The organism is uncultured Capnocytophaga sp., from assembly GCF_938029845.1.
Lineage (GTDB): Bacteria > Bacteroidota > Bacteroidia > Flavobacteriales > Flavobacteriaceae > Capnocytophaga.
The window spans coordinates 1-41,077 of record NZ_CALHGG010000161.1 but is presented as its reverse complement, the minus strand read 5'-3'; the positions used below and the strand labels follow the sequence as shown (position 1 = coordinate 41,077).

The following is a 41,077-nucleotide window of genomic DNA, read 5'->3' as shown; positions in this document are numbered from 1 at the left end:
ATGTTTAATGATTAATTAAAGATCTACGGTAAAAATAGTATTTAGTTGGTTCTTCAAAGCATATTTATAAAAATCTAATACCCCTTTGCTCCAACTCAACAAATAGTTGAGTTCTTCCTCGTTTTTAGTATATGAGTAGTCTGAAGGAATTTTGTCAAAATTTTTTTTGATAATCTCTTGTAGATTATTCTCTTCAAGATAGTCTACAATTTTTTGAATATTATCGAGGTCATTCACAAATATTACACAATCATTATGATCCAATAATAAATAACCTCCAAAAACAATATTAGGAGCTATTCCTTCTTCTTTGTACCAATCACCCTCACAAAGACAATAGTGAATGCCTTCCCACGCTTTATCTATCTGATAACTTTTGGGTGTACCCAAGAGATTTTCTTCAATAGTATTGAGCATATAAGCATACATCTTGTCATCATCTTGTTCTGCAATAGCATCTACCTGCTCATCACTAAGTGCATAAAAAACGCCTAATCGTGCCATATTGTTTATTCTAAAGTTTAAAAAATGCAAAAGTACGGAATATTTGTAAGATATGGAAATTACTTTTCTGCAGTGATTATCAGTGCCATTGATTTTTCTTTATCAAAAGGGTCTTTTTTGAAATTACCATATAAGTTGATGGCTTGAAATCCTATCTGAGTAAGCCATTGGGTAAGTTCGTCAGCGAAAATAGGCTGTAACAATTCCTCATTTTCTATGGTATCGTCCAAAATAGTCTTGAAACGAATTTTTCCTTCCTCATTGAGATAGTAAAATCGCTCAAACTTCACCTTATCGTTGACTATTAAGGGGAGATTACCGAGGTAATCGTCTTGTTGCTGGGCAAAATATTTTTCAAAATTGACCAATTGCAGGACAAGTTTACCCTCTTGGGTGAGTTGTCCATAGGTTTTTTGTAAAAAGAGCTGTACGGAGGTCTTACTATCCAAATGAGGAAGTGTATTGCCTATACAAACAATATTGTCAAAAGCAGGAAGCTCATCAATAGCAAGCATATTCAGTTGCTGTACAGTAACACCTTTCTCGGAAGCTTTGGCAATCAATCGTTCACTGAGGTCGATAGCGGTAACTTCATAACCTTGTGAGCTAAGATAAGCGGTAAGATTGCCGGTAGCGGCACCTACATCGAGAAGGGTCTTGCCTTGAAGTTCACTAGCGAAGAAAATTTGGTGTGCTGGAGATAGCGGAAAGATAAAGTCATACTTTTCCGCAATTTGGTTGTAAAACTGAGACATAATTATTAAATGTTAATGGATAACGAAAAGTGAATCCTTAGCTTCACTTTTTATCTTTTACTTTTTCCTTTTCTCTATTTTGCAAAGTTAATGAAAAAATCCCCACAAAAGCAAAAAGCGGAAGACTTTTCGTCTTCCGCTTTTATAGATTAGCGCTAGGCTATTTGATATAGAGCCATCCCGCTTTTTGTTGACTTTGGTTCTGGCCGTCAGTGTATTCTAAGACATAGTAGTAAGTTCCTTGTGGTAGCTTACCATCTTTGTTTACAGTGGCACGTCCAGTAGAGAATCCTTTGAATGGATCTGCATTGGTATAACCATCTTTCTCATATACCAACACACCGTAGCGGTTGAATATCTTGAGATTGTTATTAGGATAGAGATCAATGTTCTTGATTATAAATCCATTGTTCTGGCTACCTTCGTCAGTTGAGATCGCATTATAGAACTCAAGAGTTGCATCATTGTTTATGGTTACCGTTACCTTAGCTGTTTTCTTTACACCATATTCTTTGGATGTTACCTCATACTCTAGAGTGTAAGTTCCTGAAGGAGTACCCTTAGGTATCACAACTTGCCCATCTGTATTAATTGTTACCCCTTGAATACCTCCCTTATCTAGTATTTCAATAGTAACATCTGCTGGTTTAATAGGCTGTCCGTCCAAAGTTCCATCTTTCAATACACTATTGGTATGGGTTTCTGATAGTGCACTATTGATAGGTTTATCAAAGGTATGATTCTTGAGAGTCAAGTTAGGTTGTACCTTTACTTTGGCTTCTCCTTCTTGGCAATCATTAGTAGATCCTTTTGGACAAACTCTGTATCTCAACGTATATTCACCTACTGGAACTCCAGATTTCACTTTGATCTTACCTGTAGTGGTATCCAACTCAATCTTTCCTTGTGCTGATGGAGAAACACTTATTAGAGATATTTCTACTGTATCAGGGGTTGGTTTCAATCCATTAAGTGTATCGTTATCCAAGACACTTTCTTGAGAAGTTACTTCCTCACCTTCTTTAGGCTTATCTACTACAACAGTATCTTCACCTGCTACATAAGGAGATATGTTAATTACTGCTTCGGCACTAGAAGACATACTTGGCTGTTTTACACTAATGATTGTGTAATAGTAAATATATCGTCCTGGAGCAAGTCCTGGTTTTACAGTAATACGTCCGTCATCTCCCTTAATCACAAGGGTTGGATCAGGTTGGTTCTTACCTAGAGTAGGTACTACTATTACTTTCAGTTCATCAGTATCACTTCCATCAGTCTTAAGCTTGCCTGCTTCATTTTTCCACTTATCATTATCTAAGACACTTGGAGTAGTTCCTCCTGTGGTACCTATATTAAACTCATCATTTACAGCTTCAAGGCTTTGATTAGGTCTTACCTTAATCTTAAGATCCTTTTCTACACAAGTCTTAGGAGTAGCCTTATCACATACTTTCACTTTGATAGTGTAATCTCCTGCTGGAACATCCTTACCTACAATTATCTTACCTGTATTAGTATCCACTGTTGGCACAGGGGCTCCTGGTGTTATAGGATTAGCTGGATTTATCACTTCTATGGTAACTCCGCTTGGATTTGGTTTTTGACCGTTAATCTTCACATTATCAGTCACATTACCAATTTCCCTAGGTGAATCGTTTTCTGATGGTTTACCTGAAATTTCATTATCAGTTACTTGCACTTTATTCTTCACCACTACTGTTACGGTAGCAGGAGCACTTACAGGTGTAGCTTGACCTTTAGGCTTAATAGTATATTTCAACGTATAAGTACCTGCTGGCGCTCCAGCTGCTATCTTCACTTTACCTGTTGCAGTATCTATACTTACCTTATCGGAAGAAGCCTCTACTTGCTCAATGTCTACAAGATTTGTATTGAGTTCTGTATTGGATTCCCAACTATCATTAGTAAGTATATTTGCATCCCTATTTGCATCCTTAGCTACTGTTTCTGTAGCAGACCATTGTTGCTGATAACTATCTGCATTAGCTACAATATTCTCTTGAACTACTACAACTTTTACACTACTTTGTTGACAACGATCTGTACCTTTTTCACATACTTTGTATTGGATAGTATATGTACCTGGGGTTACCCCATTAGGAATTACTATCTTACCTGTAGGATCTATTGTAGCATTTATTCCATTAGGATCTACTATTGAGATATCTACATTATCTTTGGTAGCAGGGTTACCATTTATGGTATCGTTACCAAGTACATCTATCGTACCTCCTGTTTTAGGAACAGTCTTATCTTCGTCTCGGTTAAGTACGATGTCAGCTGGCACTATCACCTTCAATGTAGCTGTTTCACAATTGTCTGTTTGACCCTTTTCACATACCTTATAAGTAATAATATGTGTACCAGGAGTTTGTCCATCAGGAATCCGTATCTTACCTGTATTAGGATCTACAGTTGCACGAGTTCCACCATCATTTACTATAGAAACATCGACTTTTTCTTTGGTAGCAGGATCACCATTTACAGTAGTGTTATTAAGTACATCTGCTGTACCACCTGTCTTAGGTACTACCGCATCAGAAGCAGGATTTACTACAATATCATCAGGAATTACGACCTTGAGCGTACTTGTCTGACAATTAATAGAGCTTCCCTTTTCACATACTTTATAATTAATAGTATGTGTACCTGGGATAAGACCATTTGGTACTACGATCTTACCTGTTGTAGGATCTACTGTCGCACCTGTTCTACCGTCATTTGTTATAGAAATATCTACATTGTCTTTGTCTGCTGGATCTCCACCTATAGTAACATTGTTTAATACATCTACAGTTCCTCCTGTCTTAGGTACACGCTTAGTAGTTGGATTAACTACTATATCATTACCTGTTACAGTTACGTTAGCTACATTTTGTTTACATGTTTGGGCTTCACCTGTAGCTTTATCACATACTTTGTATACTATGGTATAAGTGTCTACTGGAGTTCCCTTAGGCACCACAATCTTACCTGCATTAGCTCCTGTAGTAATGAGGCTTGGCACAATAGTACCTCTAGCGGGTGTTACCACAGTTATCGTTAGATCATCAGGTTGTGGTGCTGTAGAACTACCATTGATGCGTACATTGTCTAATACATCTCCTACAGGTCTAGGGGTTGTGTTAGTAGAAGGCTTACCTGCATAGAGAGCGTCATTGCTTACTACCTTATTCTTCACCACCACTTTCACTGTTGCTTCACCAGATATATTGGTTGGGTTGGTCTTATCTTTGATCTTATATTTACGCTCGTATACACCTGCCTGCTTACCTGCAGCTATTTCTACTTCACCATTAGGCTTGATAGTAATACCATCTGCAGCTCCAATAGTTTCAATAGTCACTTGAGTAGTATTAAGTCCTAGTACTCCTGCTAAGGTATCATTATCCAATACATTAAGATTGGTTCCATCGGTCTTCTTCACATTCTGTGTTGTATTAGCATTGTATTCTGCTACCTTAATGTTGGTTATATCATTCTCAGCAATGATTGCATTAGTACCTACCGTTATATTAGCAGTAGCTTGTTTGCAAGACTTAGCAGCTCCAGGAGCTTTATCACATACAGTATAGTTTATAGTATAAGGTCCTGAAGGTGTTCCTTGAGGGATCTTTATCTTACCAGCATCAGGCCCTGATGTTTCAAGGTATGGTACCGTTGTTCCTGTAGCAGGCACATCCACAGAGATAGTAACATCACTTGGTGCAGGGTTAGAAGTCGCATTATTGATACGTACATTATCAAGCACATTACCTCCATTAGCTGGTGTACTATTGATAGAAGGTGTTCCACCATAGTTAGCATTGTTATTCACCAATTTGTTGGTTACCACTACTGTTGCTGTCTTCTCATCAGAAGCCGCAGCGTTGGGTTGTCTATTTTCTTTAATCTTATACTTGACAGTATATACGCCTGCTGGGGTATTAGCCGCTACCTTCACCTTACCTGTAGCTGTGTCTATAGTTACATTAGTATTAGAAGTATTGGTTTGAGCAATATTTACCACATTGGTGTCAAGACCTATACGATCTCCTAACTTATCATTAGAGAGAACATTTACATCATCAGTACCATTATTTACAAAAGTATCTGTTTGAGGATGTTCTACCTTGTTGGCAGAGTAATCATCATCCTCAATGGCAATAGTATTTCCTTGTACTTTTACTGTAACAGTAGTTGTTTCACAAGTTTGAGGGGTTACATTATCACATACTTTATAAGTAATTTGATAATCACCAGGTCTTACACCTGCAGGGATTTTCACCTTACCTGTAGTGACATCAATCTCTGGTACAGGGTCTCCTCCTACTTGTGGATCTGCTGGATCTATTATTGTAATCCTAACTTGGTTAGTACCTGTTCCTATAGTTGGTCTTGTTCCATTAAGTTTGGTTCCATTAAGCACATTACCAATTTCCTTAGGAGTAGTATTATCAGTAGAAGGTGTTACAGGATTAGATATAACTGCTGTATGGTCAAGTTCTATCTTATTAGTTACTGCTACCTTCACTTCTACTTCCGCAGAAGCCGTTGTTTGTCCTTTTTCTGTAATCTTATACTTCACGGTGTGGGTACCTGCTGGAGCATCAGCGGCTACCTTCACCCTACCATCGGATTCTATAGTTACCTTAGGCTCAGTGGTATGTGTCTGAGTGATGGTTACCACATCCGTATCAAGACCTGTACGATTACCTAGCTTATCATTAGTAAGTACATTTACGTCATTTGTACCGTTATTTACAAAGGCATCAGTATTAGAACGTTCTACCTTGTGAGCGGTGAAATTATCCAACATAGCAGTGATGTCATTACCAGTTATATTAATGGTAATCTCATGTACCACACAGCTATTTGCTTCACCTGTAACCTTATCACATACTCTGTATTTGATGCGGTAAGCACCTGGCTCTATGCCTGCTGGCACTTTTATCTTACCTGTAGTGGTATCCAGTTCTGGTACTTTACCACTAGGTGAAGGATCAGCATCATTTATTACCTCTATTGTTATATCATTGATAGAAGGTGTATTACCATTGATCTTCACCTTATCCAAGATATTGATTCTCTCAGCAGGGGTACTATTATCTGTAGAAGGGTTCACTGATGCAGCAGGGAAAGGATCATTGGTCACCTTGTTCTTCACCACTACTTTTACAGTACCTTCTTCAGATACATTGGTTGGATCAGCAGCTTCTTTAATCTTATACTTAAGCTCATATACACCTGGGTTTTTACCTGCTGCCACTTCTACTTTACCATCTGCTTTGATTTCTATACCAGTTACTGGTTGGGTAATTTCAATAGTTACTAAGGAGCTGTTAAGTCCCTCTGTAGTACCCAACTTATCATTGGCCAATACATTAAGAACTCCTGCGCCTTTCTTCACATGCTGAGCAGCATTGGCATTGTAGTCTACAACGGTATTGTCTGTGTCATTATTAGCTACAATAGGCTTAGCACTTACCCTAATCTTAGCAATAGCTGTCTGGCAAGATCGTGCTGCTCCTTGAGCTTTATCACATACTTCATATTCTATCTCATAGTTACCTGCTGGCGTTCCCTGAGGAATCTTGATCTTACCAGCATCAGTGCCTGATGTTTCGAGGAATGGTTTGGTTGTTCCTGTAGCAGGTCTTACAACTCTTAAAGTTACATCATTCACATTAGGATTAGAGGTTGCGTCATTGATACGAACGTTATCCAATACATCTCCTCCGATGGCAGGTGTTGCATTTTGAGAAGGCGAACCACTATAGTTAGCTGTTGTATTGACCAACTTATTAGTTACTACCACTTTTACTGTTTTTTCAACAGAAGCAGCAGAGGTAGGTTGTCCTTTCTCTGTAATCTTATACTTAACAGTATATTCACCTGCTGGGGTACCTGCTTGTACATCCACTTCACCATTGGTAGTATCTATATTTACATGAGGATTAGTAGGAGTTGCCTGGGTGATTATCACTTCATCCTTAGTAAGACCTGTACGATTACCGAGCTTATCATTGGTAAGTATATTCACATGGTTAGCACCATTACTTACTACTATTTGTGTAGTAGGATGTTCTACCTTGTAAGCAGAGAAATCATCATCTTGTGGAGTGATGGTATTTCCTGTTACTTTCACAGTAACGGTAGCTGTTTTACACGTCTTAGCTGAGGCAGGTGTTACCTTATCACATATAGTGTAAGAGATAATATGGTCACCTGGAGCTACTCCTGCAGGGATCATCACCTTACCAGTAGTGGTATCTATATAAGGCTTCTTAGGTAAGCCTGGCGCATTAGGTGTAGCAGTAATCGTTACATCATCTATGCTTGGCGTATTACCATTGATAGTGGTTTGATTCAACACATTACCTATTTCCTTAGGTGTCGTACTATTCTCTGAAGGATTTGTAGGTATAGTAACTGGGTTCACCACTATCTTGTTTGTCACAGTTACCTTCACTGTTACTTGCTGGTCAGAAGGTGTTGTTTGTCCTTTTTCAGTAAGGGTATATCTTATGGTATGTTCACCTGCAACAGCACCAGATCCTACTTTTACCTTACCTGTAGCCAAATCTATATTGACACTAGTATTAGAAGTATATACCTGATCAATTGTAACCACATTGGTATCCAAACCTGTACGTCCTCCAAGTATATCGTTAGAGAGTACATTTACCTCTTGAGAACCATTTTTCACAGTTACTTCAGCAGTAGGTTTTTCTACTTTGAAGCTGCTATAGTCATCAGCTATAGGGTTAAGGTTGTTAGCTGCTACATTGATAGTAAGGGTCTTTTCCTCACAGCTTTGTGCAGCGCCTGTAGCGTTATCACAGATCTTATACTTGATGGTATAAGGACCTACTGGTACTCCTGCTGGAATTTTCACCTTACCTGTTGTGGTATCAAGGGTTGGCACTGGGTTACTTCCTTGTGGGGTAGCTGGAGCAACTTCAGTAACAGACACTTGGTTTGGTCCTGTTCCTATAGTAGGTGTAGCACCATTGAGTTTGGTTCCATTAAGTACATCACCTATTTCCGTTGGAGTATTACCAGTGGCAGGTTTTACACTGCTTGGTACATTTCCTGAACCCAATGTTAGCTTATTCTTCACTACTACTTTCACAGTACTTTCTGTAGAAGAAGGACCTCCTCCTTTTTCAGCAATGGTATACTTAACTATATGTTCCCCTGCTGGAGTATTAGGCGCTACTTTTACCTTACCTGTAGTAGTTTCTATAGTTACCCCTGAATGAGTGGTATGGGTCTGAGTAATATCTACCAAATTGGTAGTTATAGTTGTATTGTTCCCCAAAGCATCATTGCTCAGTACATTGACATCTTCAGTACCATTTTTCACATAAGAGATGACAGTACTTGAGAACTCTACAGGATTGCCTGAGTAATCATCATTAGCCGATGTAGCGGAGTTAGCCATAACAGGGATAGTAATGGTAGCTGTTTTACAAGTTTGTGCTGCCTCTTGTCCTGCTGGCATCCTATCACATACCTGATAAGTAATCTGGTGATTACCTGGTTTAGTCCCTACAGGAACGATTACTTTACCAGTGGCGGTATCTACATAAGGTACGATATCACTTGGATTCACTTTTTGAGCTGGCGAAGGTACTGTGATCACTACATCTGTAGCGTTAGGCTTATTGCCATTGATCTTCGCCTTATCCAATACATTGGCTATAGACTTATCATTACCATCGTCAGGTGTATTCACTGAGGAAGGAATAGTCGCAGGGTCAAGCTCTACCTTGTTCTTCACCACTATTTTGGCAGTAGCTTCAGCAGATTCGGTAGTTTGTCCTTTCTCTTTGATCTTATATTTCACCTCATGTACACCTGCTGGTGTATTGGCAGCTACTTTTACCTGACCAGTAGCAGTATCTATACTAACACCTGCATGACTGCTACCTGCTGGAATAATCTCTACCACATTGGTATCAATGTTGGTACGAGTACCGAGCTTATCATTAGAAAGTACATTCAAAGGGGTTCCATCATTCTTCTTCACTACTTCTTCCGCATTGGAACGTTCCACTGGGTTTGCAGTGAAGTCATCTGCTACGGTAGTGGTAGTATTGCCTCCTGCTACAGTGATTGGAAGGGTTACTTCCCCTGTGCAGGTCTGCGGTGTTACCTTATCACATAGCTTATACTTAATGGTATAAGTACCTGGTTTCACTCCTGAAGGGATTTCCACCTTACCTGTAGTAGTATTGATACTTGGCACAGGATCTCCAGCCACCTGAGGGGTAGCCTGCTGAGTTACAGTAATATCTACCTGAGAAGTATTTGGTTTGTTCCCATTAAGACGTGTTTGGTCAAGTACATCTCCTATTTCCTTAGGTGTAGAAGCATCTACTGAAGGAGTAATAGGTGTATTGAGTGTCGCAGGGGTTGCAGTCAAGGTATTCTTTACCTTTACTGTTACGGTAGCCTCTGCGGACTGGTTAGTTGTATTCTTTTCTTTAATCTTATAAGTAAGGGTATATACACCTGCTGGTGTAGAAGCCGCTACTTTTATGCTACCATCAGACTCTATACTTACACCTGTAGCAGTCGTTACAGGGATAATATCCACTTGAGTAGTATTAGGTGTTACTCCACTGAGTCTATCATTGGTCAGTACATTGAAAGTTGAACCATCAGCATTCTTGGCATACGCTACAGAAGTGGTATAAGTAAGGATCTCTGGATCATCATTATTAACCTGTATAGTACTATTGTTCACAGTAAGTGCTATAGTAGCTGGAGCACCACATAGAGAGAGGTTATTCTTATCACAGATCTTATAAGTAATGTTATAAGTACCAGGCGTGAGCGTACCTCCTGGGATATGTACCTTGCCATCAGAAGTTACAGTAGCTCCTGTACCATTAGCATTCACGATACTTACCACAGCATTAGCAGTAGTGGCTGGAGCACCATTTACACTATCATTAGATAGTACATTTATATTTCCTCCCATGCTACGTGCCACGGTTGCTGTGTCATTAGCTGCAATGAGTCTGTTGACTGTAATCTTCTTATTCACAGTTCTTTGAGCACCAAAAGCATCCATTACGGTAAAGGTCACCTCGAACTCTCCTACAGAACAAAGGTCAGTAGGTTTCACTGTTGCATAGTTATTGTTTACAATAGGTGTACCACAACCCACAGTAGCTGTTGCTGTAGCTGCCCAAGCATTTACTGCCGCATCGGTGGTAGCTGCTGGATCTGCACAGTTGATAGAAAGGTTACTAGTTGGTGCTGCAACAGTTGGTTGAGTAGTAATATCTACTATATAAGTAGCTTTTACTCTATCACTCTCGCAACCTTGAGGCGTTACCAAAGCTACCCATTTTTCATAGGTTGTCTTAGCTGTTTTGTTTCTATCTACAGTAGAAGCAGCAGTAGTGGTTGCTGTAGCTGAATCATACCACTTAAGGGTATGACCTGTAGGCACAGCAGAGGTTACCAATCCTGCCATATCATAGTTACCAGTGGCAGGACATTCTGTCTTGGTCTGTACAATAGGTGCACTAGGTTTAGCCACTACAGTCACAGTCACTTGCTTATGTGTGCTTTCACAACCGTTAGTAGTTACAGTAGCCCAGTAGTTATTAGTACCTACAGGTATGGTTGTTGAAGCCAATACCTCTGTGCCCCCCGTGGCAGCATTGTACCACTTGATATTAGGTAAGGTAGTAAGCCCTCCTACGGTCTTGTTCTCTGATTGACAGAAAGTCTGAGGAGTAGCGATCACTGGCTCAGCAGGGAGATTCTTAGTGAAAGTAAATTCACTAGAGTTCACCGTATATTCACACCCATTGTTTAGTTCCACCATGTATCTTACCCTAAAGGATGTAGTACCAACTGGTGCATCTCTATGAACGATCTTCAAGGTCTGAGGGTGATTACTTGGATTGTTGCTATACTGTTGTCCTTTATAGGTTTTCCAAGTATTATCTGTATCTTTGAATTCTAAGTAGTAACCAAAGATATTACCTCCTCTTGCAGGTATATTATTAATATTATAACCATCTGCTATTTTTCCTTGAGCACTTACATTGGTAGTTTGTGTACAATCAGAAGTCGTAACATCAGATGGCTGTGTGGCAACTATAGTAATAATATCTGAAGCCGATGGAACAATAAGTTTCGCTGGCTCACTATATACTGTTTCTAATGTATGACCACACTTGGTGAAAGTAAACGCTGCTCTATAATAAAGTCCATTATCAGAAGCTTGGATCGCATTGAGGGTAAGCCCTGCCTCGGTAGAAGCATCTACCCTTACAGAACCACTAGGCGAAGGTGCTACAGCTGTTACCCAAGAGGACGCTACAGCAGGAGTCTTAGTCTGTTGCCATGTATAGCTCATGCTCTCAGTAGCGGCTATGCCCTCTATCTTAGCTTTGGCTGTAAAGCGTTTTCCGGTCGCTCCTACACAAGCTGTTACATTTGTTGGATGCTGAGTAACCTTTATTTTTGCAGGATTCAAGGAAGTAGGACAAAGTTCTACCACGTATCCGTAACCTTGAAAACCTTTTACTGTTCCTTTCTTTACCTCCAACTTAGTAAAAGGTTTATCAGCAGTTACCTGTACAATCGCTTGGAAATATTTTGTTGAATTAGAAGTAATTCTACCTCCATTCTTAGTAACTAAATTAACTTCAGCGGTATTATTACAATCTGTTACAGAAAGTGAGAGGTTTGCATCTGCACAATCTATAGAGAATTCTGCTTCATCTAATTTATTAGGTTCTGTACTACCAAAGCCAGAAAGCCATACTTGTATTTTGGTAATAGGTTTAGCAAAAGTATAAGTAACCTTATTGAACCCATTATCATTCATTGCAGGATGTCCGTCTATAAGGGTTGGAGTACATAGATTATAACTTGAATCATAAGTAAAGGTAGGAAGATAGTTAGGAGTTCCCTCCAAAGTACGTGTTACTTCCACTCCATTGAATGTAGCTTTGGTATTGTTCCCCTTAGCAAACTGAGGGGTAGGATGGCTTGTACAGGTACTTCCTTGGTGATCCACCTCCGCCTTGTAGTGAAGATTTTCACGGGAACAAAGTCCTGTCTTCTCTACCTTAGTAATAGTAAGGATGGTATTGGAAGTTCTGTTATTAACAGATACAGTAGCCTCTCCAGTAGTATTGTGAAGAACTACAGTCTTGTCTGTAGCATCCCCTGTTACTCTATAAGTAACAGTTGCCCCTGGAGTACCCTTAATCTTATAAATGATATTGGTTGCACCTGTTTCGTTAAGAGAGGTAGGCGAAGCTATAAGAGAACTAATGGATGCTGTTTCCTTCACTGTAAGGGTAACCACATTGGAATAAGCAGTCCCCGTTACAGAAGGAAAAAGTGAATTCTTATAGGTATATTTCACTCTTATTTGAGATCCATTATAGGTAGCTGACTTCAAAGCTGTCGCAGGGAAAGTATATACTGTCCCTGAAGATACCCCTTTTTTCTCTTCAACTTTAGTCCATGTGCCTGGAGCTCTTAATACTTGAAGCTCATAGTCAAAAGTAGCTGTAGAAGCAAAAGCTCCTGCACTTGCTTTTGCCTTATAAATAGGTGCCTGTATATCACAAACTGTCTGATTAGTAAGCGTACTTACTCCTGCATCCAAGACAATAAGATCACTATCAGTAGCCTTAGTAACAGACGAAGGACAAAGCGCTACTAAGTAACCGTGACCAGTACTCGCTTTGTCCGTAATAGTAATTTTACTAAACGGTTTGTCAGACGATACCTTTATTGCCACATCCGTAGTAAGTTTTCTATTGTTCACACTACTCACTACATTTCCAGCGATGCTAGAAGCTATAGGATTACAATCGTAGGTTTTAGAAAGACTAATTGTTCCTCCTCCATCTACCTCAAACTGTGTCCTATCAAAAGTAGTTATAGCTTGATTATCTCCAAAAGCTAATAGGAAGATCTCAGCACTCTTAATAGGTGCCCCAAATTCATAGACAATTTTCTTACTATTTTCCAAAAGAGGGTCCTTAGAAGGATAAGTAATCTGTGTACCACCACAATAAGAACCAGGAAATGAGCCGGAAGCTCCTATCCCACTATCCACTGTACGTTTTACTGAAATACCATTAATAGTTTTAGTATCTATAGGAAAAGTACTAAAAGGATCTCCTACAGAAGGAGGGGTGCAACTACTCTGATTAATAGGAGTAACTACAGAAGACAAACAGATTTCTGGAAAAAATCCATATCCACCTGATTGTCCAGATGGCTCTTTGTAGTCTAAAATAAGTTTAGTAAAAGGAGTTGAAGAAGTAACTCCTATTTTTGCATCGGTAATTTTCTTATCTTCAGAAGAAACAGTTCCTCCTGAGATAATAGCAACTCCACCAGTACAGTCTGAACGTAGTGTCAACTGCATTTCTCCTGCATATGTGGAGCCATCTGCATTTCCTAATGAAAACTCCACTATATCCTGATGAAGTTTGTCTTGTTTCCACCAGTCTCGCGTGCCTATATAACCAAAAGCAGCAAAGAAGACTTCTACATCATTAACAGGTTTACTAAATTCATAGACAATCTTAAAGACCTTATTAGAGTCCATAAAGGGATATTTCTTATTGCCAAAAGCTGTCTTACGATCCTTTCCACAATAAAACTCTGCTGGAGCATTATCCTCATCGGAATATGCAATCTTATCACCAGGATTGCCTCGTGTTGTCATAGTACGTGTAACTCTTACACCTCTAACATCAGCATATTCTTTTACAAAAGTACTAGTAGGAGTTCCTATTCTTATGTATGTTACAGGTTCGGGCATACTCTCACAAGATTGTTGCGCCCAGATACCTGAACATGAGAATAATAACACTACAATAGTTAGTAAATGAATAATTCTTTTTTTATTTTTTTCTATCATCTTACAATTATTTTAATGATATTCTTCGGGTGCAAAAGTAGAATATTTTTTATTACGACCAATAATTTTTCACCTTTTTTTATAAAAAGTTATTCACCACTCAATAGAGTCATTTTTTTCAGAAAGATTGTAAGTATTATTCCAATATTATTTTTTATAAACTAATTATCAATTATTTACATCTAATCTTGAATATAAAAAAGCCTTTATTTTCTTAAATTATTTAAAATATAAATATCTAAGACAATAGGTAATAATACCTATCAATAATAAAATAAATTATAAAATCTATTTAAGTTAGAAAATACAAGTTGTAGACATCTATATTTGTGAGTAAAAATAGTTACTATGATCTTCTTCTCTGAAAAAGAAACAAAGTCATCTATACTATTGTTAGAAAACTTAGGTATGCTAGCATGCAAAGCTGTAAACAAGAGACTACCAAGGATATTTTGAGGACTAAAATTTAAAGTGTCAAAAAATCAACTTGTATAAATGACTGTTTTTTTGTATAAAAATATTTTTTTGAAACAATAACACCTATTTTTAATTATCGTATTAAAAATAGGTGTTATTTTTGTTTTTGAGTTTTTGAGTTCTTAATTTTTAAGTTCTGATCCCTAACCACTAACTATGAACTACTATTAACTAATGGTACTGAGATGCTTAGTTTATAGATACCCTTGTACTCAGGTATTTCTTTTTTATCTGTTATATTGAAATCAGCATTTTGTTCAAGTGTTGGATAAATAATAAGGCAATCTATCAATCTGTCTTCTTCTATTTTGAGTTTATTATAGACTACCTTCAAACGAGCATAACCACTTACTTGGCGAATGTCATCTATTGCCCTACTGTCTTCATAAATGGTTTTGTACTTAGCATCAATCACCATTTTGTAGTCTGGGGTATTAAGCAAAAAATCTAATTCGGTATAATCGGCTGTAAGGTGATAAGTAACTGCTTCCCTACCAAACTGTTCTTGTAGTCTTTTATATACATATAACTCAAAAAGTTTGGGAATATCTATCCAAAAGGGAGGAATAGCTACTTTTTGTTGAGTAGTTTCAGTAATATTGTAAGAAAAACGCTTGAGAATATGTTTACCTATCTCTATAGCCTCCTTATATTCTTTGAAAAATGGATTTATAGTAATATTTTTTAAGCTTTCTACATTGAATTCTTCTGAGATAAGTTCAAAATATGGCGTACAATAGGTAATCAATTCATCTATAGCAGCCTCATTTTCTGCAAAAAGAGTAGAATGTGTATTCTTAAAGCTGATAACAAACTGCAATACTTTCTTTAGGAAACGATTTTCTATACTATCCACTCCAAAGACTTGGTATTGGCAAACATGAGAGGTTAGTTTGTTCTTAAAAACATTCTGTTTTAGGTGTTTTCCTATCTGTATTTTACCTTTGATACGGCTACAAAGGTTTTCTTCCTCCTTATAATACGACTTTTTGAGTCCTTTGCGAACAATACGCTTTAGCAGTTGGAGAAACTGTATTACAAGGAAAGGAGTTAGAAAATCTTTTTGCTGCTCTATAGTGATTTGCGGCTCCTTCCAATAGATTTTGATAAGGTCTTGAGTATGTTTCATCTCTATATCAGCCGTATAAATATCAAGCAACATCTTCAGAAAGTCGATTTCTACGCCATCTTCTCGGTAGTTCATTTTAGGGGCTATATACACATATTTTTGTTGTTTTATAAGCCACAAAATTCCCACATAATAGCCCGCTTGCAAACACACTTCTTGCTCATTGATACGCCAGATTTCAAAAGGATATATAGGCATTCCCCATTTGTCTTTCTTCAATACATACGGACAAACCTCTGGGATAGCTTCAAAGAAAGCTAACGCTTCTCCTTCCTTTTTGATGCTATAAGGCTGATGTTCAAGAAGCGTTATTTTCATCGTTGTAAAGATTATTTATGGTAGTTTCTATTCCCTCACCTATAAGGATACCATCTTTGACATATTCTAATAGAATAGGTTTGATCTCGTATTCCCAACGAATATTGATAGGAGTATGCTCTGTAATGAAGTAAGAATGTCCTAACTGTACATCTTCTTTTTTGAACTCAGAAGATAAATTGGTATTGAACAAGCTAGTCACTTTAGCAAATAGTACACTCTCAAACTGGTTACCTAATTCACTTGTTAGATCTTCAGGCAAGACATTGACGAAAGCAAAGCGACGACGGATCGCATAGTCTATATGTCCTACGGAGCGGTCAGCGGTATTCATTGTACCTATAATATATAAGTTAGGAGGAAGTACCAAGCTATTGTCTTCGTCAATAGTGTACATACTTTGTACTGCTTCACCTCGGTACTCTAAGGCATAGATAAGTTCACCAAGTACTGCCGAGAGGTTTGCCCTATTGATTTCATCGATGATGAGGACATAGGGTTTAGGTGATTCATTTTTGAATTTATTAGCCCAATTTATAAAATAGTCTACTATAATATCCCAATAGCCCTCTTCTATTTTCTGACTTTTCTTGAATGTAACAAAATTATCATCTAGATTATCTTGGGAAAATTTTTCAATTGGTATTGCACTCTTACCTTCATTCCATTCATTAAATCCTTTTCGGAGAGAATATGTCAACACCTTAACTTTCTCATTATCTATCCATTTTTCTTTTATCCCATTATATTTGATCTTATCATCAAAAAATACATTTCCTTTTTTTTCCTCAAGAAAATCTCTAAAATCCTCCCATTTAATAGGTCTTTTTTGTCTTTCTAAAGATTCTTGAATGGATTTTTGAGCTTTCTTTGCAAACTTTGCTAACACTTTGTTCTCTGTAACATAGGATATATTACCTTCTGTATTTTTGGCTACAATGCCTCGCACAAAATCCTCATAGGAGTAACTGGGGTGAAACTGAATGAGTTTAAACTGCTCACAACCCTCCAAAGAATCATTTTCCCCTAAGCCTAATAGTTCTCTGGCTATACGCTTAGCCTCACGGGTTTTACCAGTTCCAGGAGGCCCCTGTAGAATGATTTGGTGCTTGTACTTTAGAAGTTTGGTAGTAAGACTGTTCTCTTGTATTTGTGTATTTTCATTCATAATATTTAGTAAATATTGAGCATATTTGATTCCTTTAATATCAGAATTATAAGTAGTTACATCAGTGAGTGTTTTTCGAGGTAAGGTAAAATCAAGATTCCATTCTCCCTTTTTAAGCCACTTGACCTGACGACAATGTAAAAATTCTTCTCTTTCTTCATCAAAATAGTAATCGGAAGTTACTCTGCCATAGCCTAATAAGGTTTTAGTTCCTTTCTTTACAATAACAATATCTCCTTCATTCATTTTATTACAGAAATCATCAATAGCAGATACATTATTACGTTGGTCTTCTCCTCCTCTATAATTATCTATTAGAGCGTCAAGAATAGATTTTCTATCTGTATAATTTTCTAAATCACCCAATTCGTCCCAGCCAATAGCCATAATTCCTTCGTTATAAAAGTCCTGCCATTTAGAAGCCTGTTCACCTGGACTATAGAGCCAATAAAGTTTTGTCGCTTCATCTCCCTTGCTTATATTTTGATATACAATATCCTGTGCTAATAGTAAAGGAAAATCAAAACCTTTAGGAATAAATGTTTTCTCAATAGAAAGCGATATATCATTATTAAGAAAAGTAACTATATGATTAAGTAATTCTATAAAATGATAATATTTCTGTTCTTTTTTAGTAGGAATATCCAAATATTCACATAGTTTCTTATAGACCTCCTTCTTATAGAAAGTATTTTCATCAGGATTCTGCATTGTTAGCAAAAAGGAAAGTGTTCGTTCGTCCAACTGATGATTGAAATTTACTTTATTGAGCTTTTTTTTCAATTCTTCTATGCTATTTTCTGCAAAATCTTTAGCCCTCTTTAGTTTCGTATAAAAGTCATCAGAATCATAGATTATAAGAAATAAATTTCTTAGCTGTTCAGGAAAATATTTACCTAATGCATCTAAGAAACTAAAAGGATTTTGATATACTAAGTTCCCTCTTTTTCTAAAAGCTTCTTTGAACATTTCATAGAAATCATCAGTATCTATATCCCAATATTGCTGAAAATGTTCTATTGCTTTCCACTTATACACTTCATCTTCGTTGGAAGGATCTTCCTGAAGAAAAATTATATAATGTTGGATAAGTTCTTTTATTTTTTCATCCATAATGCAAAAGTTGTCTCTGTTATGATTATTAAGATAGTATAAATATAAAAACACCGCAAAGATACAACGAATATCTATGATAAACAAAAGTTATTCCAATTCAAATCTTTTTCGTACCTTTGCAAGATATAAAAAATAGAGATGAACAAAAAAATTACCCTAATAGACTGGGGATTAAAAGACTATAAAGAGGCTTGGGAGGAACAAGAGAGACTCTTTCAAGCAATTATTGATCAGAAAACTGCTAATCGCAGTACAGAGAACCCCACCCCTACTCCTAACTACTTGATTTTTGTAGAACATCCTCATGTGCTTACCCTCGGCAAAAGTGGTGTCATGGAGCACTTGCTTATGAGTGAGGAATTCCTCAAACAAAAACATATTTCTTTCTATAAGGTAAACCGTGGAGGAGATATCACCTACCATGGATTAGGACAGGTGGTAGGGTATCCTATTTTGGATTTGGACAATTTCTTCCCTGACATTCACAGATACCTACGCTCCCTTGAGGAAGTAATCATCCTTACCCTTGCCGACTATGGTCTTAAGGGCGAACGTAGCCAAGGGGAAACAGGAGTATGGTTGGACGTGGGTACCCGAAAGGCACGCAAAATCTGTGCTATGGGAGTAAGAGCCTCTCGCTGGGTTACCATGCACGGCTTTGCGCTGAATGTGAATACAGATCTTAATTACTTCAACTATATTGTGCCTTGTGGTATCGCTGACAAGGCTGTAGCCTCTCTTAAAACAGAACTAGGTAGAGAAGTACCCTTGGAAGAAGTAAAACAGCACATTACAAGACACTTCTTAGAAGTGTTCGATGCTACCCTTTGATTTACATCTTCTTATAACGCTCTAAGAGCTTGAGTTGTTCCTTGTCAAACTGGTAAGGATCATTGCGGATTACAAGCTGCCCTGCCTCATCTACCCAAGCGGTGAGGTAGGATATATCCACCACAAAGTGCTGTTTGGGGTGTACGCGATATTGATCTCGGCCTGTATGCATAGCGTCATTGACCTTTTGATAATTCCACTCAGCGGTGTGCTTGAGCAATTGGTAAGCTAAGCTATCGGGATGTTGTACCCTCACGCAGCCATGGCTATAAGTGCGTTGAGTATTGTCAAAGAGCTTTTTGCTAGGGGTATCATGTAGGTAGATACTCATGTCATTGTAGAGAATAAACTTGACCAAGCCCAAAGAGTTATTAGCTGAGGGGTTCTCCACAAAAGCCAAATTGCGCTTGAGGGTCTTCTCATCTCTCCAATTAATCGTAGCAGGGTCTATCTCTTTGTTGTTCTCATAGAGCTTATAACCGCGCTTGGCGTACTTAAGTGAATCCCCGCTATCTACAATACGAGGGATCATCTCCTTACGGACAATACTTATAGGTACTGACCATGTAGGACGAAACTCTACAAACTTTATGCTATCAGAGAAAATGGGGGTAGGCGTATCAGGCTTGCCTACCACGACATTAGTAGTGAATTTTAGGGAATCCTTATGGAAAAGACGGAGGCGATATTCGGGAATATTCACCAATACATAATCTTCTCCCAAATCCTTATTCTGCCAACGTAGGCGTTCCATATTAAGCAAGAGCAGATCACGCTGTTGTTGGGGAGTCATCTGCAAATAGCCCATGGTCTGTGCTCCAGGTTGTCCATCCGCCATAAGCCCCACCTGTCGTTGGAATTGCTTGACAGCCTCTATAAGCAAAGAATCTACCTCAGCAGGTGCCCCTTGTACTACAGGGTTATAGCCCTTGTGCTTCAACTGTGTTCGTAGTGCTACTATGGTACTATCTCTGTAACCTATGGCAAAACTCTTTAGGTCAGTAATGGCAAAAGGAGTGTAGGTAGTAGTGTCCTTGAGCAACTCTTTGTATTTCTGCGCCATAGCCTTATAGAAAGGTTGTTGGGGTTGCAGCGCATCTATGATAGAAGATAGGTTATCTGTATCTTGGAGTTTTAGCAACAGCTCTACGTTATCAAAGATAGGTTTGTTACGCTTCCATACACGCACTTCATCGCCCACCTTAGGAATACGTCCTTGGATAAGGTGACGAGTCAGTAGCAAAAAGGAGGCTGTAATCTCACGATCCGTTGTCTCCAAACGCTTTAAGAATAGGGAATCCTTTTGCTGGTAAAGGTGCCCTACCAAAGAATCCAGTTCATGTTGTCTATAATTTTGTGGGAAAAATCCATAGTCGGTAAGCTCCGTAAGGGTATTGATATAGGAAGCAAAGAGCGGTGAAGGCTTGTTCTGATACAGCCAGCGCGTTTGGTAATTATACTTTTTGTAGAAGTTGGCTACCTCTCGCTCTATAGCGACCTTATAATAATCATCCTTGATGAGAACTTTCTTCAGAGAAGCCACAGCCGTATCTTGCAGGAAAAGTGGTTCATAGGATTCGTTGATCTCCCTTTCAGCCATTTCATCCAAAATATTCTTTCCTTTATCCTTACATGCACCAAAAAAAACTATCACAGAAAGGAAAAATACATATTTTAACATAGAAGTTGTTTTTGAGTGCAAAGATAAATGTTTTTTTAAGATAATCAACGCCATTTGGCATATTTTTTGTACTATAAAGATACTTATTTTATATTAAAAGTATATGAAACAACTTCTATCTTTTATAGCACTATTTTTTTCTATAGGTAGTGCTACTGCACAGAAAATTATCCTACCTCAGGTAAAGGTAAGCCAAGAGGATAATGCCAAGCCCATGCAGCTACAAGACCTTTCAGTGGATATCTTGGTCGTAGGACAGACAGCGGTAACCACCATGGAGATGACTTTCTACAATCCCAATAGCCGCGTGATGGAAGGCGAATTTGAGTTTCCCCTCTCCGATGGCCAACAGGTCTCTCGTTTTGCTTTGGATATAGATGGCAAGCTACGTGAGGGTGTGGTCGTGGATAAGGCTCTGGGGCGCAAGGCTTTTGAAGAGATTGTACGCCGAGGAGTAGACCCTGGTTTGCTCGAAAAAACCGAAGGTAACAACTTCCGTGCCCGTGTGTATCCTATGCCTCGCAGGGGAACACGCCGTATCCTCATTGCCTTCGAGCAAGAACTCTCTCAAAAGAACGGACAGGACTTTTACTTCCTGCCCATTGCTAACGCGGTTAAGCTCAAAAAATTCAAGATACACACCGAGGTAGTTTCTCGCTTTGTCAAGGCTGATATAGAAAACTCCCTGCAGCTGGACTTTACTCAAAGCCGCAACAGCTATATCAGTGAAGTAGAGCAGACTAACTATACTTTGAACAAAAACATTGCCCTTACCTTCCCCAGAATAGACAAACCACAACTCATAACAGCTACAAAAGGGGACGAAAGCTACCTCTATGGACATATAGCCTTGGAAAAATTGGCGCTAAGAGAAAAAGAAGCTCCTAAAAACATAGGTATCCTTTGGGACAGCTCTCTTTCTAACGAAAAAAGAGACTTTGCCAAAGAATATGGGCTCTTGGATGCCTATTTCAAGGAACTCAAAAATGTAAAAGTAACCCTCACCACTTTTCATATCCGTGCTTCCAAGCCTGTATCCTTTGAGGTAAAAGACGGAAATTGGCAGGAGTTACGACAGTATTTGGAAAAACAAGTCTATGACGGGGCTACCGACGGCAATGCTATGGTATTTCCCCAAGGGGCTGATGAGTACTTGCTCTTCTCCGATGGGATTTTCAACTTTGGTGCCAAGGAGTTTCAGCTCAATACACTTATCAAGTCCTTACAAGCTCCTGTGAATGTGATTAGCTCGCTACAAGTAGCCAATTGGGACAAACTCCAATACTTAGCAGGAGCTACTGGAGGTAGTTTCATTAACCTCAATACCCAAGCACTCCCTGAAGCGCTTAAGGCATTGCGCTACCAGTCTTTCCAACTCTTAGGCTATAAAGTAAAAAGTGGAAATGTAACCGACTTATATCCACAGAAAGGGACTTTGGTAGGGGAAAACTTTACTTTTTCGGGTTTTCTAAATAGTGAAGAAGCTACTTTGGTCGTATCTTTTGGCTACCCTGGCAAGGTCATCGTGGAAAAAGAGCTTACTTTTAGCAAAGATAATACCGCAGGCGTAGGAGAGTTTGCCCTCTTGCGCCGTATATGGGCTGAAAAGAAGATCGCACAGCTACAAAGAGAAGGCGCTTTGGCAAAGGATATTGATGCCGTAGGTCGCCAATATGGCATCGTCACCGAGGGTAATTCTCTCATCGTTCTGGAGACCGTAGCAGACTATGTGCGTTACCAGATTACTCCTCCCAAGGAACTCCAAAGGGAATACGAACGCCTTGTCAATAAGGAAAAACAAGACAAGGAAAAAGAAAAGAAAGAACACCTTGACTACGTGGTAAAACTCTCCGAAGCACAAAGCAAATGGTGGAATACCTCCTTCCCTATCGCAGGTACCCAACCTGTCAAGAATACAGCTGATCAATCTTCCAACGAGAGTACTGCTGGTATAAATATGCGTACCAGTGTCAGCAGCTCCACGCTCACTATACGTGGTATAGGTTCTATTTCAGAGAGTAGTCAGGCCGAGATGGCTGAAGTAATGATAAGTGGCTATAGTCGCTCCTCCAGAAAAGAAAGACGACAGAACAAAAAAGCTGCTAAAGAAACTGTGCAAGTTCTTAATGATGAAGAGGAAAGCGAGGCAGAAGATCGTAGTGGTGAGCTTTCTAATACCTCCAAAATAGCCCTCAATGACTATAATCCTGATACGCCCTACCTAAAGGTGATGGAATATGCCGACCCAACCAAAGCGGTAGAGACTTATTACAAACTCAAAAAGGAATACGGACAAACGCCTTCCTTCTATGTAGATGTGGCTGATTATTTCTTTAAAAAAGGAGATACTGAGCAGGCCATATTGGTGGTGTCCAACTTGGCCGAACTGAGCTTAGAGGATGCCCAGCTGCTCCGCGTATTGGCTTACAAACTCAGTGCTTACAAGGCTTACCCAGAAGCAGTGTCCATTAGCCGCAAGGTAGTAGCCATCCGTGAGGAAGAACCCCAATCTTATCGCGATTTGGGATTGGCCTTAGCCCAAGCAGGGGAATACCAGCAGGCGATAGAGACCCTTTACAAAGTAGTGGAACGTCCTTGGGATCAGCGCTTTAGAGATGTACAGCTAATCGCTATGAACGAGATTAACAACATCATAAATACCCAAAAAGGTCTCCGCACTTCCTTTATTGACAAGCGCTTGCTTAAGAAGGAACCCGTGGATATCCGTGTAGTACTCACTTGGGATACCGACAACTCCGATATGGACTTATGGGTTACCGACCCCGAAGAAGAAAGATGTTTCTATCTCTACAGACAGACCTACTTAGGTGGTATCATAAGCCAAGATGTTAGAGGTGGCTATGGTCCTGAGGAGTTTATGCTCAAGAAAGCCCCTAAGGGTAATTACAAAATAGAAGTGAATTACTACGGCAATCACTCCCAAAAGCAGCTACTGCCCGTAAGCCTCCGTATCACTTTCTTTACCCACTACGGCACCCCTCAAGAGAAAAAACAAGAAACCACTGTACGCCTCTCTAACGAAAGAGAAGTCATAGAAGTGGGAAGTTTTGAATTTTAGTAGGTGCAAGTAGCAATTTGCCCTTAAGGTAATTGTAATTCGTCCTTAAAATAATGACTATTCGTCCAAAATAAACAATAGATTTATGAAACTTTTAATAACCTCCATAGCCCTCCTTGCCTCAGTAGGAGGTGCTATGGCTCAGAAGACAATTTTCCCCGAAGTGAAGGTCAGGGGTCAGTACAATGCCAACCCCATGCAATTACAAGAGCTCTCCATGGATATATTGGTCATGGGACAAACGGCCGTAACCACTATGGAAATGACTTTCTACAACCCCAATGATAGGGTGATGGAGGGCGAGTTTGAGTTTCCCCTATCCAATGGCCAAGAGGTCTCTCGCTTTGCCTTAGATATCGACGGTAAGCTCCGCGAGGGGGTAGTCGTGGATAAGGCCTTAGGGCGCCAAGCCTTTGAGGATATCGCACGGCGCAATGTAGACCCTGGGCTTTTGGAAAAAACCGAAGGTAACAACTTTCGCGCTCGTGTATATCCTATGCCTGCCCAAGGGGTACGTAGAATCCTCATCGCCTTCGAGCAAGAACTCTCCCAAAAGGACGGACGGGATTTCTATTTCCTACCCATCGCCTCTGGAGTGAAGCTCAAGCACTTTAAGCTACGTACCGAAGTGGTTTCGCGTATGGTCAAAGCGGATATAGAAAATACGCTACAGCTCAATTTCGGACAAAGCCGCAACAGCTATATCAGTGAGGTAAAGAAAGACAACTATACCTTGGACAAAAATATAGGGCTGACCTTCCCTAAAATAGACAAACCGCAATTACTAACAGCCACCAAAGGAACAGATAGCTACCTCTATGGAAATATTGCCTTAGAAAAGCAATCGCTAAAGAAAAAAGAGAAACCCAAGAGTATAGGTATCCTATGGGATATTTCTTCTTCTAGCCAGAAAAGAGACTTTACCAAGGAATTTGCCCTTTTGGATACCTATTTTAAGGAAATAAAAGAGGTAAAAGTAGCCCTTACTACCTTTCATATCCGTTCCTCCGCTGCAATTCCTTTCAAAGTGGAAAACGGCAATTGGCAGGAACTACGACAATACCTAGAAAAACTAGTATATGACGGGGCAACAGACCCTCAAGCAATGCTATTCCCTCAAGAAAGTGATGAGTACTTTCTCTTCTCCGATGGTATTTTTAACTTTAGGGATAAGAATTTTGACTTTACGCGGCTCATTAGGCAGCTACATGCCCCTGTCAATGTAATTAGCTCCCAACTGGTAGCCAATTTGGACAAGCTACAATACTTGTCTGGAGCTACTGGGGGTAGCTTTATCAATCTCAATACCCAAGAGGTTTCTCAGGCGGTAAAAGCATTGCAATATCAAGCCTTCCAAGTATTGGATTATAAGGTAAAAAAGGGAAATGTAGTGAACTTATATCCTCAAAAAGGTACTTTAGTAGGGGAAAATTTTACTTTTTCAGGTTATCTAAATAGTGAAGATGCTACTTTGGTCGTATCTTTAGGCTATCCAAACAAGGTCATCGTAGAAAAAGAACTCACCTTTAGTAAAAATACAGCTGCAAGCGACGAGGAATTTGCTCTTTTACGCCGCGTATGGGCAGAAAAGAAGATTGCACAACTCAGAAGAGAGGGGGCTGAAAGCAAAGCCATTGATGTGGTAGGTCGCCGTTATGGTATCGTAACCGAGGGCAACTCCCTAATCGTACTGGAGACAGCTGAGGATTATGTTCGTTATCAGATTACCCCACCCAAGGAACTCGAACAGGAATATAACAAACTCTCTTCCGAAATAAACTCTGAAAAAATGGAAGAGCAGAAACAGGCCTTGGAACGTGTAATCAGCCAATCCAAAGAGCAAACTTCGTGGTGGCAAACTTCCTATCCTATCAAGGCACAAAAGAAAACTAAAAAAAATAAGAAATACGGAACACCGCCTCCTCCTCCTGCTATGATGGTACATGCTGAAGAAATAGCGGAGTACAACAATGCGGCAGAAGTTCTTAAAGATGTTTCTCATGATGATGCTAAGATGGCTGATATGGGTACTGCTGGATATGATATAATTGCAGACAATAGTGCTCTACAAATGAAAATGGAACTGGCGGCTGAACCTGTCGATAGAACTTTAGGATACGAACCTGTCGATAGAACTTTAGGATACGAACCTCCCCAAGCCTCTATTGTACTGAATGCTTACGATCCTGATACGCCTTACCTCAAGGTTATGGAATACGCCGATCCTGCCAAAGCCATAGAGACTTACCATAAGCTCAAAAAGGAATACGGACAAACACCCTCTTTCTATGTAGATGTAGCGGATTACTTCTTCAAGAAAGGAGACCTTACACAGGCCGTATTGGTAGTGTCCAACTTGGCCGAACTAAACTTGGAGGACGCTCAGCTGCTCCGTGTATTGGGTTACAAACTCAGCAGTTACAAGGCTTACAAGGAAGCCATAGAAGTATTCCGAAAGGTAGTGGCTATCCGAGAGGAAGAACCCCAGTCCTATCGTGATTTAGGTTTGGCCTTAGCCGAAGATAAGCAGTACCAAGAAGCTGTAGAAACACTTTACAAAGTGGTAAAAAACGCTTGGGACGAGCGCTTTGGTGATGTACAATTGGTGACCATGAACGATATCAATAGCCTCGTGGCGCGCCATAAGGGAATCAAAACAAACTTTATGGACAAGCGCCTGCTCAAGTCAGAACCTGTAGATATACGTGTGGTACTCTCTTGGGATACCGACAATTGTGATATGGACTTATGGGTGACCGACCCCACTGATGAGAAGTGTTTTTTCGATAACAAACTTACCTACCTTGGTGGAAAAATCTCTAAAGATGTCACCCAAGGCTATGGGCCAGAGGAGTTTATGATCAAGAAAGCACCCAAAGGCACTTACAAAATAGAGACAGACTACTTTGGTACTCTCTCTCAAAAGCAACTCATGCCTGTAACACTCCGTATTACCTTCTATACGCATTTCGGTACCGATAAGGAGCAAAAACAAGAAACGACTGTAAGGCTTACCAATGAAGAGGATTTAATAGAAGTAGGAAGCTTTGAATTTAAGTGAAAAGAGAAAAGCAATAAAACCTAATGAGTTAAGACGCAATAAATTGCGTCTCTACAAAAAAACATACTAAGCAGGAATTATCTTAGCCAGTATCTTATGTAGAGACGCAATTTATTGCGTCTTAAAAAGTTAAACGTTTATAATTTTTATTATTGAGCTACATTTTCTCTGTATTCTTTTATTCTTCAGTTTTTACTTCTTCGCCCTTTACTTCTTGAGGAGCTTCGTTTGCCTTTGTTAAATAATTCGGCAAATTAAGTCCTGCCATATTAAAGAGGTCATTGAGGGGCGGTACGGTTTTCATCATACCAGAGACGAAGTTCGCCGTAGAGGTGTTACCATTTTCGCCTTGACCTGAATCCCATACAGTAATCTTATCAATCTTGATATTCTTAACCGCTTCCACTTGTGTTTTCACCAGTTCAGGAAGTTTTTCTATAAGGAGCAATTGGAACGCTTTAGTAGGATCACCGCCCGCAGCACTTACCACATCCTTGTATCCTTGTGCTTGCTTGGTAAGGATTTCAAAGAGACCTTTCGCTTCAGCTTCCATTTTCGCATAGATGGCGTCGGCCTCCCCTTTGGCATTCTCACGCAAGCGGTCTGCTTCCGCTTGGGCTTCTATGATGACACGTTGTTTGGCTATTTCAGCAGGGACAATGATGTTAGCCTGTTGGGTAGCACGCTCCCTTTCCGCACGAGCTGATTCGGCTTTTTCCTCAGCAGAATAGGCTTCTTCCAAGGCTTTAGCCTGTTGTACCTTTTCAGCTGAAATCGCAATACGCAAGGACTCTGCTTCTTTTTCCCTACGAAGCGCATCAGAGTTAGCAATCTCTATCTTAGCCTCATTCTCTCCCTTGATAGCGGAGGCATTGGCCTCAGAGATCTTGATACGACTATCACGGTCCGCTTCTGCCTTACCGATAGACTCGTCTTTCTTGGCCTCGGCAATACCTACGGTTTCATCCTTTTTAGCTTGAGCGATACTAATCTCTTTGTTCTTCTGAGTAATAGCTATTTTTACATCTCTATCACGTTGCGTTTCAGCAATTTGTGTATCACGTTCTCTATCGGCGAGGGCTTTACCTGTCTCCCCTATTTTTTCTTGTTCAGCTACACTAATCTTAGCTTCGTTGATAGCCTTAGCAGCAGCCTCCTTACCAAGGGCTTCTATATAGCCTGATTCGTCCTTGATATCCGTCACATTGACGTTGATGAGTTTCAAACCAATTTTCTTAAGCTCGCTATCCACGTTTTTAGAGATATTGTCAAGGAACTTATCTCGGTCGGAGTTAATCTCCTCAATAGTCATGGTAGCAATCACCAAACGAAGTTGACCGAAGAGGATATCCTTAGCCAACTCTTGAATTTGCTCAGGAGAGAGTCCTAAGAGGCGCTCAGCGGCCGCGTTCATATTCTCTGGCTCAGTGGAGATGGCTATGGTAAAGCGACAAGGCACATCCACACGGATATTCTGGCGGCTCAGTGCATTGTAGAGGTTCGCCTCAATGGAAAGCGGACGCAAATCCAAGTAGGCAAAATCCTGAATTACAGGCCATACAAAAGCACCTCCCCCATGAATACAGCGTGCAGAAGAACCTCCTGTACGTCCATAAATAACTAATATCTTGTCCGAAGGACAACGCTTGTAACGTGCCGTAAGCGACATAATAGTTACAAACAAAACGACTGCAAATACAGCAATCAAACTAATTGGTGACGAAAAATCCATTCTATACTAATTATTAATTATTAATTCATTTCCCAGAGGTTAGTGGTTAGTTGCTAGTGGTTAGTGGTTAGTTATTAGTAGTCAGTTATAAAAGACTGTCCTCTGACCTCTGTCTTCTGACCACTGCCTTCTGACTACTGTCCTCTGACTACTGTCCTCTGCCCACTGACTACTGTTCTCTCTTGACAAAGAGCACTTGGTCTTGTACTTTTACGATTCTCACAGTTACATTGGAGGGGATTTTTTCCTCTTCGGTCATGGCATCCAACTCACGAAGGGAGCCACGTACACTTAGGGTAACTTTTCCTCGTCCTGATAGGTATTCAGGAATAGGAATATATACTTGTGCTATCTTGCCAAGTGTCTCCTCTATCTTGAAGGAATTATCCTCCGCCAGCTTCATTAAGGCTTGTACTGTGAGAAAGAATATATATACAAATAGGCAACCTACAAGAACAGCAAAAATAATGAGGGTAATCTTATTGTCTATCAGCTCATAGAAAGAAATACCTGTCCAGCTGAATCCTAATAGGAAATTCACTAAGTTGCGTAAGGAAAAGAGCTGGAAGGGCGCATCCTCTCCTGAGAGATCTCCGTCAAAGTCAGCCGCTAAGCCATCCGACGCATTTGCCCCTACGAAAGTCATCACTGTTTGAACAACAAAAATAATAGATACAGGAATCGCTATAAACCAAAAACCCTGCAAGTAAGTATCCATTGAAGTAAAAAATTCCATAATATAGCTATTAAATCGGCAACAAATGTACAAAAAACTTTTGTTTTACTAAAATTATTTAGCTATTTTTTAATTTTATTGAAGTAAAAAGAATTTTATTTTTTCGTAGGATTTTATCTGTTTTTTTCTTACCTTTGCTTTCTTTAATGGGTTATGTATGGAAGAACATCTCTATCAATTCAAATATAAAATGCTCTCACTAAGTGAGCTAGACAAGCAAGATCAGGCTCTTATTCTTAGTGCCATAAAAAGTAGAGAACAAGCGTATGCACCTTATTCCTCTTTTTGGGTAGGGGCAGCACTATTGCTAAGTAATGGGGTTGTTATCACTGGAAATAACCAAGAAAATGCGGCTTATCCCTCTGGGTTATGTGCAGAGCGTACAGCCCTTTTCTATGCAAAAGCTAACTATCCAAAGGAAAAAATTCTCAAAATAGCTATTTGTGGAGATAACTCCAGCGCTCCCCAAGGAGAAATAACCACTCCTTGTGGGAATTGTAGGCAGGCTCTCTTGGAATACGAATGTACCCAAGGGAGTCCCATTACTGTATTTTGTGCTAGCACCCAAGGAAAAGTTTTAGAAATCGGTTCCATAAAGAATTTGCTCCCTTTTTGTTTTGAGCTTTTGTATAAGCCCTCTTAATTTGTAATATAAAATCACTCTTTTAACTTAGAATTTTATGATTGACTATATTCCTTTCAAAGAAACAGGGTACTTCTCTGAATTTATCACTGATTACCTATCACAAAAGGCAGAATTGCGCTGTTTGTATCATCGCTTTCCTTTGGCTACTAATTTTCCAGCTCAGATAAAGGAAAAACAAGCTCATTACTCGGTTGAAAACAGGGATATCCTTGCTCAAGCATTGGAAAAGCAATACAAAAACCTCTCTATTTCCAAAGAGACCTACCAAAACATAGAAGCCTTACGCCAAGAAAACACCTTTACCATTACAACCGGTCACCAGTTAAGTCTCTTTACAGGGCCTCTATATTTTATCTACAAAATAGTTACCACTATCGTAAGTTGCCAGCAGCTAAAGAAGTTGTACCCACAATACAACTTTGTCCCTATCTATTGGATGGCTACGGAAGACCATGATTTTGAGGAGATTAACCACTTTAGTTTTCGTGGACAAAAGCTTTCATGGCACACTGAACAAAGTGGTATGGTAGGTGATTTCTGCACCGAAGGATTGGAGCGTATCTCCCATATTCTCAAAGTACTCTTAGGCAAAAGTCATCAAGGACAATACTTGGCATCACTCTTTGAAAGAGCTTATGAACAACATAAAACCCTCGCTAGCGCTACCCGCTACCTTGTCAATGAACTCTTTACTCCCTATGGCTTAGTAATTATTGATGGCAATGATAAGTCTCTCAAGGAACTATTAGTCCCCTATTTCAAGCGAGAACTCTTGGAAAATGCCTCTCACAAAGAGGTAGAAAAAACACTTGCCTATATCAAGAGTGTCAATAAGAACTACCCTGAACAGGTACACCCTCGTGAGATAAACATCTTCTATGTAAAGGACGGTATACGAGAGCGCATCGTAAAAGACGAACGAGTATATACAGTACTTAACACCTCTATCCGATTCAGTGAAGAGGAAATACTAAGGCACTTAGAGTGCTTCCCTGAATACTTTTCTCCCAATGTCATTCTTCGCCCACTATATCAGGAGGTTATATTACCTAACTTGGCTTATATAGGTGGCGGTGGAGAGATTGCTTACTGGCTGGAACTTAAGGATATGTTTGCTCTATACAAGGTACCTTTCCCTATGCTCATGCTGCGCAACTCAGTACTGCTTATTAGCGAAGCCCAAGAGAAAAAGCTGCACAAGCTAGGACTTACTCATCATGATATTTTCCTAAAAAACAATATCTTAGAAAACAAAATCACCCAAAGGCTCTCCGAATATCCTATTGATTTCTCCGCGCAACGAGCATGCTTACAAGAACATTTTACTCAGTTACATCAGATAGCTGCCCATACTGACAAATCCTTCCTTGGAGCTGTTAAAGCCCAAGAAACCAAGCAACTCAAGGGATTGGACAACTTGGAAAAACGCCTACTCAAAGCGCAGAAAAAGAAATACAGAGAGACCCTAGACAGAGTGATTGACCTACGGGTAAGCCTTTTTCCAAAAGAATCCTTACAGGAGCGTGTAGATAATTTCAGTGAGTATATGATTGAAAGTCAAGGACAATTCATTGACACCTTGGTCAAGCACCTCAGCCCTTTTGATTTCCGTTTTGTCATTCTATCCTATGAGTGCTCCGAACAGACAAAGGATTGTATAGAATATTTTATATAGAAAAAAACACTAAATTACTAAAAATATGAAAATTACTTATTTAGGACACGCCTGTGTCAATATTGAAATTGAGGGAGCTCACTTCCTTGTGGATCCTTTCATCAGTGCTAATCCGCTCGCCCAGCACATTAATATCAATGATATAGAGGCTACTTATATCCTACTGACCCATGCACATGGTGACCATATTCTTGACGCTGAAGCCATTGCTAAGCGTACAGGAGCTCCTCTGATTACCAACCCTGAAATACTTGCTCACTATCGCGCTTTAGGAATTGGCGGACATGATATGAATATAGGAGGCTCTCATCGTTTCTTGGACGGTAAGGTGAAAATCAAAATGATCAAGGCCGTACACTCCTCTTCCTTTCCGGATGGTAGCTACGGAGGCAATCCCGCAGGCTTTTTAATCAATTACAATGATACAACTATCTATGTATCAGGAGATACAGCGCTTACTATGGATATGAAGATTATCCCTCATCAGTACAAGGTGGATTTGGGTATCTTCCCCATTGGCAACAACTATACCATGGGGGTCAGAGATGCAATTACTGCTGCCAAATTTGTAGAAACTGACAATGTATTAGGCGTTCACTATGATACTTTTGAGGTAATAAAGATTGACAAAGAAGCCTCCAAACGCAAATTTAGTGATGCACATAAGCGATTACATCTGTTAGAGATTGGCGCTACCTTGGACGTTAGTACACTGATAAGATAAAACAGAAAAAGTATAGGAGAGAATCATAATTCTCTCCTATACTTTTCTAAAACAATAGGTATCAACTACAAAATTACTTATAAAAACCCCATTTATCTATATAATTCCATACATTAGCAGGCAACATAGGCCTCACATCTCTTCCTTGGGCAATATCTTCACGTATAGCGGTAGCTGATAGCTCTATAATAGGCGTTTTTATATATACTATATGTTTATGATCTTGTAACTGTACGGGTACCTCTCCTTCACTAAGGCGCGGATATACATAAATAAAATAACGACTAAGTATCACCTCATAATTTTTCCATTTGTGAAAGGATTTTAGGTTATCTTCACCCATAATCAGAGAAAAAATATGTTGGGGGTACTTCTCTTCCAAATGAATGAGTGTATCAATCGTATAATTGGGCTGCGGTAAATGAAATTCTATATCACAAGGCTTGAGCTTATCATACTCCTTAAGTGATAAGGCAACCATTTCCAAGCGTGAGGCATTGTCCAACAAAGACTTTTTGTCCTTGAAAGGATTTTGAGGGGTTACCACTAGCCATATTTCATCCAAATCACTATGTTCAGCTAAGTAATTAGCCAAAATAAGATGACCTATATGAATAGGATTAAAGGAACCAAAATAAAGACCTATTTTTTTGGGTTGCATATTATCTTTGTTTATTCACGATTTAGGAAACTACGAATGAGCTGTGCCACTTCATTGACACACTCTTGTAAATTGTCATTGACAACAATCTTATCAAAATAAACAGCCTGTTCTATTTCATAAGCTGCCTTTTCTATACGCATAGCTATCTTTTCAGGCGTGTCGGTTTGCCTATGTTCTAATCGCTTTTTGAGTTCCTCAAGAGAAGGAGGTTGTAGGAAAATAGAAAGCGCCTTGCCCCCAAAATACTTCTTAAGGTTAATCCCTCCAAAGACGTCCAAATCAAAGATGATATTCTTGCCCTTGGCAGAGAGTCTCTCTATTTCACTGGAATAGGTACCATAGTAGTTTCCTGCATATACCTCTTCCCATTCTATAAAGGCGCCTTGTTTTATCTTTTCTTGGAACCTCTCAGCCGAAATGAAATAATATTCCACTCCATCTTGTTCGGTGCCTCTGGGAGCACGTGAGGTAGTGGAGATCGAAAAAGCCAAATTCAGGTCTGGTTGCTTAAGTAACTCCCTGATAACACTCGACTTACCGGTACCCGAAGGTGCAGAGAAAATAATTATTTTCATAATAATAACCCTAATAATAATGACTAACAACTAATGACTAATGACAAGTGACTAACAACTAACAACTAATCACTAACAACTAAAATAAAAGGGTTTCCCTAATTGCTTAAGAAAACTCCTTTTATCTTTTAATAATTAAAATATGGAAAGACTATTATACGAGAGAAACTCTCTTAAATCCTGTTATTTCTACATTGTATCCCTTTACATAGTCTGCTACTTTCTTACTTTCATCTTTGATGTAGTATTGGTCAAGTAGTGCCTTTTCAAGGTCAAGGGTAGTGTTGTCATCGATGAAGCGTTGTACCTTTCCTGGAAGAATACGATCCCATATTTTTTCTGGTTTGCCTTCAGCTTTAAGTTCTTCTTTGGCTTCTTCTTCAGCTTGTTTAAGCACTTCAGGAGTAAGTTGGAGCGCAGAGATGTACTTAGGTACATGTTTTTCTGTTTTTCCAAGTCTTCTTAATTCTTCGTTTTCCTTAACGATTGCAGCAATACGTGCTTCTGTTTCGCTAGCTACATAAGCAGGGTCAAAATCCTTGCTTGAAAGTACGATAGCTCCCATAGAAGCCACTTGCATACATACGTTGCGAGCTACTTCATGTCCTTTGTCAATAGCAGCAGAAAGAGAAACCAAAGCGGCAATCTTGTTACCTGCATGGATATAGAAATCCACATACTTTCCTTCCAATACTTCGAACTGACCGATTTCGATCTTTTCACCGATAACCCCTGTCTGTTCAGTAAGCTTATCAGCTACGGTAATTCCTTGGAAAGGAGCAGCAAGGAAAGCCTCTTTGTCATTATAGTTAAGTGCCAATTCAGCCAATTCGTTGGCCAAGGCTACAAAAGATTCATTTTTGGCTACGAAGTCAGTTTCGCAGTTAAGAGAGATAATAGCTCCCTTAGTGTGAGCAGCATTTACCTTAGCAATAGCAGCCCCTTCTGCTGATTCTCTGTCAGCACGTTTTTCAGCTACTTTTTGTCCTTTTTTACGAAGAACTTCAATAGCTTTATCAAAATCTCCTTCAGCTTCTACCAAAGCGTTTTTGCAGTCCATCATACCTGCTCCAGTAGCTTGTCTGAGTTTATTTACCTCAGCGGCAGTAATTTTTGACATATTCTCGTATATTTTTTTAAAAAAGTGATTATTTAAAGCTATTAAATAATCACTTTATGAATTAATAATTTTAGTTTTCAGTATTTTTTTCCTCTGCTTTTTCTACTTTTTTGTCTTCGAGACCTTCTTTGATAGCTTCCACCACATAAGTAAGGATTCTTTCGATAGAGCGAGAAGCATCGTCATTGGCAGGGATTACATAATCCACCTCACGAGGATCTGAATTAGTATCCACCATAGCGAAGATAGGAATGTTTAATTTTTGTGCTTCTTTCACAGCGATGTGTTCTCTAAGGGTATCTACCACAAAAAGAGCAGCAGGGAGACGAGTCATATCCGCAATAGATCCTAAGTTCTTTTCGAGCTTTTCTCTAAGACGGGTGATGTGTAGTTTTTCTTTCTTAGAAAGGGTATCGTAAGTACCATCTTTTTTCATTTTGTCAATAGATGACATTTTCTTCACTGCCTTACGGATGGTAACAAAGTTGGTAAGCATACCACCAGGCCATCTTTCAGTAATGTAAGGCATACCTACTGAAGTAGCTTTTTCAGCTACGATATCCTTTGCTTGTTTTTTAGTAGCTACGAAGAGGACTTTACGGCCAGAAGCAGCGATTTTCTTAAGCGCTTCGTTGGCTTCTTCTATCTTAGCAGCCGTTTTGTATAGGTTAATCACGTGGATACCATTTCTTTCCATATAAATATATGGCGCCATATTAGGGTTCCACTTTCTGGTAAGGTGCCCGAAATGCACTCCAGCTTCTAATAGGTCTTTTACTTCTATTGAATTTGCCATTTTTTTAATAGTTTACGTTCCGTATTAAGATTTAGCAATAAATGGTGGTTTGTTAGCCCATTGTATTTGGATGCTAAACTAACTTCCCTAAGAGGGGAATACGGCAATAAATAAATAATTTTAAATAAAATACTAACGTTTTGAGAATTGGAATCTCTTGCGAGCTTTCTTCTGACCGAATTTCTTTCTTTCCACCATACGAGGGTCGCGGGTAAGGAGTCCTTCAGGCTTAAGCACGGCTCTGTTTTCCACATCTATTTCGCATAGCGCACGAGAGATAGCCAAGCGGATAGCTTCGGCTTGTCCTGTGATACCACCACCGTATACATTTACTTTTACATCGTAAGTATCCTCAGCACCAAGCAAAGCAAATGGTTGTTTTACCTTATACTGAAGGGTAGGAGTAGTGAAATAATCAGTCAAATTTCTCTTGTTAACGGTAATCACACCACTTCCCTCTTTTAAGTAGATACGAGCGACAGCGGTTTTTCTACGTCCAATCTTGTGAATTACTTCCATTATTTAAGGTCATTTAGGTTAATAGAAACAGGCTTTTGAGACTCATGGTTATGAGCAGCCCCTGCATATACTTTAAGGTTACGGAAAAGAGCAGCTCCTAGTTTGTTCTTAGGAAGCATCCCTTTTACAGCTTTTTCAATGATTCGTTCAGGGAACTTAGCAAGCACCTGCTTGAAAGATTGAATACGTTGTCCGCCAGGGTATCCAGTATAGCGAAGATACTCCTTAGTGTCGGTTTTTAGTCCGCTAAGTTCTATTTTCTCAGCGTTGATAATGATTACATTATCCCCACAATCGGCATGGGGGGTGTAACTTGGCTTGTACTTACCTCTGAGGAGTTTGGCAACTTTAGAAGCAAGACGTCCTAATTTTTGACCCTCAGCATCTACTACAACCCATTGCTTGTCAGCGGATTGCTTGTTCACTGAGCGTGTTTTGTAACTTAATGTGTCCACACTTAAATTATTTTAATTAAACATTCCTATTGTGTTAGTACCTTGATTTATTGGTATTTCTAACAGCGTGCAAAGGTACAACAATTTATCAAATCTGCAAATTTATTTTTTTTATTTTTTTAGCGTGCTCTTATTCCCTAAATAAGCTGCATAAATTTCCCTAAGAATAAGGAGAAGCAAAACGAAATTTGATATTTAACGTGAGTTCGATATAAAGAAAGCTCCCACTGATTTTCGCAGATTTCACAGATTTTCTATGTCTGTGTAATTGTGCTGTTACGATTTACATAGATTATTATAAGACCTTTGGTCTTATTTATCCGTGAAAATTACAGAGTTTAGAAAAACATCTTCCATTAAAGTGTGCTTATTTTCTATTTATGCTTTATCCTGATTCTTGTATATCAAATTCCACTATTTTTCTATTAATAATTTTGAAAGAATAGGATATTGAGGATTCTACGCTAATGGGTTCTTCACTTTTTCCAAATTGGACAGTATAAGAATAATTAATAACCAGTCGAAAAGTCTTGTTAGGATAAGCCTCTACATAAATAATATTTTTATAATCAGAGGTCTTATATTTCTGCATCTCTCTATGGATTATTTTATGACAATATTCTTTTTTAGTTATATCATAAGAGATGACGCTATCCTTCAAATCTAATCGATTAATATCATATAGGTATCTACCTAACATCTTAGGAGTTATATTTACAATATCCTCCTTTTTATACATTGGATAATGAATAGCAGATACTGAATCTATCTTTTTAAACAAGTCCTTTTGTAGCAATTCATCTTCAAGTAATAGAAAGTCTTTTAAAAGAGGTAAAGAATCATTAACTTTTATTCTTTCATTCTCAGTAACAAAAGTATTCTTAGTAAAATTAGATTTTACCTTTTTACTCTCTTGACAAGAAAATAATAAAATACTTATCAATATTAAAAAAACGCTCATTATTCCTTTATCTATATTTATAACCCGTTGTGCATTTTGATTCTAGAAAATAAAAGAGGTGTTTTCAGTAGTCTCCTATAAGATTATCACCTCCTCTTATTCCTGCTTGATTATTGAGAAACCAAATTTTACCTTCGTTAGTAAGTGTATGGTGTGCCGAGATCTTACCATAATGAATAGCCTCTTTGTAAGAACCATAATACAACTCAGAAGAGGAAGTCTCACGAAGGCTTGCCTTATAAGCACCTGAATAATCCTTGCTATAGTTGTAATTTCTATACAATACTCCTCCTTTTGTGTATTCTTGACGATATATATTCAGTATTTGCTGTATAGAATAGGGCATATTCGTTAGGATATCTCCAAAATTTGGCGCTTTTAGAGTGATTTTCTCAATAGTTTTTGCCTTTTCTCCATTATACAAAGAAGAAATCACATAACAATCAGTATTAGGTGCCTTATCTGGATATAACAAATACAATATAGGCGCCTTTTTATACACAGGAGAGGGAGCTACTTTTATCACTTTATGAGAATCTTGTAGCTGGGAGGGATTGATTATTTCATATTCTGAAAGTTCCTTCAATGACCTATATTGAAGCGTTTCATTTCCTATCACAGCATATTCCAAATCCTTATCAGACAAGTTTTCTATAGAAAGAAAGTCTGCCCCCTTGGGGGTATAATTCCTAACTAAGCGATGATTTCTTTCTTCTCCTATTTGCACTACATTATAGGAAGCGATCACATCCTCTCCGCCAAAGACAAAAGGAGTTGTTTTTATCTTTGTAATAACCTTATTTTCAGTACCTTCTTTGATACTATAGCTAAGCCTCACTTGGCAAGGGCTCCCATCGGTAGCACTTATAGCTATATAATTGTGTTGCAATGTTATACTTATATTATTGCTTAGTACCTCTTCTTCTACCGGAGTGCATCTGGCAGCAAAGAAAAGAAAGGCTATCAGTGTAATTGTAAAAGATTTCAATAATGTATTCATAAGCTAAAATATTTTGCACAAAGGTAGACATTTATTTTATTTAAAATTAATAAAAATAAATATTTAACTAACCCGTTGTGCATTTTGATTTTAAAAAAATAAAAAGCTGTTCATTTGATTGAATTCCAAACAATTAAATATAATGAACAACTTAGGGCAAAGTTACAAAAAAATTCTTGAAGTATTATCAAAATTCTTTGGAAATAAACTTCAAAATCATCAAAAAAGGATACCTAAAATATCTGATTTATAAGCAGTTAGTTTAGTTCTAACCACTGAATATTTAAATATAGATTCTGAGTGTCACTTATTTAGGAAAACACCTGAATCTATCAAAAGTAAAACTAAAAGAAGTGTTTTTTAATCGTAGAAGAAGAAAATTATTCCCTTATATAGAGCAAATTAGAACTAAAATTGCACAGCATTTTAACGAATTTGAAGATGTTTTTATGGTAGATAGTATGCCTCTGAAAGTCTGCGAAAACTCAAGAGCAAAACACTCTCATATATGTAAGGAGTTTGATTACTCAAGCCCTGATTTTGGCTATTGTGCTTCTCAAAAGCTATATTATTATAGATATAAGTTACACGCTATCTGTTCTTTAAATGGAATTTTTCAGTCTATCAATATGAGTCCTGCTTCGGTTCACGATATCCGATATCTTAATGATGTGAAAGAACAATTGTCAAACTGTACTTTGATAGGAGATAAAGGTTATCTCTCAGCAGAAGTACAAATAGATTTGTTCAACTATGCTAATATTCAATTAGATACACCTAAAAGGACTAATCAAAAAGACTATAGACCTCAATTTAGGCTCTTTAGAAAAAACGAAAACGAATAGATACTTTATTTTCCCAACTGTGTGATCAATTTATGATAAAACGTAATTATGCAAAATCATTTGAAGGTTTTAAAACACGGATATTCAGCAAGATAACATCTTTAACATTGATACAATACATCAATAAGTTTATATTAAATAGAGAAATCCACAATCTAAAAGCCTCTATTATTTAAAATGCACAACGGGTAACATCACTAAATAACGCTTGCACAAAGTAAGAGGCGTCTACCCCTGTTTTCTTATCCAAGCTCTGCGGTTTATAAGGCGTGCCTATCCAAGCATCAATATAAGCGTATAAGGGATAATTGCGTATATCTTGTGGCATCGTCTTTAAGATGATGGAATACTTTTCTTTAAGCCGTATTTCCTCATCTGAAAGCTGCTCATCTTTGTAGTTGCTTTCCGTGCATTTAGCATCTATACTATCCTTATGAGTTTGCGCGGCTTTGCGAAAGCTATCCGTAGAATAATGATAGGGCACCTCACGAATGTACTTACCTGTTGAGCAAGCGGCTGTAAAGATGAGTGCTGATATGTAAATGAGTCTCTTATAGATCATTGCGGTTTTATTCTATTGGCTGTTTGCACGAGGCAAAGGTACGAAATGTTTTTATTCAATATTTTCTCATAGACAGGTTTAACCCGCATAATATTCACCATTTGCAACGGCCTGTTTTGTTGCGTTTTACCAGATCAATACAAATTTTATGAATGGAATCATTTTGCATTTGTGGGATCTTATCCATTGCTAATACAATGGAATCTATACATACAAAGTCCGTATAGCTCATATCTCCTCTTATAATTCCTAATAGAAATAAATCACCTGATATTGACAAATTATATACAGGAAAAGATTCTGGATCATATTCTCCACTATTTCTGACTTTCAAGTATTTAAATTCTATTAAACGACCTATTATCGTTTTTATCTTATAACTTGAAATATCTTCTATATTTAGTTTAGAAAAATAATAACTTAAACTTTCTTTTCCTTCTTTCTTATCTGCTATCCTCAAATTAACAATCTCTTCTATTTTTTTATAAATCTCTTCTTTACTTAAAATAGTATCTTTTTGGGTTTCTATTTTCTTAGAAAAGACAATACCTTTTTTAGGTGTATTAAAACAACTTAAAAAACATATACCTATTAGTAAGCTATATAGAAATATTTTCTGGATCATAATCTTTTATAATTTTAATTACGTCTATTTTTTTACCTAAATCCGTAACACGAGTTTCTACTATTTCTGTATTAGTGTGGGGTTCACTATTTTCAGGAATGACAGTAATTTTATAGAGTTTTTCTATTTTTTTGAAAACACCATCGGTTTTTACTTTTTTATTAAAATTGAAACTACTTTTATAATCTATTCAAAATAAAGAAGATACAGGAATTACAATAAGAGTAGGTAACGATTTAGTAATGGTTCTTATTTCATTTGATTATACCTATTTTCTCAGTAACTTCTGGGTGCAAAGGTACAACATCTTGACAATATAAACAAAAAATTTTACCTTTGCACCCGCAAACATGCGCTGCTGCATAGGCTTCTATAGAAGCCTATGCAGCAGCGCATGT

Annotated in this window: 24 protein-coding genes and 1 pseudogene; 7 read left to right on the top strand and 18 right to left on the bottom strand. The window is 38.5% G+C overall.

The genetic code is table 11. The features are described from left to right. Nucleotides 1–15: 15 nt before the first annotated feature. The 5 genes from Q0625_RS12125 to Q0625_RS12105 all read right to left on the bottom strand — a co-directional run bounded on the left by Q0625_RS12125 (nt 16) and on the right by Q0625_RS12105 (nt 18,389). On the bottom strand, nt 16–504 hold the full coding sequence (locus Q0625_RS12125; RefSeq protein ID WP_002679046.1) for a DUF1877 family protein: 489 nt from the start codon (nt 502–504) through the stop codon (nt 16–18). Between the two features lie 59 nt (nt 505–563). Further along, on the bottom strand, nt 564–1,259 hold the full coding sequence (locus Q0625_RS12120) for a class I SAM-dependent methyltransferase (protein WP_298827709.1): 696 nt from the start codon (nt 1,257–1,259) through the stop codon (nt 564–566). 160 nt (nt 1,260–1,419) lie between these two features. After that, on the bottom strand, nt 1,420–14,184 hold the full coding sequence (locus tag Q0625_RS12115; RefSeq protein ID WP_298827706.1) for a gliding motility-associated C-terminal domain-containing protein: 12,765 nt from the start codon (nt 14,182–14,184) through the stop codon (nt 1,420–1,422). 631 nt (nt 14,185–14,815) lie between these two features. Beyond that, a complete protein-coding gene (locus Q0625_RS12110; RefSeq protein ID WP_298827699.1) occupies nt 14,816–16,108 on the bottom strand; it encodes a restriction endonuclease in 1,293 nt (430 codons plus the stop codon). Then, nucleotides 16,089–18,389 (bottom strand): AAA family ATPase, encoded by a 2,301-nt coding sequence (locus tag Q0625_RS12105; protein WP_298827697.1) that lies wholly within the window; start codon nt 18,387–18,389, stop codon nt 16,089–16,091. Before Q0625_RS12105 ends, Q0625_RS12110 begins: the two co-directional genes overlap by 20 nt. Before the next feature lie 141 nt (nt 18,390–18,530). Here Q0625_RS12105 and lipB point away from each other — a divergent pair, with 141 nt between their 5' ends. Then, on the top strand, nt 18,531–19,223 hold the full coding sequence (lipB, locus tag Q0625_RS12100; protein WP_298827694.1) for a lipoyl(octanoyl) transferase LipB: 693 nt from the start codon (nt 18,531–18,533) through the stop codon (nt 19,221–19,223). A 1-nt stretch (nt 19,224) separates the two neighbouring features. On the opposite strand, the gene Q0625_RS12095 is transcribed toward lipB, so the two are convergent. Next, nucleotides 19,225–20,904 carry a L,D-transpeptidase family protein gene (locus tag Q0625_RS12095; protein WP_298827691.1) on the bottom strand — a complete coding sequence of 560 codons (1,680 nt, stop codon included), beginning with the start codon at nt 20,902–20,904 and terminating at the stop codon, nt 19,225–19,227. Nucleotides 20,905–21,007: 103 nt separating this feature from the next. Between Q0625_RS12095 and Q0625_RS12090 the strand changes: the two genes are divergently transcribed. After that, entirely contained in the window at nt 21,008–23,983 is a 2,976-nt protein-coding gene (locus Q0625_RS12090) for a VIT domain-containing protein (RefSeq protein ID WP_298827690.1), read from the top strand. An 85-nt stretch (nt 23,984–24,068) separates the two neighbouring features. Continuing rightward, nucleotides 24,069–27,044, top strand: coding sequence for a VIT domain-containing protein (locus Q0625_RS12085; protein WP_298827685.1), 2,976 nt, complete (start codon nt 24,069–24,071; stop codon nt 27,042–27,044). Nucleotides 27,045–27,222: 178 nt separating this feature from the next. Here Q0625_RS12085 and Q0625_RS12080 read toward each other — a convergent pair whose 3' ends face one another. Both Q0625_RS12080 and Q0625_RS12075 read right to left on the bottom strand, forming a co-directional pair. Further along, entirely contained in the window at nt 27,223–28,776 is a 1,554-nt protein-coding gene (locus tag Q0625_RS12080) for a flotillin family protein (RefSeq protein ID WP_298827682.1), read from the bottom strand. A 169-nt stretch (nt 28,777–28,945) separates the two neighbouring features. Further along, entirely contained in the window at nt 28,946–29,512 is a 567-nt protein-coding gene (locus Q0625_RS12075; protein ID WP_298827679.1) for an NfeD family protein, read from the bottom strand. 157 nt (nt 29,513–29,669) lie between these two features. Between Q0625_RS12075 and Q0625_RS12070 the strand changes: the two genes are divergently transcribed. The 3 genes from Q0625_RS12070 to Q0625_RS12060 are packed head-to-tail and all read left to right on the top strand — an operon-like array spanning nt 29,670 to nt 32,557. Then, on the top strand, nt 29,670–30,155 hold the full coding sequence (locus Q0625_RS12070) for a cytidine deaminase (RefSeq protein ID WP_298827676.1): 486 nt from the start codon (nt 29,670–29,672) through the stop codon (nt 30,153–30,155). A 37-nt stretch (nt 30,156–30,192) separates the two neighbouring features. Continuing rightward, nucleotides 30,193–31,833, top strand: a complete 1,641-nt coding sequence (gene bshC / locus Q0625_RS12065; RefSeq protein WP_298827673.1) for a bacillithiol biosynthesis cysteine-adding enzyme BshC — start codon at nt 30,193–30,195, stop codon at nt 31,831–31,833. A gap of 25 nt (nt 31,834–31,858) precedes the next feature. Continuing rightward, nucleotides 31,859–32,557, top strand: a complete 699-nt coding sequence (locus tag Q0625_RS12060) for a metal-dependent hydrolase (protein ID WP_298827670.1) — start codon at nt 31,859–31,861, stop codon at nt 32,555–32,557. A 73-nt stretch (nt 32,558–32,630) separates the two neighbouring features. On the opposite strand, the gene nadD is transcribed toward Q0625_RS12060, so the two are convergent. The 8 genes from nadD to Q0625_RS12020 all read right to left on the bottom strand — a co-directional run bounded on the left by nadD (nt 32,631) and on the right by Q0625_RS12020 (nt 38,647). Continuing rightward, the gene (gene nadD / locus Q0625_RS12055) at nt 32,631–33,218 is read right to left on the bottom strand and encodes a nicotinate (nicotinamide) nucleotide adenylyltransferase (RefSeq protein WP_298827665.1); all 588 of its coding nucleotides are present in this window, start codon (nt 33,216–33,218) and stop codon (nt 32,631–32,633) included. An 11-nt stretch (nt 33,219–33,229) separates the two neighbouring features. After that, a complete protein-coding gene (gene gmk / locus Q0625_RS12050; protein ID WP_298827662.1) occupies nt 33,230–33,796 on the bottom strand; it encodes a guanylate kinase in 567 nt (188 codons plus the stop codon). A 154-nt stretch (nt 33,797–33,950) separates the two neighbouring features. Then, nucleotides 33,951–34,916, bottom strand: a complete 966-nt coding sequence (tsf, locus tag Q0625_RS12045) for a translation elongation factor Ts (protein WP_298827659.1) — start codon at nt 34,914–34,916, stop codon at nt 33,951–33,953. Between the two features lie 70 nt (nt 34,917–34,986). Further along, nucleotides 34,987–35,712: a 30S ribosomal protein S2 gene (rpsB, locus tag Q0625_RS12040; RefSeq protein ID WP_016419845.1), complete on the bottom strand. Its 726-nt coding sequence runs from the start codon at nt 35,710–35,712 to the stop codon at nt 34,987–34,989. Between the two features lie 132 nt (nt 35,713–35,844). After that, the gene (rpsI, locus tag Q0625_RS12035; protein WP_298827654.1) at nt 35,845–36,231 is read right to left on the bottom strand and encodes a 30S ribosomal protein S9; all 387 of its coding nucleotides are present in this window, start codon (nt 36,229–36,231) and stop codon (nt 35,845–35,847) included. Beyond that, nucleotides 36,231–36,686, bottom strand: coding sequence for a 50S ribosomal protein L13 (gene rplM / locus Q0625_RS12030; protein WP_298827651.1), 456 nt, complete (start codon nt 36,684–36,686; stop codon nt 36,231–36,233). Before rplM ends, rpsI begins: the two co-directional genes overlap by 1 nt. Before the next feature lie 385 nt (nt 36,687–37,071). Beyond that, on the bottom strand, nt 37,072–37,647 hold the full coding sequence (locus Q0625_RS12025; protein ID WP_298827649.1) for a hypothetical protein: 576 nt from the start codon (nt 37,645–37,647) through the stop codon (nt 37,072–37,074). Nucleotides 37,648–37,711: 64 nt separating this feature from the next. Beyond that, the gene (locus Q0625_RS12020) at nt 37,712–38,647 is read right to left on the bottom strand and encodes a hypothetical protein (RefSeq protein WP_298827647.1); all 936 of its coding nucleotides are present in this window, start codon (nt 38,645–38,647) and stop codon (nt 37,712–37,714) included. 142 nt (nt 38,648–38,789) lie between these two features. Here Q0625_RS12020 and Q0625_RS12015 point away from each other — a divergent pair. After that, nucleotides 38,790–39,668: pseudogene (locus tag Q0625_RS12015) on the top strand (IS982 family transposase). Here the strand turns inward: Q0625_RS12015 and Q0625_RS12010 are convergent. Both Q0625_RS12010 and Q0625_RS12005 read right to left on the bottom strand, forming a co-directional pair. Then, nucleotides 39,665–40,054 carry a hypothetical protein gene (locus Q0625_RS12010; RefSeq protein WP_298827645.1) on the bottom strand — a complete coding sequence of 130 codons (390 nt, stop codon included), beginning with the start codon at nt 40,052–40,054 and terminating at the stop codon, nt 39,665–39,667. The pseudogene Q0625_RS12015 and the gene Q0625_RS12010 sit on opposite strands and share 4 nt — an antisense overlap. A 94-nt stretch (nt 40,055–40,148) precedes the next feature. Then, entirely contained in the window at nt 40,149–40,679 is a 531-nt protein-coding gene (locus Q0625_RS12005; RefSeq protein ID WP_298827643.1) for a hypothetical protein, read from the bottom strand. Between the last annotated feature and the right edge of the window lie 398 nt (nt 40,680–41,077).

Bases quoted from the DNA above. Each gene is read 5' to 3' on its own strand.
- Q0625_RS12125 (WP_002679046.1), bottom strand. From the start codon at position 504: ATGGCACGATTAGGCGTTTTTTATGCACTTAGTGATGAGCAGGTAGAT.
- Q0625_RS12120 (WP_298827709.1), bottom strand. From the start codon at position 1,259: ATGTCTCAGTTTTACAACCAAATTGCGGAAAAGTATGACTTTATCTTT.
- Q0625_RS12115 (WP_298827706.1), bottom strand. From the start codon at position 14,184: ATGATAGAAAAAAATAAAAAAAGAATTATTCATTTACTAACTATTGTA.
- Q0625_RS12110 (WP_298827699.1), bottom strand. From the start codon at position 16,108: ATGAAAATAACGCTTCTTGAACATCAGCCTTATAGCATCAAAAAGGAA.
- Q0625_RS12105 (WP_298827697.1), bottom strand. From the start codon at position 18,389: ATGGATGAAAAAATAAAAGAACTTATCCAACATTATATAATTTTTCTT.
- lipB (WP_298827694.1), top strand. From the start codon at position 18,531: ATGAACAAAAAAATTACCCTAATAGACTGGGGATTAAAAGACTATAAA.
- Q0625_RS12095 (WP_298827691.1), bottom strand. From the start codon at position 20,904: ATGTTAAAATATGTATTTTTCCTTTCTGTGATAGTTTTTTTTGGTGCA.
- Q0625_RS12090 (WP_298827690.1), top strand. From the start codon at position 21,008: ATGAAACAACTTCTATCTTTTATAGCACTATTTTTTTCTATAGGTAGT.
- Q0625_RS12085 (WP_298827685.1), top strand. From the start codon at position 24,069: ATGAAACTTTTAATAACCTCCATAGCCCTCCTTGCCTCAGTAGGAGGT.
- Q0625_RS12080 (WP_298827682.1), bottom strand. From the start codon at position 28,776: ATGGATTTTTCGTCACCAATTAGTTTGATTGCTGTATTTGCAGTCGTT.
- Q0625_RS12075 (WP_298827679.1), bottom strand. From the start codon at position 29,512: ATGGAATTTTTTACTTCAATGGATACTTACTTGCAGGGTTTTTGGTTT.
- Q0625_RS12070 (WP_298827676.1), top strand. From the start codon at position 29,670: ATGGAAGAACATCTCTATCAATTCAAATATAAAATGCTCTCACTAAGT.
- bshC (WP_298827673.1), top strand. From the start codon at position 30,193: ATGATTGACTATATTCCTTTCAAAGAAACAGGGTACTTCTCTGAATTT.
- Q0625_RS12060 (WP_298827670.1), top strand. From the start codon at position 31,859: ATGAAAATTACTTATTTAGGACACGCCTGTGTCAATATTGAAATTGAG.
- nadD (WP_298827665.1), bottom strand. From the start codon at position 33,218: ATGCAACCCAAAAAAATAGGTCTTTATTTTGGTTCCTTTAATCCTATT.
- gmk (WP_298827662.1), bottom strand. From the start codon at position 33,796: ATGAAAATAATTATTTTCTCTGCACCTTCGGGTACCGGTAAGTCGAGT.
- tsf (WP_298827659.1), bottom strand. From the start codon at position 34,916: ATGTCAAAAATTACTGCCGCTGAGGTAAATAAACTCAGACAAGCTACT.
- rpsB (WP_016419845.1), bottom strand. From the start codon at position 35,712: ATGGCAAATTCAATAGAAGTAAAAGACCTATTAGAAGCTGGAGTGCAT.
- rpsI (WP_298827654.1), bottom strand. From the start codon at position 36,231: ATGGAAGTAATTCACAAGATTGGACGTAGAAAAACCGCTGTCGCTCGT.
- Q0625_RS12025 (WP_298827649.1), bottom strand. From the start codon at position 37,647: ATGAGCGTTTTTTTAATATTGATAAGTATTTTATTATTTTCTTGTCAA.
- Q0625_RS12020 (WP_298827647.1), bottom strand. From the start codon at position 38,647: ATGAATACATTATTGAAATCTTTTACAATTACACTGATAGCCTTTCTT.
- Q0625_RS12010 (WP_298827645.1), bottom strand. From the start codon at position 40,054: ATGATCTATAAGAGACTCATTTACATATCAGCACTCATCTTTACAGCC.
- Q0625_RS12005 (WP_298827643.1), bottom strand. From the start codon at position 40,679: ATGATCCAGAAAATATTTCTATATAGCTTACTAATAGGTATATGTTTT.